Source organism: Alkalibacter saccharofermentans DSM 14828, assembly GCF_900128885.1.
Lineage (GTDB): Bacteria > Bacillota > Clostridia > Eubacteriales > Alkalibacteraceae > Alkalibacter > Alkalibacter saccharofermentans.
In genome coordinates this window covers 115,343-173,013 of the sequence record NZ_FQTU01000003.1, presented here as the reverse complement: position 1 = coordinate 173,013, position 57,671 = coordinate 115,343, and the positions used below count along the sequence as shown (strand labels likewise).

The 57,671-nt window shown below is 41.9% G+C and carries 50 protein-coding genes and 2 other annotated features (2 of these 52 running past the window's edge); of the genes, 5 read left to right on the top strand and 45 right to left on the bottom strand.

Translation table 11 applies throughout. The features are described 5' to 3' along the window. The 15 genes from xseA to BUB93_RS03695 form a co-directional block, all read right to left on the bottom strand. Positions 1–143, bottom strand: the 5' portion of a protein-coding gene (xseA, locus tag BUB93_RS03760; protein ID WP_073269743.1) for an exodeoxyribonuclease VII large subunit. 1,054 nt of this gene lie to the left of the window's left edge; the window shows 143 of its 1,197 coding nt (coding positions 1–143); its start codon is at positions 141–143; its stop codon lies off the left edge, out of view. Then, positions 140–1,105, bottom strand: a complete 966-nt coding sequence (locus BUB93_RS03755; RefSeq protein ID WP_073269742.1) for a hypothetical protein — start codon at positions 1,103–1,105, stop codon at positions 140–142. Before BUB93_RS03755 ends, xseA begins: the two co-directional genes overlap by 4 nt. Continuing rightward, positions 1,095–1,526, bottom strand: a complete 432-nt coding sequence (gene nusB, locus BUB93_RS03750; RefSeq protein WP_073269741.1) for a transcription antitermination factor NusB — start codon at positions 1,524–1,526, stop codon at positions 1,095–1,097. Before nusB ends, BUB93_RS03755 begins: the two co-directional genes overlap by 11 nt. A 79-nt stretch (positions 1,527–1,605) precedes the next feature. Then, positions 1,606–1,965, bottom strand: coding sequence for an Asp23/Gls24 family envelope stress response protein (locus BUB93_RS03745; RefSeq protein WP_073269740.1), 360 nt, complete (start codon positions 1,963–1,965; stop codon positions 1,606–1,608). Positions 1,966–2,338: 373 nt separating this feature from the next. Further along, positions 2,339–3,526 (bottom strand): sn-glycerol-1-phosphate dehydrogenase, encoded by a 1,188-nt coding sequence (locus BUB93_RS03740; protein WP_073269739.1) that lies wholly within the window; start codon positions 3,524–3,526, stop codon positions 2,339–2,341. Between the two features lie 26 nt (positions 3,527–3,552). Continuing rightward, positions 3,553–4,338 carry an HAD-IIA family hydrolase gene (locus BUB93_RS03735; protein ID WP_242945322.1) on the bottom strand — a complete coding sequence of 262 codons (786 nt, stop codon included), beginning with the start codon at positions 4,336–4,338 and terminating at the stop codon, positions 3,553–3,555. A 147-nt stretch (positions 4,339–4,485) separates the two neighbouring features. Next, the gene (locus tag BUB93_RS03730) at positions 4,486–5,781 is read right to left on the bottom strand and encodes an NAD(P)H-dependent oxidoreductase (protein WP_073269738.1); all 1,296 of its coding nucleotides are present in this window, start codon (positions 5,779–5,781) and stop codon (positions 4,486–4,488) included. A gap of 17 nt (positions 5,782–5,798) precedes the next feature. Next, the gene (locus BUB93_RS03725) at positions 5,799–6,152 is read right to left on the bottom strand and encodes a PTS glucitol/sorbitol transporter subunit IIA (protein WP_073269737.1); all 354 of its coding nucleotides are present in this window, start codon (positions 6,150–6,152) and stop codon (positions 5,799–5,801) included. Positions 6,153–6,304: 152 nt separating this feature from the next. Further along, on the bottom strand, positions 6,305–7,300 hold the full coding sequence (gene srlE, locus BUB93_RS03720) for a PTS glucitol/sorbitol transporter subunit IIB (protein ID WP_073269736.1): 996 nt from the start codon (positions 7,298–7,300) through the stop codon (positions 6,305–6,307). 1 nt (position 7,301) lies between these two features. Then, the gene (gene srlA / locus BUB93_RS03715; protein WP_073269735.1) at positions 7,302–7,826 is read right to left on the bottom strand and encodes a PTS glucitol/sorbitol transporter subunit IIC; all 525 of its coding nucleotides are present in this window, start codon (positions 7,824–7,826) and stop codon (positions 7,302–7,304) included. 52 nt (positions 7,827–7,878) lie between these two features. Further along, positions 7,879–8,301: a transcriptional regulator GutM gene (locus tag BUB93_RS03710; RefSeq protein ID WP_073269734.1), complete on the bottom strand. Its 423-nt coding sequence runs from the start codon at positions 8,299–8,301 to the stop codon at positions 7,879–7,881. 24 nt (positions 8,302–8,325) lie between these two features. Next, positions 8,326–9,270, bottom strand: a complete 945-nt coding sequence (locus tag BUB93_RS03705; protein ID WP_073269733.1) for a sugar-binding transcriptional regulator — start codon at positions 9,268–9,270, stop codon at positions 8,326–8,328. A 442-nt stretch (positions 9,271–9,712) separates the two neighbouring features. Continuing rightward, positions 9,713–9,880 (bottom strand): hypothetical protein, encoded by a 168-nt coding sequence (locus BUB93_RS11360; RefSeq protein WP_159432055.1) that lies wholly within the window; start codon positions 9,878–9,880, stop codon positions 9,713–9,715. 23 nt (positions 9,881–9,903) lie between these two features. Then, positions 9,904–14,169, bottom strand: a complete 4,266-nt coding sequence (locus tag BUB93_RS03700; RefSeq protein WP_073269732.1) for a 2-hydroxyacyl-CoA dehydratase — start codon at positions 14,167–14,169, stop codon at positions 9,904–9,906. Positions 14,170–14,231: 62 nt separating this feature from the next. Further along, positions 14,232–15,788, bottom strand: coding sequence for an FGGY-family carbohydrate kinase (locus tag BUB93_RS03695; RefSeq protein ID WP_073269731.1), 1,557 nt, complete (start codon positions 15,786–15,788; stop codon positions 14,232–14,234). 171 nt (positions 15,789–15,959) lie between these two features. Here BUB93_RS03695 and BUB93_RS03690 point away from each other — a divergent pair, with 171 nt between their 5' ends. Continuing rightward, a complete protein-coding gene (locus BUB93_RS03690) occupies positions 15,960–16,727 on the top strand; it encodes a hypothetical protein (RefSeq protein ID WP_073269730.1) in 768 nt (255 codons plus the stop codon). On the opposite strand, the gene BUB93_RS03685 is transcribed toward BUB93_RS03690, so the two are convergent. The 13 genes from BUB93_RS03685 to BUB93_RS03625 form a co-directional block, all read right to left on the bottom strand. After that, positions 16,720–17,919, bottom strand: a complete 1,200-nt coding sequence (locus tag BUB93_RS03685) for an acetate/propionate family kinase (protein WP_073269729.1) — start codon at positions 17,917–17,919, stop codon at positions 16,720–16,722. The two genes, BUB93_RS03690 and BUB93_RS03685, sit on opposite strands and share 8 nt — an antisense overlap. Before the next feature lie 37 nt (positions 17,920–17,956). Next, positions 17,957–20,365 (bottom strand): phenylalanine--tRNA ligase subunit beta, encoded by a 2,409-nt coding sequence (gene pheT / locus BUB93_RS03680; protein WP_073269728.1) that lies wholly within the window; start codon positions 20,363–20,365, stop codon positions 17,957–17,959. 16 nt (positions 20,366–20,381) lie between these two features. Next, entirely contained in the window at positions 20,382–21,407 is a 1,026-nt protein-coding gene (gene pheS, locus BUB93_RS03675) for a phenylalanine--tRNA ligase subunit alpha (protein ID WP_073269727.1), read from the bottom strand. A gap of 62 nt (positions 21,408–21,469) precedes the next feature. Beyond that, positions 21,470–21,682, bottom strand: a binding site (T-box leader). Between the two features lie 40 nt (positions 21,683–21,722). Further along, positions 21,723–22,514: a TrmH family RNA methyltransferase gene (locus tag BUB93_RS03670; protein WP_073269726.1), complete on the bottom strand. Its 792-nt coding sequence runs from the start codon at positions 22,512–22,514 to the stop codon at positions 21,723–21,725. Continuing rightward, positions 22,514–23,173, bottom strand: a complete 660-nt coding sequence (locus tag BUB93_RS03665) for a potassium channel family protein (RefSeq protein ID WP_073269725.1) — start codon at positions 23,171–23,173, stop codon at positions 22,514–22,516. The genes BUB93_RS03670 and BUB93_RS03665 overlap by 1 nt, the downstream gene beginning before the upstream one ends. 23 nt (positions 23,174–23,196) lie before the next feature. Continuing rightward, entirely contained in the window at positions 23,197–24,567 is a 1,371-nt protein-coding gene (locus BUB93_RS03660; RefSeq protein ID WP_242945319.1) for a TrkH family potassium uptake protein, read from the bottom strand. Positions 24,568–24,663: 96 nt separating this feature from the next. Continuing rightward, positions 24,664–25,020: a 50S ribosomal protein L20 gene (gene rplT, locus BUB93_RS03655; RefSeq protein WP_073269724.1), complete on the bottom strand. Its 357-nt coding sequence runs from the start codon at positions 25,018–25,020 to the stop codon at positions 24,664–24,666. Positions 25,021–25,048: 28 nt separating this feature from the next. Beyond that, positions 25,049–25,243: a 50S ribosomal protein L35 gene (rpmI, locus tag BUB93_RS03650; protein WP_073269723.1), complete on the bottom strand. Its 195-nt coding sequence runs from the start codon at positions 25,241–25,243 to the stop codon at positions 25,049–25,051. A 70-nt stretch (positions 25,244–25,313) separates the two neighbouring features. Continuing rightward, positions 25,314–25,835: a translation initiation factor IF-3 gene (gene infC / locus BUB93_RS03645; protein ID WP_073269722.1), complete on the bottom strand. Its 522-nt coding sequence runs from the start codon at positions 25,833–25,835 to the stop codon at positions 25,314–25,316. A gap of 223 nt (positions 25,836–26,058) precedes the next feature. Further along, positions 26,059–27,966: a threonine--tRNA ligase gene (gene thrS / locus BUB93_RS03640; protein WP_073269721.1), complete on the bottom strand. Its 1,908-nt coding sequence runs from the start codon at positions 27,964–27,966 to the stop codon at positions 26,059–26,061. 40 nt (positions 27,967–28,006) lie between these two features. Beyond that, positions 28,007–28,207: a binding site (T-box leader), on the bottom strand. 42 nt (positions 28,208–28,249) lie between these two features. Then, complete coding sequence (locus tag BUB93_RS03635; protein WP_073269720.1) at positions 28,250–28,972, bottom strand: HAD family hydrolase; 723 nt, start codon at positions 28,970–28,972, stop codon at positions 28,250–28,252. A 72-nt stretch (positions 28,973–29,044) separates the two neighbouring features. After that, a complete protein-coding gene (locus BUB93_RS03630) occupies positions 29,045–29,758 on the bottom strand; it encodes a DUF6873 family GME fold protein (protein WP_073269719.1) in 714 nt (237 codons plus the stop codon). Further along, positions 29,755–30,576, bottom strand: a complete 822-nt coding sequence (locus BUB93_RS03625; protein WP_073269718.1) for an aminotransferase class IV — start codon at positions 30,574–30,576, stop codon at positions 29,755–29,757. Before BUB93_RS03625 ends, BUB93_RS03630 begins: the two co-directional genes overlap by 4 nt. Before the next feature lie 125 nt (positions 30,577–30,701). Between BUB93_RS03625 and BUB93_RS03620 the strand changes: the two genes are divergently transcribed. Beyond that, entirely contained in the window at positions 30,702–31,025 is a 324-nt protein-coding gene (locus tag BUB93_RS03620) for a nucleoside triphosphate pyrophosphohydrolase (RefSeq protein WP_073269717.1), read from the top strand. 32 nt (positions 31,026–31,057) lie between these two features. On the opposite strand, the gene BUB93_RS03615 is transcribed toward BUB93_RS03620, so the two are convergent. From BUB93_RS03615 to argC, 9 genes are all read right to left on the bottom strand, one after another. Then, positions 31,058–32,275 carry a TraB/GumN family protein gene (locus BUB93_RS03615; protein WP_073269716.1) on the bottom strand — a complete coding sequence of 406 codons (1,218 nt, stop codon included), beginning with the start codon at positions 32,273–32,275 and terminating at the stop codon, positions 31,058–31,060. 74 nt (positions 32,276–32,349) lie between these two features. Next, on the bottom strand, positions 32,350–35,295 hold the full coding sequence (locus tag BUB93_RS03610) for a vitamin B12-dependent ribonucleotide reductase (RefSeq protein ID WP_073269715.1): 2,946 nt from the start codon (positions 35,293–35,295) through the stop codon (positions 32,350–32,352). A gap of 145 nt (positions 35,296–35,440) precedes the next feature. Continuing rightward, a complete protein-coding gene (gene plsY, locus BUB93_RS03605) occupies positions 35,441–36,031 on the bottom strand; it encodes a glycerol-3-phosphate 1-O-acyltransferase PlsY (protein WP_073269714.1) in 591 nt (196 codons plus the stop codon). A gap of 84 nt (positions 36,032–36,115) precedes the next feature. Then, positions 36,116–39,310, bottom strand: a complete 3,195-nt coding sequence (carB, locus tag BUB93_RS03600) for a carbamoyl-phosphate synthase large subunit (RefSeq protein ID WP_073269713.1) — start codon at positions 39,308–39,310, stop codon at positions 36,116–36,118. Continuing rightward, positions 39,303–40,373: a carbamoyl phosphate synthase small subunit gene (locus BUB93_RS03595; protein ID WP_073269712.1), complete on the bottom strand. Its 1,071-nt coding sequence runs from the start codon at positions 40,371–40,373 to the stop codon at positions 39,303–39,305. Before BUB93_RS03595 ends, carB begins: the two co-directional genes overlap by 8 nt. After that, positions 40,370–41,563 (bottom strand): acetylornithine transaminase, encoded by a 1,194-nt coding sequence (locus tag BUB93_RS03590; RefSeq protein ID WP_073269711.1) that lies wholly within the window; start codon positions 41,561–41,563, stop codon positions 40,370–40,372. The genes BUB93_RS03595 and BUB93_RS03590 overlap by 4 nt, the downstream gene beginning before the upstream one ends. Beyond that, positions 41,553–42,434 (bottom strand): acetylglutamate kinase, encoded by an 882-nt coding sequence (gene argB / locus BUB93_RS03585; protein ID WP_073269710.1) that lies wholly within the window; start codon positions 42,432–42,434, stop codon positions 41,553–41,555. Before argB ends, BUB93_RS03590 begins: the two co-directional genes overlap by 11 nt. A 10-nt stretch (positions 42,435–42,444) precedes the next feature. After that, the gene (gene argJ / locus BUB93_RS03580) at positions 42,445–43,665 is read right to left on the bottom strand and encodes a bifunctional ornithine acetyltransferase/N-acetylglutamate synthase (RefSeq protein WP_073269709.1); all 1,221 of its coding nucleotides are present in this window, start codon (positions 43,663–43,665) and stop codon (positions 42,445–42,447) included. A 12-nt stretch (positions 43,666–43,677) separates the two neighbouring features. Next, positions 43,678–44,721, bottom strand: a complete 1,044-nt coding sequence (argC, locus tag BUB93_RS03575; RefSeq protein WP_073269708.1) for an N-acetyl-gamma-glutamyl-phosphate reductase — start codon at positions 44,719–44,721, stop codon at positions 43,678–43,680. A gap of 228 nt (positions 44,722–44,949) precedes the next feature. Between argC and BUB93_RS03570 the strand changes: the two genes are divergently transcribed. Then, complete coding sequence (locus tag BUB93_RS03570) at positions 44,950–46,179, top strand: argininosuccinate synthase (protein WP_073269707.1); 1,230 nt, start codon at positions 44,950–44,952, stop codon at positions 46,177–46,179. Beyond that, positions 46,176–47,561 carry an argininosuccinate lyase gene (argH, locus tag BUB93_RS03565; protein WP_073269706.1) on the top strand — a complete coding sequence of 462 codons (1,386 nt, stop codon included), beginning with the start codon at positions 46,176–46,178 and terminating at the stop codon, positions 47,559–47,561. Before BUB93_RS03570 ends, argH begins: the two co-directional genes overlap by 4 nt. A gap of 39 nt (positions 47,562–47,600) precedes the next feature. Here argH and gltX read toward each other — a convergent pair whose 3' ends face one another. The 6 genes from gltX to BUB93_RS03535 all read right to left on the bottom strand — a co-directional run bounded on the left by gltX (position 47,601) and on the right by BUB93_RS03535 (position 54,879). Then, positions 47,601–49,067 carry a glutamate--tRNA ligase gene (gene gltX / locus BUB93_RS03560; RefSeq protein ID WP_073269705.1) on the bottom strand — a complete coding sequence of 489 codons (1,467 nt, stop codon included), beginning with the start codon at positions 49,065–49,067 and terminating at the stop codon, positions 47,601–47,603. An 18-nt stretch (positions 49,068–49,085) separates the two neighbouring features. Then, the gene (locus tag BUB93_RS03555) at positions 49,086–49,769 is read right to left on the bottom strand and encodes a TIGR03936 family radical SAM-associated protein (RefSeq protein ID WP_073269704.1); all 684 of its coding nucleotides are present in this window, start codon (positions 49,767–49,769) and stop codon (positions 49,086–49,088) included. Continuing rightward, positions 49,744–51,600, bottom strand: a complete 1,857-nt coding sequence (locus tag BUB93_RS03550; protein ID WP_073269703.1) for a TIGR03960 family B12-binding radical SAM protein — start codon at positions 51,598–51,600, stop codon at positions 49,744–49,746. The genes BUB93_RS03555 and BUB93_RS03550 overlap by 26 nt, the downstream gene beginning before the upstream one ends. Before the next feature lie 43 nt (positions 51,601–51,643). After that, positions 51,644–52,765 carry a rod shape-determining protein RodA gene (rodA, locus tag BUB93_RS03545; RefSeq protein WP_073269702.1) on the bottom strand — a complete coding sequence of 374 codons (1,122 nt, stop codon included), beginning with the start codon at positions 52,763–52,765 and terminating at the stop codon, positions 51,644–51,646. A gap of 138 nt (positions 52,766–52,903) precedes the next feature. Continuing rightward, entirely contained in the window at positions 52,904–54,025 is a 1,122-nt protein-coding gene (gene rodA / locus BUB93_RS03540; protein WP_073269701.1) for a rod shape-determining protein RodA, read from the bottom strand. Positions 54,026–54,069: 44 nt separating this feature from the next. After that, complete coding sequence (locus tag BUB93_RS03535) at positions 54,070–54,879, bottom strand: shikimate dehydrogenase family protein (protein ID WP_073269700.1); 810 nt, start codon at positions 54,877–54,879, stop codon at positions 54,070–54,072. 182 nt (positions 54,880–55,061) lie between these two features. Between BUB93_RS03535 and BUB93_RS03530 the strand changes: the two genes are divergently transcribed. Next, positions 55,062–55,331: a YerC/YecD family TrpR-related protein gene (locus BUB93_RS03530; RefSeq protein ID WP_200789401.1), complete on the top strand. Its 270-nt coding sequence runs from the start codon at positions 55,062–55,064 to the stop codon at positions 55,329–55,331. Here BUB93_RS03530 and BUB93_RS03525 read toward each other — a convergent pair. Both BUB93_RS03525 and BUB93_RS03520 read right to left on the bottom strand, forming a co-directional pair. After that, the gene (locus BUB93_RS03525; protein ID WP_073269698.1) at positions 55,324–57,288 is read right to left on the bottom strand and encodes an NAD(+) synthase; all 1,965 of its coding nucleotides are present in this window, start codon (positions 57,286–57,288) and stop codon (positions 55,324–55,326) included. The two genes, BUB93_RS03530 and BUB93_RS03525, sit on opposite strands and share 8 nt — an antisense overlap. A 56-nt stretch (positions 57,289–57,344) precedes the next feature. Continuing rightward, positions 57,345–57,671 carry the 3' portion of a bifunctional ADP-dependent NAD(P)H-hydrate dehydratase/NAD(P)H-hydrate epimerase gene (locus BUB93_RS03520; protein WP_073269697.1) on the bottom strand. It continues 1,176 nt past the right edge of the window, so 327 of the gene's 1,503 nt are visible here — the last part of the coding sequence; its start codon lies beyond the right edge, outside the window; the stop codon is at positions 57,345–57,347.

Below are 57,671 nucleotides of genomic sequence, written 5' to 3'. Positions count from 1 at the left end.
GAAAAGTAAGCATGCCCTGAAGAATGTAATTTGTAATTGGATATTTCCCCTTCTACGATTACATTTTTTAATATCACGTCGTTATCAAATATGCTCTTTATATATTTTGTCAATTTGCTGACGCTCAAAACCCTTTGCCTCATTTGCACCGCTCCTCAAAATGGTCTCTCCCAATGAGTGCAACCCCGAAAGCATTATCAGTGCAGTCCCCGGGAGCACAAAAATAACCATTGACATTGCTTTCAGCCAACTTCTTTTTTACAGATTCCCTTATGTACCTGTTAGACGCAACGCCCCCGCAGACCAGCAAATCAGCAACAGATGCTTCGCTGCATCTGTCTACGCCGACTTCAGCCAATAACCTGGATGCATTTTCAAATGCTGTTCGAATCACGAGAGCTTTGTCATCTGTCTCCTTGTATAATCTATAAAGATAAGTCTCCAGACCGGATAAGTTTATTCCACGGCTGTTTCTGTTTGACTTGTAGCTGATTTTCTTCTCAAAAGATCTTTTGTTTTCCACATCTAAAAACTGCTCCATCCATCTGCCAGCAGGAAATGGGAAGCCCATTTCAACTCCGATTCTATCTATCACTTGTCCTAGACTTATATCTAACGTCTTGTCGACGATTACTTCCTTAATAAAGCTCTTGTTCCACTTATATTCTACGAACTCTGTGGTTCCTCCGCTTATATGAACCCCTATAAACCCTTCCGATATGCCGTCATTTAAATTCAAGGCCGCTCTTATATGGCCTCTTTGGTGGGAAGTTTCCACAAAACAAGCACCTAAAGCCGATGCCAAAAGCATGCCAATATTTTTCGACACCTCGAACACAGGCATATATGACCCTTCGGCCATTCTCGGTTTGCTGCTCGCAGCTACCACCGATACCCTGCCTTCAAGACAATCCATGGTTTTTGCCAATTCTCCTAAATTTTTTATATGCTGAAACACCGCTTCCTGTTGCCTCAATCCTCTTTTGCCTTCCCCGACTCTCAGTGGGATTCTCAAATCCCATACCCTTGTTCCCATTTCATCTACAACAGACAAGGATGTAGTGTAATTGCTGGTGTCTATGCCTAAGAACAGATTACTCTTCATTTGATTCTAGATTGTCCAAAACTGCATTTATGTATTTAGTGGATTTTTCGTCCCCAAACTTGGAAACCAAATTAAGTGCTTCATTGATGACTATGGCCTTTGGGGTATCTTTCAGGAACAAAATCTCATAGGCGGCGATTCTCATCATGGCGGAATCTATTATATTAAGCCTGTCCAAGGTCCAGTTGATTAAATGTTCATTGATCCTTTCGTCCAACACCTCCCTGTTGGAGTCTATGCCCTTTAATATTTCTTCGATAAACTCCCGGTCGCTATCCGTCAATTCCTGATATTTCGGTTCCTCCACCATGTCCCTGTACCTATCGATAGCTTCTGTCGCATTTATCAGATGACCTCCCTCTTCAAAGTTCATTTGATAAGCTATCTTTAACACCAGCTCTCTAGCAAATTTTCTACTCATTATGTTTCCTCCGTCTTGCTTAAAATTTTCAACATAACAATACCCCTGCAAGTTGAATAACTCAAGGGGCAGTTGTTTTTTAGTCGATTGTTGCCTTCATCCTAACACCATCTACATTTACATTGACCTGAATCACCCTGGTACCGGTCATAGCCTCCACAGTAGTCTTGACTTTTCTCTGAACTTTTTCAGCAGTTTCCTGAACCTGAACTCCAAAGTCCACGTCAACGTAAAGATCTATTATCAGCTCGTCATCGCTTCTGACTACCCGAACTCCTTTGGAGCCACTTTTCTTTCCAAGCTTTTCTGCAATCCCTCCGGTTATCCCATGATGCAGGTGGGCTACACCTTCCACTTCGGTTGCCGCCAGGTTTGCTATTGACGAGACTACATCTTCGCTGACGACAACATTTCCTTTAAGATCCTCGTTATATTCCATAGGTTATCCCTCCGTAGAACTATAATGGTATATTCTTATAATACCATTATAGTTTCAATCCATAAAAAACACAAATATTTATTGCCTTTTCATTGCAGGAAGGCAGTTTCAGCTCTATTTGTAACATATGTTCGATAATGAAAATATGATATCCTTTACAAATGTTTTTTTGTGTATATTTCCTTGTATTAGAATTTGACGTGGAATATAATGAACTCGTCACATATATAACCCCTTATTCTTATAGAAATTATACCCCTTTTTTCTATAAGATAAAAAATCCCCAGTTAAGACTATGATCCCCATAGTCTTAATTTTTTTTGCCTAGATTTGAAGCAGCGGGTCCTTAAATTAAGAACCCGCTGCCAGTTTATCAATAAAATTTCGAAAGGGTATATTTTGCAGCCTTATCCAAGACTCCCAGCTGGTCAAGGTATGTAAATACCGTAAATCTGTCCCTGATAAAACCTGCCTTTAGAATCATCTCTTCAAGATAGTCCTTATCTACTTCATATCCTTCCGGCTCCAGAGGAAGACCAACTATTCCTAGCCACTCCTTAACATCTTCAGGAGATGGAGCGTATTTCTTCACTGCATCTGCTATTTCATCGCTTTTCTCTTGGGATAAGAATTCTTCGCATTTTAGCAGGTATTCATAAAGATAACTTAGTATCAAAGTTCCGAAAGCTACGGTGACTCCATGAGATGGAATTATTTTCCCCTTCTCGATATCTTTCATTACCATGTAGTGGGATATCAGATGTTCTCCTCCCGATGCAGGTCTGGTGTCATCTGCCAATGACATGGCGATACCTGAAAGCACAAGGGCTTCTATCAGATATACTATAGACTCTTTATCCCGCTTTGAAATCTTGACAGCATTTTCAAGACATATGTCCGTGGAGCTTTCTACCAGCTCTACAGTCTTGTCACACCAATACTCACCGGTAACAACTCTCGAAAGTGCCCAATCGGCTAAAGCAGTCTTTTTCCCGGCGATGTCACCAAATCCTGCCTGTATCATCTCATAAGGCGCATTCGCTATAACATCTATATCTCCGTAGATAGCATTAACCGGAAAAGCCTTGATTGTTTTTTTTGCTCCCTTGACAACCAGAGATGACCCTGCCGCAGCATAGCCATCCATTGAAGGAGCAGTAGCTACCGTGACCACCGGAACCTTCATCCTGCTTGCAGCAAACCTAGCCAGATCGCTTATCGTACCTGATCCTACAGATATTATTCCATCGGTATTTCTATCACTGTCCATCAGTATAGCTCCAACAGCTTTTTCATCGGGAACCAATTTTTTATCAGTAAATCTAGATACCGTCAAATTATATCCCGCACTTTTTAGTTCTGCGATTACTTCATTATTTATCTGTTCGTCAGTGTGGCAATCAACGACTACAAGAACCTCCTTTCCTTCTATATATTTAGATGCTATTTTCGATATATCCCCTGCCTTAAATAAGAAATCTACATCTTTTATCGGTACATAGTGAGTCCTTCCACATTCGCATGGAATCTCTGTGTTTAGCAATGTCTTATAGCTTTTCATATAAATCCTCCTATCGAATATTTGATTCAAATCTCTTCTTTGAGCTCCTTGACTGAATTAAAAATGAAATCTGCCATGATTTCTGACTTGTCGTAATCCTCCATCGTGGTTTCACCTGATAGGACCAAAACTGATTTCACTCCCAAGTCGTATCCCATTTTTATGTCCGTGTATAGCCTGTCTCCTACCATGGCAACATCGTTCTTTGTCAATTTATACGTATCTAATATTGCGCTAAGCATGTGATCTTTAGGTTTTCCTATTACCACAGGCTCTTTCTCCGTAGCAGCTTTTATGAAAGCGATCATTGCCCCAATATCAGGCATGAATTTGCCACCCTCCAAAGGGCAGTTGAAATCCGGATGCGTGGCTACATAGGGCAGTTCTCTGACGTAATCACAGGCTGCCCAAAGCTTGTCATATGTCAATGTGGTATCAAAACCCAATACTACGCACTCAATGCTGTCATTTCTTTCGGTAAACACATTAAACCCTGCATCTGTGAAGGCCTTTTGTAAGGAAGGTGTGCCTAAAAGGAAGATGTTTTTGTAGGTGGTGTGCTTTTTTAGGTAATAAATCGTTGCATCACCAGATGTAAATATCTCATCCTCTTTAGCGTCGATCCCCAATCTCGTCAATTTTTCTATATAGGCTTCCTTGTTTTTTGACGAATTATTAGTCAAAAAAACATACTCTTTACCCTTATTTTTGATCTCCTGTAAAAACTCCTTCGCACCGGGTATCAATTCATCACCCAGATATATGGTTCCATCCATGTCAAGCAAATAACAGTTCACTTTATCCAAACTCACAACATTACCTCCCGCAACCTCCCACTTAAGGGATGGTCGATATTTTTTTGTATAAAAAAGACCGCAATAAACCGTGCACCTTATGGTGACAGTTTATCCACGGCCTTCACTTTATCACTGGCACATTTCAATTGTATCGCAAAACCATTACCCAATCAAGGTTTCTTGAAGTTCTCTAAGCTTATATATAAGAGTAGTCTTGTCTATTTCTATATCGTCATAGGTGATTACTTCTCCCGTTTTCTTAGGCTTAATAAGCTTGGTATTCTTAGTGATAAGGCCCAAAGGAACGGCATTTTCAGCCTTCGCATTTTCATAAGTATCAAAACTTCCGTATACTGTGAATCCACCTATTCCATCAAGCATATCTCCGGCGCCAAGATCTTTCTTTGCTATGGTAATTGTTTCTGCTACAGGCTTTCCTGGAAGCGGAACGATTGTAGGTTCGTTGTAGATTACCGCTCTAGCTGCAGAAAGTGGTGTCTCCAGGCTTGTCAGGTGATAAGGTCTGAACAACACGTAGTTTGGTCCAGGTCCCATGCTCAAATACTGCATTTCGTGGTGGATCTGTGGAAGATCCGTAGTTACGATTACGAATACACCCGGTGCAACTCCGTTGACGTAGTCAACGATTTTTGTGTTGTTAAGCATTCCGCCATTTTCTTTAAGCTGGAACAGTTTAGGCAGCTCGCTTACAACTGCTGATGGCGCATGGCCTCCTCTAACATCAGGCAAGTATCCTGTCGCATTAGCCATAGCTGTCATCTCAACCATTGTTTTTGTTCCATCTTTGAAAGCTGTAAGCATTTTAGGGCTTACTCCTTCTCTCATAGCTTGCTCATATACTGTTTCAGGATTGCAGCCCGCTACAACGGGATTATTCTTTCCTTTACCGATTGCAACTATATCCATTCCCATGCCGTCAGCAAAATCGTAAAGTTCCATTACAGAGCCTGGCTCGTCTCCTGCAGAACCAGTGTAGATCACGCCCGCATTGTCGGCAAGCTTCTTAAGGTAAGCGCCGATTACTACATCGGTTTCAACGTTAAGCATTACAACATGTTTCTTGTTCATAATTGCATCAAGAGCAATCCTCGCACCTACATCCGGAACGCCTGTAGCATCTACAACAACGTCTGTCAAGTTAGCAGCTGCAGGTATGTCGGCATTTGCAGAAGCTACGTACTTGCCTTGCTCCATAGCGATATTAGCCTCTGATAAAAGGTCTGTCACTACGATATCATCTTTGGCCACCCCTGCCAAAGTGTAGGACTCTATCGCGTTGTCAACGTTGATGTCGACTACTATCGCCGGTATCATGCCTTTCATTTTCATTACCTGGCTGACCATTCCTTTGCCCATTTGTCCCGCTCCGATAAGGCCAAGCTTGATAGGCTTTCCTTGCTCTTCCAGCGCTCTAAGTTTTCTGTTGATATTTAACATCTGCATTGCCTCCCAGTTTACATTATTGTTATATATTCACCGATTTTTATTTCCGGATTGCTTTCCCCTTTTAAATGTATTGTTCCCGGAAGTTGTGGATCTTCTGAACCGTCAAATTTCAAAGAACAATGTCCCATTTTCTTTAGTGTGTGATTTGCTTCATCCCCTACAGCTGAAACAAAATATTCTTTCCCACATATTTCAACCAAATCCCCTATTTTAACGTCTTCTGAAAGATTGGACGCTTCGTGAAGCACAGATATTTCCTTTAATTCAGGTGGTGCATTATCATTAAAAATTATTAGCATGTCCTCAGTTAGAAAATCTAGAGCTATGTCTCCAATTCCTGTAATTTTAACGTTATATTTCATTTCACCCTCCAAGTTTAGCTATTGAACGATTTTTTGCATACATTCAAAATCATTCAACCGCCATTTTCCTTTTGAGCACCAAGTGCCACTTTATATTCAAACCTAACATCTTTAATAGACTGGTGCGACGCTTGGCGTCGCACCAAAGAAATTTAAAACAATCCAAAGCTTGCTGCCCATGCTATTACTACAGCTATAGGGCCTGTTATGACTCTAGAAAAAAGTACCGCTGGCACACCGATTTCAACAGTTTCAGGTTCTGCTTCTCCCAAGCTAAGTCCTACAGGGATAAAGTCGCAACCAACTTGTGGATTTATCGCAAATAGTGCAGGAAGAGCGTATTGAGGTGGTATTGTTCCTCTTCCTATTTCAACACCTAGGAAAACCCCTACTACCTGAGCAATAACCGCTCCCGGTCCAAGGATCGGCGATAATACGGGAAGCGCACATATCATACATACAACCAATAATCCTGGAAGGCTTCCTGATATCGGCGCAATCGCTTGAGCTATAATCTCGCCTATACCTGATTCGGATATAATACCAATCAACATCGATACGAATGCCATGAATGGCAGGATGTTGTTTATAACCATTTGTATTGTTTGTCTTCCGGCTGCAAAGAACTTCCCTACTACTCCACCGACGCTCTTGCCCATCCTTACTATAAAACTGCTTTTGCCGTTTCCATTACCGTTTCCATTACCGTTTGATGAAGCTTTTGAAGCAGTGCTGGAAGAGCTTTCTGACTTAGCTGTTTGAGTTACTTGTGCACCCTCTTCAGCCAGTGTTACATTTTCTTCCTTGACTCCTGAAACGTAAATGTCTTCCTTGATGTACTGAGCCAAAGGTCCTGATTGACCTACCGGAGTAAGATTTATGGTATATACGCCCTTTTTAGGATATACTCCACATCTCGCTGTTCCTCCACAATCTACTATAGCCACAAATATCTGGTCATCCGGAACAGAAGTTGCAAAACCATCTACCGTCTCGCATCCTGATAATTCAGCCACTTTTTGGGATATGGGATCTATTCCTCCACCAGTAACAGAAACTACCTTGTTTCTCTTTGAATCGGGCTTTATCACCAATGGACCGCCCCAACCGCCTTTTCCTTTTTCGATTCTAATAGTATTGTAAGCCATATCAGTTCACCTCTTTTCTTGCAATCATCATGAAAGTAATCTTTTCTGTCACGATACCTCTTATAAGTATTACTACTACACCTACTAAAAAGTATCTGACCGCAAGACCTGCTATTGACAAGCCCAGCTCTGTTATTCCGCTGGAGATTCCCAGCCATACAAACAGTTCTCCTGGATTGCCATGGGGAAACAATCCGGTTATAGGATGACAAAATGATACTGCTGCATCGTAGAATGCAGGCTTGTATTTTTCCTCCAAGAACTTACCGAATGAGTATGCCATCGGGTTAGTCAAGAAGAACATCGCAATAACGGGAAATACCGTGTACCTCGTTATTATATTGCCTGTCATCTTTTGGGCAAATCCTTCCACCTTTTCTTCTCCGACAATCATGATTATAGAGTTTACAAAGGTAATAAGAACTACCAGTGTTGGGATTATGCCTGTTACCAATCCCATGAATGTCGCTCCACCAGCGTTGAACAAGCCGATAAAGCCTTCTGCCAAGTTAGCTAAAAAATCCATCTAAAATCCTCCTTGTTAATTATATTTAACAGAATTATATAAATCCTGTCATTTACGTCGCAACCGAGCTTTCGCTGCCTTCTTCAGAATCTTCTTCCATGGAACTAAGCTGATCCTTCATTGTGTTTATTGCCGTCTCCACGGCTTTTCTTATCTGTTTGTTCTTTATGTTTTGCGTCCACTCATGGGATTGATATACATTCTTCCCATTAAAATCATCGATGTTCTTAAACCTGTTGAAAACCGTTCTTCCTGCCATGCATCTGGTTTCTGTGATATTACCCTTATCGTCTAGAGACATTATTACTATGCATCCGGATTTTATTCCTCCCTTTGCTTGGCCTATCAGCATGTCTCCCTTTCTTCTGATTTCGGAGACATTTTTTTTATAATTCTTAATCTGAAAAAACGTCATTGCCCCTTGCACTATGAATAGAGCAAAGAATATAAAAACCAACCTAGTCATATTTTCCATTTAAAACCCTCCTCGGATCCTTCATCAAGCCAAGTTTCTGGCAATACTGATATCAGTAACCAACACGTTTATTAAGTCTGTATTCAAAATCCCTTTTATCGCATCAAGCTTATCTATGTGACCTGCTATTCCAACTTTTAATGGGGTTCTTCTGATGTTGTCCAGAGAAATTCCTATGACTCTTTGATTTGATTCGAATTTGTCACCGTTTCCAAATTTATCTACAAATATGTTGCAGACGTCTGCAACTGCTCCTTTTTCGGCAATCTGCTCCAGTTCTTCATTTGTCAAGAACTCTGCAATCATTTTTACGCTAGATTGCAAGGTAGATGATCCTATCCCCATTAGTGCTATATCAAGCTTATCAGTCAAAGAGAGAACCGACTTTATTCCGGGATCTTCAATCAGCATTTTCTTATTTTCAATTTTTTCAACTATTGCCGGAGCGTGAAGTATCTTTGAGTTTCCTTTTAAGACTCTGGCAAAGTTAAGGGCTATATTGTTAGTTTGAATATTCGGCATATACTGGCCGTTTCCTCCTACCATGGGTACGAAAGTTATGTCGTTGTTTTTTGTGTTTTCAATGTACCTTGGTATTTCAGCTAAGGTGGTTCCACTGGAAACGCCAACTAGCATCCCTTGCTTTAAGACCCTGGTCAAATATTTGGCTGCTTCCTTAGCCAAAGCCTTTTTGATATCGCTTTCATCTTCGGAGCCCAAATCTGCAATTATGACCTCAGTCAAACCGTATTTGTCTTCAATCTTCTTCTCAAGCTCTAAGATTTCTTCCGGGTACGGATTGTTTATTTTGAATTCAATTATCTTCTTTTCCTTAGCATAATTTATGATTCTTGAGACTGTAGCTTTGGATACGCCAAGTTTTTCCGCTATTTCATTTTGTTTCAAATTATCTTCATAATGCATTTTGGCACATCTAACCATTAGGCGGACATCATATCTGTAATCCATAGCGAATTTCCTTTCACAATCATTCGTGTGAAATTCGTTTCACACCTTGATATTCATTTCTTGCTTAAATAATACCCTGTATGAAAACGAAAGTCAACACTTTTTATTTAATATTTTGTTACAATATTTTATGTCTTTCCGTTTACATCTCGTTACATGTTGGAAAATCAAGCTTTTTAAAATTTTCTCAACCGGGTTTTCAAAATACATTTTCATAAAATGTTGTTTTTTTAAACCATTGTTTTATTGTCTTTGGCAAATTCAACTGAAAAAAGGACCAGCCTACAGACCGGTCCTTTTAACCACTATTACAAAACAATTTCTTCCTTTTTTCTTTGCTTTGTACAAAGCGATATCCGCAATATTTAATAACTCTTTGTATTTCGTTTTGTGTACTGGGGCTCCTACAGTGACCGTAATATTATTTTATACCTGTGAGTATTCATGACAAATATTCAACCACTATGTTAAAGCATATGGACGATGTAGCTGCGTCATCCTTGATAATGATGAGCATTTCATCTCCCCCATACCTGTACATGCCTTTGATGCCCATATCTTCTTTTAACAAAAATTCTGCTAGTCTTTTTAATGCCGCATCATCTGCCAATTGACCTTATGATACTTGCATTCTTATGTAGAAACGTGATCTTTTAGAGTTTTTTTCTTTAAGTTCTTGTTTGCGACTGCCATCATGAGTTTTATTCTGTTCAACTGGTTGACTTCGCTTGCTCCCGGATCATAATCAATAGCAGCGATATTGGCATAAGGATACATGGCCCGTATGGGCTTCATCATCCCTTTGCCCATTACGTGGTTGGGCAGACATGCAAATGGCTGCACGCACACTATGTTTTCGATGCCTTCTTCAATCAACTCCATCATCTCAGCAGTCAAAAACCACCCTTCTCCTCCCTGATTGCCTAAGTCTATAAGCTTTTGAGCCATTTTAGCCTTATGGGTTATGGGGGTCGGGGGTCTAAACCTTTCGCTTTTTTCTAGACACTTTTTCATTCTGCTCCTGTACCATTCAATTAGTCCGATAAACCTGCTGCTGTTTTTCATGGACTTTTTGCTGGTATAAAATGCATGGTGTTTATAAACTCCGTTGTACGCGCAGTAAAGGAAAAAATCTAAAATGTCAGGAACAACTACTTCAGCTCCTTCTTCTTCAAGAACGTTTATTAAATCGTTGTTTGCAGTGGGATGGTACTTAACCAAAATCTCACCAACAATTGCAACTTTGGGTTTTATCTCGCTTTTTAAGGCAAGAGCGTCAAACTCGTTTACTATTCTTTCCATATTTTTACCAAACTCTATAAGATTTCCTGACTCTATGTTTCCCTTAGCCCGGTCTCTCCATTTTTCATAGAGCTTATTGGCAGATCCTTTTGTCTTTTCATAAGGTCTTGTCTTATACAAAACCCTCTGGAACAAATCTCCATAAACCATAGCCATGATGCCTCTATTGACCATGGGGATAGAAATCTTGAATCCGGGATTTCTCTCCAACCCTGTCAGGTTGGCCGAAATAACAGGTATGTGTCCCATATTGCTGTCGTTTAGTGCCTTCCTGATAAATCCAACGTAATTAGAAGCCCGACAAGGTCCCCCTGTCTGAGACATGACCAAGGAAACATTATCCAGATCATACTCCCCTGATTTCAAGGCATTCATCATCTGCCCAATTACAAGTATGGAGGGATAACAAGCATCGTTGTTAACGTATTTTAGCCCTTCTTCTATTGCGTTGTTGTCTACATCCGGCAGTACTTTTACATTATATCCCGACTTGGACATAGCCCCTTCGATGAAGTCAAAATGTATAGGAGACATCTGAGGTACCAACAATGTGTGGTTCTTTTTCATTTCAGCAGTGAACTTTGGAGGCTTAGGCCTTTTCTTAACATTTCCGATCTGGTAATTATTGCCAACCCTATCATCCATGGCCGCTTTAAGGGATCTAAGCCTTATTCTTACAGCACCGAGATTGTTTCCTTCGTCAATCTTGATTAGCGTGTATATTCTGCCCTTTTCTTTAAGAAGTTCCTGGGCCTGATCGCTGGTTACAGCGTCTATGCCGCAGCCGAATGACGTTAACTGCACGAATTCTATATTCTCATTTCGTGACGCGAACTCCGCAGCGGCGTATAGTCTGGTGTGATACTTCCATTGGTCGAGAACCCGCAGCGGTTCGCTCAATTTTCCCAAATGAGATACTGAATCTTCTGTCAAAACCGCCATTCCCATATCTTTTATCAGATTCGGTATTCCGTGGTGTATCTCGGGATCCACATGATATGGTCTTCCTGCAAGGATTATTGCCTTTAGATTGTTTTTATTTATGTATTCAAGGGTCTCCTCGCCCTTTTTCATGATTTTTTGTCTGAACGAGACTCTTTCGTTCCATGCCTTTTTGCAGGCTGATGCTATATGCTCCTTTTCAAATCCTCTTTTTGCGAATTCTACAACAAGTCTGGTCTTTATCTTGTCATAGTTCTCCATCGTTATGAAGAAGTTTACGTATTCCGTCTCAGATATGCCTATATCATCCAGGTTATGCTTTATGGTCTCGGGATATGAAGTCACTATGGGACAGCTATAACAGTTGTCTGCTTCTTTGAATTCTTTTTCCTCGTAAGGTACGCAGGGGTAGAATATCATATCCACTCCTTGTTTTAATAGGTTCACGATATGTCCATGGACCAATTTAGCAGGGTAGCACACGGATTCAGAGGGTATGGTCTCAATTCCCTCTTCAAAAATCTTTTTGTTGCTGTGGGGCGAAATTACTACATTATAGCCCAAATCAGTAAAGAACGTATGCCAGAAAGGGTAGTTTTCGTACATGTTAAGTACCCTTGGGATTCCAACAGTGCCCCTGTGACTTTCATGCTTTTTATTGTTTTCATAAGCAAACAGCTCTTTATATTTATAATCGTAAAGGTCGGGCATTTCGGGCTTTTTCACTCCACCCAATATACCCAGTCCTTTTTCGCATCTGTTTCCGGAAATGTACTTTCTTCCATCAGAAAACTTGTTGACTGTAAGAAGGCAGTTGTTTGTGCATGCTTTGCACCGTTTAAATTTGATGTCTATATTAAATTTTTCCAGTTCTTGAGACTTTAACATGGACGATTCTTCGGATCCGTCGTATCGTTCCCTGGCTATCAAGGCGGCACCAAAAGCCCCCATTATTCCGGAAATATCCGGCCTTATGACATTCCTTCCAGATATTTTCTCCAACCCACGGAGTACCGCGTCGCTGTAGAAAGTACCTCCCTGGACGACTATGTTCTCTCCCAGTTCATCCATATTCCTGATCTTGATTACCTTTTGCAAAGCATTCCTTATGACAGAATAAGACAACCCTGCAGAAATATCTCCTACGCTTGCTCCCTCTTTTTGTGCCTGTTTCACCCTGGAATTCATAAATACCGTACATCTTGTTCCAAGATCTACCGGGCTGTCGGCAAGGAGCGCCGCATTTGCAAAGCCTTGCACATCTAAGCCTAAAGATTTTGCGAAAGTCTCCAAAAACGACCCGCATCCGGAAGAACAAGCTTCGTTCAATACTATATCGTCAATTATTCCGTCGACGATTTTTATACACTTCATATCCTGTCCACCAATGTCCAGTATGAAGTCCACCTGAGGAAGAAAGTATTTTGCCCCCTTGTAGTGGGCCATGGTCTCTATCTCTCCAATGTCTATTTTTAACGCTGATTTAATAAGTGCTTCGCCGTATCCCGTCACTGCTCCATTTACTATCTTAATGTCTTCGTGAATAAGGGAGTATACTTCCTTTAGTATCCCAATAGCTTGATTTAACGGACTCCCCTGATTTCCGCTATAGTAGGTGTAAAGAAGTTGGCCTTCTTCCCCTATCAGCGCCGCCTTGGACGTGGTTGACCCGGCATCAATTCCAAGATAAGCCTTGCCCTTGTACGAAGATATATCCTCTCGCTTGACTTTTTCCCTTTCGTGCCTTTTCCTAAACTCCAAAAGATCCGCTTCGCTTTTAAAAAGAGGTTCCAGCCTATGTATTTCCTTTAACTGTACATCACCCATACCGGAGGTTTTTTCCATGATTTCCCCCAGGCTTGTAGTTTCATGATTTTCAAATGAATCGAATGCTGCTCCTAGAGCGACAAAAAGCTGGGAGTTTTCCGGAAACCTTATCTGGTCGTCCTCCATCTCCAAAGTTTCTATGAATCTCTTTCGGAGCTCTGATAAAAAATACAAAGGACCTCCCAAAAATGCAACATTCCCCACTATAGGTTTGCCGCAAGCCAATCCGCTTATGGTCTGATTTACCACTGCTTGAAAGACGGAAGCAGCGATGTCTTCTTTTTTTGCCCCTTCATTTAGAAGCGGCTGTACGTCGGTTTTAGCAAATACTCCGCACCTTGAAGCGATGGGATATATAACCCCGTATTCCTTGGCTAAATTGTTGAGACCAGATGCGTCACACTCCAAAAGGGAAGCCATTTGGTCTATGAACGCACCCGTGCCTCCAGCACAAGTGCCGTTCATTCTCTGTTCTATGGAATGGTCAAAGTAAGTAATTTTAGCATCTTCTCCGCCAAGCTCTATAACTACATCAGTATCAGGGATAGTCTTTTCCACTGCCAATGTGGATGCTATGACTTCCTGTACAAATTTTATGCCCAGCCATTTAGAAACAGACAACCCTCCGGAGCCTGTAACGGATGCTTTAAGTTCAATATTTCCTATTTGGTCGTAGGCTTCTTCAATTACCGATTTTATCGTCGATTTTATGTTCGACAAATGCCTTCTGTATACGCTGTATGTAATTTTATCATTTTCCAGAACCACAAGTTTAATCGTAGTCGATCCTACATCCAGTCCCAAATTGTAGCGCTTTTTATCTGACATCAATTGCTTATTCCTCCCAATATGACTTTACAATCAATTTATATATCTTATTCCTATTAGCGTCATTTGTCAATATCTTCATGTTCAATCTTTTCCATCATCATATATATAGGCTTTAGCCTTTTGTAAATTTTTGCATACCCCTTTTCGTACAGCTGTGCGTAAATATCGGAAGTATTTCTGTCAGGGCTGAAAACATCCTTAACTTTAACCATGGCATGGACAGCTGCTTCAAAGCTATCATAAACGCCCATACCTTTAAATGCGCATATGGCCGCACCCAATCCTGAAGTTTCCTGGGTCTGAACCCTATATGTCTCTCTATTTAAGATATCCGCCATAATCTGGCATATTTCATCACTTTGGGCTCCTCCCCCTGACATGGCGGCCCTGCTTATCTTCACATTTGATTTCTTCTGGATTTTCTCCATTCCTTCTTTGAGTGCAAATCCTATGCCCTCAATTATTGCTCTGTATATATGAAACCTTGTATGATCTTCCTTGAACCCGATAATTGAGCCCCTTGATTCTGGTCTCGTAAGCTCATTGCCCCAAAATGGTTGGAGCATTAACCCGTCACTGCCAGGAGGAATCATTTTCAAGCCCCGATTCAACACATCCTCAGGTGCTTCTCCCGTGACCTGTGCCTTTTGGATTTCCCTGAAGGCAAATTCATTTTTAAACCATGAAATCATCCAAAAGCCTCTGTATACGCTGATTTCAGGATTGAATTTCTTATCAATGGCCGAAGGAAATGGCGGTATGAAAGGCTGAACCTCGTAATATCTCTCCGACATCGTCTCTATTGTAGCTTGAGATCCCAAAGAAACGCTTGCAATCTCTTCAGATACGCATCCCGTACCCAGTGTCTCACAGGCTTTGTCAGACCCTGATGCTATTACAGGCAAGTCCACCGGCAATCCGGTCTCAAGAGCGGCTTCTTCAGTTATTTTTCCTATAACCGTCCCAGCAGGAACTATATCGCAGAGCTTCTGTGACGGAATCTGGAACACTCTGCCCTTTAGCCCCCATTTCCCATCCCACACCTGCTTTTTATAGTTAAATGGCAGGTGACCAGTCTGGCCGGATACAGAATCTATAAATTTTCCGGTGAGCTTATAGTTTAAAAAAGAAGAGAGCATTAGATATTTATGAGTTTTTTCCCATATATCACTTTCATATTCCATAATCCAGTGAGCAGGACAGCTCCTGCTGAAATTCTCTATCGTCTTTCTCATACCTACCGCACTTGTTCCCCAGGAATATAATCTTCCGATAGGTTTTGGGCTGGCTATTTTTCTCTGATCCATCCACAGTATGGCATTTCTTAGAGGTTCCCCCTTTATGTCCACCGGTACGCAGGTGTCCCTTTGAGTAGTTATGGCAACACAAATGACAGAATTGAAATGCTCCGGATGATTTGCCTTCAGTCTATTGCAGATTAATCCGGTCTCCTTCCAATAAAGCAAAGCGTCCCTTTCAGCCCAATCCAGTTCCGGAGACACATAGGGAGGATCATATATTATTTTTTCTTTTGCCAGCAAGTTTCCGTTTTCATCGAATATCATACCCCGAATGCTTTGTGTTCCGCAATCAAGGGACAGCACTGTTTTTTTCATAAACCCAGACCCAACTCCTTCGCCGGTTGATTTCACCATCCATGATTATATCATATATTATTAAGATTAAAATTTAGTTAATTTCAATCTTAGGTAAACTCCATTCGTTGACAACGGATACTACTGATATATAATATATTGTAGACATATAATCTAGGAGGCTTGCTAATAATGTTGGACCAATTGTATTCTAAAAAAATATTGACCCTCAAAGAACATCTGCTTGTAACAATAGGCATAATCAAATCATCTATTAGTATTTTCTTGTATCTGGCTGCAATACCTTTCATAAGCTACAGTTTTTTATTTATTTACATGGGGGATGGAACTGTGGAAGCCGTCCTGGCCATTCCCGATTCCATTATAACCACCATATTCCTTCTGAACTTCGTGGTATTTCTAATTATGATACCTTTTGTCATGATTGTCTCCAGAAATTTTATCGAAAACCGCAAGTTTGCATTCCTTGAGATTTTCGTGCTTATCGGACAAAAGCTGTTTATGCTGCTGACCGGGTTTTTAATGTTGCTTTTAGGTTTTTTTGCCCTTTCGCTACTAGCAGGAAGCCTCTTTTCTCTTTTTAGCAATTCTGTCGTATTCATGATGGTATATATTGCTATAATGCTATCAGCTTACATGAACGTAATTTTTTGGAGCCATTTTGTGGTTCTTGAAAACACCAGGGTTAGAGAAGGTTTTGTCAAAAGCCACCAACTCCTAAAAAGATACGCTAAACACATGCTGTTAAATTTATTGATCGTTGTCTCAAGTGTTTTTTTGATTTTAAACGGTGTCGATTATCTTTTGTCCCTTGTGATAAGAAACGCCATGATATCAAATTTAACCATGGCGTTTCTTCAGAGTATTCTTTTGATAATAACACAGGTATTCATAACAAGTATGTTCATTAATTTTACTAAGCAATCTAAACTTATATAAGACTATCTATGATTTTATAGGTATCCTCAGCTATAACCTTCTCCTCATCCACCTTTGTCACTAAAACACTGGTCTTGGAATTGGAAAAGGTTATGGCTCCCTCACCGGTAAATTCCCTGTTCTTTTCAACATCAAGGTCAATTCCCAAAAACTCCAAATTTTCAAGAACTTTTTCCCTTATGTACCAGGCATGCTCGCCGACGCCGCCGCCGAAGGCCACTACGTCCACGCCACCTAATACAGCGGCGTATGCTCCGATATATTTTTTTATTCTGTGGCAGACCACATCGATAGCATTTTTTGCCCGATCATCCCCTTTGGATGCGGCATCATAAATCTCCCTCATGTCGCTGCTTATCCCGGACATTCCTAACCACCCGCTCTGTTTGTTGGCCATATCGTCTATGTCTTCAGGGGTTAAGGCTTCTTTTTTCATCAAAAATGTAAACACTGCAAGATCCGTATCCCCGGATCTTGTAGACTGTATCAAGCCTTCCAAGGGGGTAAAACCGGTGCTGACCTCACATGATTTACCATTCATAGAAGCGTTAGCCGTAGTTCCGCTACCTAGCATCAGGAGTATTATTTTTTTCCCATCCAGGCTTTCACCAAGTATCTTTTTACAATCCTCAAGCATGCTTCTAAAGGCGATTCCATGGAATCCAAATTTTCTGATATTGTATTTTTCGGCGTACTCATAAGGAATTGCATAGGTGTAAACAGCTTTAGGCAATTCATGATGATATCCATTGTCAAAAACCGTTACTTGTGGCACTCCCGGCATCAGCTTTTTGCAAGCTTCTATACCCGCAAGATGAGCGGGATTATGCAGTGGAGCCAAGTCGCATATGGACTCGATATAGTCAATCACATTTTCATCAACCAATACCGAATCGCTCATTTTGTCTCCCCCATGTACGACCCTGTGCCCAACCGCAGCAATATCTTCCATGTCCATTATCTTGTCTTGACCTTCAAATAATCGTCTCAACATTGACTTTATACCCTCTTCGTGGTTTCTGACAGGGATGACTTCAAAAAAATCATCCCTCCCTTTAGCCTTGATGCTGAAATGAGCATCCTCTTTCCCGACCCGGCCTATACTGAATTTTGCAGCTACGTCGTAATCGGGCATTTTTACCAGCTGTCCCTTTATGGATGAACTTCCGCAATTTATAACCAACATGTTCATGGTCTCAAACCCTTTCCTTTATCAGCTTAGTTTCGGATCAAGCATCTCTTAAGCTTATTCCCAGCTCATTTTTGCAGCTATCCAGTATCTTATCCATGACCGCTCTTATTTCATCATCAGTCAAGGTTCTGTCGCTTGCCTGGAAATACAGAGAGTATGCCATGCTTTTATGCCCCTTTTGTATCTGGGAGCCTTGGTATACGTCAAACAGCACAACATCCTTAAGTAGATTCCCACCGCTTTTTCTTATGGTGTCCTCTATTTTTCTTGCAGGAAGCATTTCTTCAGCTAAAAACGCCAAGTCCCTTAGGATACCCGGATATCTTGGTAGTTCCTCAAATTTTATCTCCTTGTTAGACAGCTCAAATATCTTCTCGAAGTTTAACTCTCCACAGTAGGTTTTTGCCGGCAAGTCGTAGTTTTTACAGACCTTGGGATGCACTTCGCCGAAGTAGCCGATTTCTTGTCCTCCAACCATTATTATAGCATTTCTGTTGGGATGATAAATCGGAAGCGCTCCTTTCAGATACTCTACTCTCTGACTCGGAATCCTGGCTTTTTCCATTATCAGCTCCACTATTCCCTTGATACTGAAAAAGTCCTTTTCGCCATACATTCCCAACGAAAGGCTTTTTGTCTCTACGGGCAGGCAGTCTCTATCCCCGGCATTTATATATTTTACCGCAAATTCAAAAAACGCTCCTTCAGTCAGGTTTCTGTTGTAGTTATGGGATATGACTTGAAGCATGCCTGGCAGCAAAGTGGTTCTCATGAGGCTGTTTTCCTCGCCGAGAGGGTTTATTAGCTCAATGCTGTCATTTAGCAAGTCGTCATCACTAGATAAGTTCATATCCATAAGTTTGTTTCTGCTGGTAAATGAATAGGTCAAAATTTCGTAAAGATTATTATTTACCAAAGTGTCTTTGACGTCATTTTCAAACTTTTGAGATAGCGATCTCCCACCCTCAGTTGCCGTGCCGCTTATCACTGTATTGGGTATATTGTTATAGCCGTATAGTCTGGCAATTTCCTCTGCAATATCTTCTTTTATGTCAAGATCCTGCCTAAAAGTAGGGACTTTCACAGTTATGACACCACCCTCAATAGAGGCTGCAAGCTCCAATCTTTCAAGGTATTCTGTCATTTCCTCAACAGTAATATCTATTCCTATAAACTCATTGACCCAATTGCCCTCCACCTTAATCTCTTTTGTATCCGGTTTGTTGACATAGGCGTCTATTTTTCCGTTTATCAGCTCACAAGCCCCCAGCTCAATTAGGAGCTGCGCTGCTCTGTCGGCTGCTAAACCTGCCAGTTCAGGGTCGATACCCTTCTCGAATTTAGTTGAAGAGTCCGTTCTGAAATTCAATTTCTTTGTTGTATTTCTTACCCGGTTTTTTTCGAAATTAGCTGATTCTATTACTATCGTTTCCGTATCGCTTCCTATCTCGGAGTTTTCTCCTCCCATGATTCCGGCAATAGCAACTGGTATATCTCCATTTGTTATGACTAAAGCGTCTTCGTCCAAAATTCTTTCGCTTCCGTCCAAGGTAGTAGTTTTTTCACCCTCTAAAGCACTTCTGACCACTATTTTGTCGCTTCCCAGCTTTGCATAGTCAAAAGCATGAAGTGGTTGACCTGTCTCTAGCATAACATAATTTGTCACGTCCACTATCACATTAATTGGTCTGATCCCACAGTTCAACAGCCTCCTCGCCATCCATGCAGGCGAGGGTCCTATCGACTTGACGTTCATCATCCTCGCCACATACCTGGGGCATGCTTGAGTATCAAGAATCTCTACCGACAACTTCTCATCAATTTTGCCGATTCCTGAATTGTCATCTATATCAATTACCGGCATTAAAAGATGTCTGGCAAATGTAGCTGAGGTCTCCCTAGCCATTCCAATGATCGAGTGGCAATCCGGCCTGTTGGCAGTAAGCTCAAATTCAACTATTGTATCATCCAGTCCAAGAAGAGGTTTCGCATCCATACCCAGCTCGTAGTCCTCCTTGAATATGAATATTCCTTCTGTTTCCTCTTTGGGCATCAGACTGGTCTTCATTCCAAGCTCCCCTGCCGAGCACAGCATCCCTGTTGACTCAACTCCTCTTAGCTTGGTTTTTTTAATTTTAAGTCCTCCAACAAGCTTTGCTCCCGGAAGCGCTACCGGTATCTTATCCCCTTGCTTTATGTTGTCCGCACCTGTCACTATCTGCAGCGTTTGATCTCCCACGTCCACCTGACAAATCACCAGCTTGTCCGCCTGGGGGTGAGATTCAATTTTAACAATCTTTCCCACTACAACTTTTTCAATTTCTTCTCCCAGTATATCCAAGGATTCCACCTTGCTACCACTCATAGTCATTTCGTCACAGTATATTACCGGGTCTATGTCGCTAATATCTACAAACTCTTTTAGCCATTCCAATGAAACATGCATTTGTGATTCCTCCCGTTTATCTGAATTGTTTTAAAAATCTTATGTCGTTTTCGAACATCAGCCTTAAATCGCTTATTCCGTACTTAATCATCGCTATCCTGTCAAGTCCCATTCCAAAGGCAAAGCCGCTGTACTTGGCGGAGTCTATGCCGCATACCTCTAATACGTTGGGATGGACCATTCCGCATCCCAGTATTTCTATCCAACCTGTATTTTGACAAACCCTGCATCCTTTGCCGTGACATATAAAGCATGTCACATCCATTTCCGCGCTAGGTTCTGTAAAGTAAAACTGATGGGGTCTGAACTTCGTCTTTGTATCCGATCCGAACATTTCCTTTGCAAACAGATCCAGTGTGCCTTTTAGATCACTCATCGTGATGTTTTCATCAATGACCAAGCCCTCAGCCTGATGAAATACCGGGGAGTGGGTGGCGTCGATCTCGTCGGAGCGATAAACCCTTCCCGGCGCCAATATTCTGATGGGTGGAGTCTGGCTCTTCATCATCGTTCTTATTTGAATCGGAGAGGTCTGGGTTCTCAGCACCTTGTCATCATCAACATAAAATGTATCCTGATGATCTCTTGAAGTATGATCTTTAGGAATATTTAAATGATCGAAATTGTACTCTGCCCATTCTATTTCCGGACCTTCCTCGACAGAAAATCCTAGACCTATAAAAATGTCGCTTAAGTCTTTTATCACTATGTTAAGGGGATGATGGCTCCCTATGTCAGGCTTTTTCCCCGGCAATGTTATATCAATAGCCTCTAGTTCAAATTGCCTTTCGTGCTCCATCTCGATGATTCTTTCCTTTTGATCTGCCAATGTATTTTCTATGGCTTCACGAACCTCGTTGGCGAGTTTTCCCACCGCAGGCCTCTCCTCTTTGGAAAGCTTGCCCATATCCCTTAAGAGCAACGTCAGCGCTCCTTTTTTACCTGACACTCTCACTCTTATCTCTTCAAGCTTATCAGATGAATCAGCTCTTTTGATTTCTTCTACAAATGTTTCTTTTACCGCCATTAACTGCTCTTTCATTGTTGACTCCTTTCGACTGAACGATTTCCATTTAATTTAAATAAAAAAAACCCTTGCCGTAGGCAAGGGACGATTAATACCGCGGTACCACCCTGATTGATGCGCTCAAGCACATCCACTTAAATTATTAACGGCAATTGCCGGCAAAATGTACTAATGTTTCCATCCTGCACTCAGGAGTGAATTTCAACCCAGCCTTATAAGAACCTTCCAGCAATACGATTCTCTCTCTAAATAAGACGTCAGGGCATACTTATCTCCATCATCGTTTTAAATATGCAATTACATTAAATTATAACATTTCAATTTAAAAAGTCAATAATCCGGTGAAAAATGGTACAGTAAAATCCCGGCTGCAACGGAAACGTTCAGTGACTCCGCCTTGCCGTAGATCGGAATCTTCACCAAATGATCGCTTTCATTCAAAATTGTCTTGTCAATACCTGAACCTTCATTTCCGAATACCAGCACGGATTTGTCTGTTACTGAAACATCCTTGTAATTTAAACTGCCTTCCAGTGAGCTTGAAATGATTTTGTAACCTAGGTTCTTGACATAAGCTATGAATTCTTCCCCATTGACCTCTCGAAGGATATCAATATTCAAGACAGATCCCATGGTAGCCCTAACCGCTTTCGGGCTGTACACATCTGCACAACCCCTGGTGCAAACCACCATATCGTAGCCTGCTGCATCAGCAGTTCTGATTATGGTCCCTAGATTCCCAGGATCTTGAACTCTGTCCAGCATTACAACCCTGTAGGCTTTTTCATAATCGATCTTATCAAATGTAAAATCTTCGATAGAGCACAGCGCCATTATGCCCTGGGGGCTGACTGTATCAAAAGATGCTTTTAAAAGCCTGTCTTCAACGATATATATTCGTTCAGAAGCGACACCGGCAAGCTCCTTGTATTTTTTTAGGTTGTCACGGTAATATGTCGTTGACATGAAGATCGAATCTATTGTCCTTCCGTTTTCCATAGCCAGTTCTACGGATTTAAAACCTTCCAGCACAAAGTTCCCGAACTGATCCCTATGTTTTTTTTGTTTTAGCTTGATCAACATTTTTAGTTTCTGATTGTCTTTGCTCGATATATATAACATTATCTACCATCATCTGTTTTTATTTTTGCTAAACAGCGCTTATCTCCCACTACCACCAAAATATCACCGGCTTCAATCTCGTCCGTGGCTACCGGTGATATGTTCAGTTCATCTCCCCGCTTGATCGCTATGACATTTATTCCGTGCTTAATCCTAAGCTTTAGGTCTTGAAGACTCTTTCCTCCCCACTGTTCTAATGCATTGATTTCTATTATGCTGTGTTCCGGATCAAGTTCTATGAGGTCTAGTATCTTGTTTGATACCATGTAATGGGCAACCCTTTTTCCCATATCCCTTTCAGGCAAGAATACTTTTTCGATACCTATTTTGTGCAATACCTTTGCATGCTGCTCGTTTTGAGCTTTTGCATAAATCTCCGGAATTTCAAGCTCCTGAACGTTTAACACCGTCATCAAACTGGCATTGATGTCAGAAGCAATGGACACTATGGCACAGTCGATATTTTTTAGCCCAATGGATTTCAAAGTGTCGATATCTGTAGTATCAGCCTGAACAGCATGCGTAACCATGTCGGCTATGGCTTTAATCCGCTCTTCATCCTTATCTATGGCTAGAACATCGTATCCTAAATCATATAGCTTAGAAGCCAGGCTGAAGCCAAAACGGCCTATTCCCAAAACTGCAAATTGTTTCATCATATATCATCCTCTTCATTTATAGACTATACCAGGATTTTCCCATCCGGATATTTATACCTGCCACTTTCGTGAGTTGACTGTATCTCTCTAATAGCAAAAGCCATGGTAAGTGGTCCTACCCTGCCAATAAACATCGTGATTATTATTATCATTCTGCCTATAGGAGTCAAATCAGGGGTAATGCCCATGCTTAGTCCCACAGTACCGAAAGCTGATATTGCTTCAAACATGATTTCAGTCAAGGAGGCACTTTCCGTTATCGTCAGAAGCACTATATCAAACATCAACAATATTACTCCTATTATGATGATCGCGATTGCCCGCTTTACCACATCTGATGTTATTGTTCTTCCGAAAGCTTCCGTTTCTTTTCTTCCTCTCAAAATCGAAACTAATGAAAACAGAACAACGCCGAATGTGCTTGTCTTGATCCCTCCAGCAGTGGAACCCGGGGAACCTCCAATGAACATCAGCACCATCACAATTATCAGCGTGCCATTTGTCAATGAAGCTGTGTCTATCGTATTAAAGCCTGCAGTACGAGGGGTGATTGCCATAAATAACGACGCCAACATCTTGCCTGGCCAAGAGAGGTTCCCCAAAGTCTGGGGATTTCCTGATTCCAGCAAAAAAAACAGAAGAGCTGCAGAGGCTATCAGGGCTCCACTCACGGATAGCACAACTTTGGTATGCAAATTTATCTGTTTTAAGTTTCTGACCTTAAACAAATCGTTTATTACTGCAAACCCAATGCCTCCCAGCACTATAAGCATCATAATCGTCAGGCTTACAATAGCATCCTCAACATATGGGGTCACGCTTCTGTAATCTCCCATAAGATCAAACCCCGCATTGCAAAAAGCGGATATGGAGTGGAAAACCGACATCTTTATGCCTTCTGATAATCCATATTCGGGAATGAACCTGGTTGAAAGCAGAACCGCTCCAATTACCTCGACCACAAAAGTAAACATCAAAATGTATATGACGAACTTAACCACACCCTCCAAGGTGTTTGAGCTTAAAGAATCCTTTATCAGGATCCTCTCCTTGATGGTGATTCGCTTTCCGGCGATCAAAAAAATAAAGGTAGTCATGGTCATAAAGCCAAGCCCCCCTACCTGTATTAAAAACAGTATGACTCCATGACCAAAACCCGACCAATATGTAGCAGTATCCACGACAACCAGGCCTGTAACACAAACCGCTGATGTGGCTGTAAAAAGAGCTGTCAATACCCCCGGGCTTTCCCCAACAGCAGTTGCCTGAGGCAGCATCAAGAGCATCGTTCCAAAGACAATAATTAATCCAAACCCAAACACGAGAATTTGGGGAGTTTTTATGCGGTCTCTTTTAATGAAATATTTCATTATTTTAATAAATTTTTCTCTCAAGACAATCCCCACTTTACGCTGACATTAAGGCAATGATAATATAAAAATTTAATAATTGCAAGGTTTTGAATTACAAAAAAAAGATCCCAAGGGATCTTAGTTTAGTTTACTCTTAGCAACGTCTACCAATTGCGTAAATGCTGTCATGTCAGCAACTGCTAACTCAGCCAATATTTTTCTGTCTATCTGAACATCTGCAAGCTTAAGACCGTGCATCAATCTGCTGTAGCTGATGTCATTTATTCTTGCAGCTGCATTGATTCTTGATATCCAAAGCTTTCTGTAATCTCTTTTCTTTTGCTTTCTTCCTGAATATGCTGATCTAAGGGCTCTCATTACGGCTTCATTTGCTGGTCTGAACTGCTTGCTTTTAGCTCCGTAGTAGCCTTTAGCGAGTTTTAATATTTTTTTATGCTTCTTTTTAGCGTTAATCGCTTTTTTTACTCTTGCCATTTCTTAACCTCCTGTCTGATTTTATTTATTAATATGGTAAGATTTTTTTCATGTTTGCAGCATCTGCACCTTCCAAGTAACCGTTTTGTCTTAACTTTCTTTTTCTCTTTTGAGATTTTTTAGTTAAAATATGGCTTCTAAAGGCTTTCGCTCTTTTAACCTTTCCGGATTTTGTAACTTTGAATCTTTTTGCCGCTCCTCTGTGGGATTTCATTTTAGGCATTTTGCTTCCTCCCTCCGTTATATGTATAAGTTGGTTCATTTATAATCAAACTAAATTGGTTTGATGTCTGTTAACTTTCTTTTTTAGGCACCAAGTACATAACCATGCTTCTGCCTTCCATGACCGGTAGTTTTTCAACCTTTCCGGAATCAGCGACTATATCGGCAAACTTCATCAAAAGCTCTCTGCCTGTATCCGTATAGGCCATTTCTCTTCCTCTAAACCTAACCGAAGCTTTAACCCTGTCTCCGTTTTCCAAAAACTTAATGCAGTTTTTGGCCTTTACGTTAAGGTCGTGGTCTTGTACCGCAGCAGACATTCTTATTTCCTTTACATTGATGACCTTTTGCTTCTTCTTGGCTTCTTTGTCTTTTCTGCTTTGCTCGTATTTGAATTTTCCGTAATCCATGATTTTGCAAACCGGTGGTTTTGCATTCGGGCTGATTTTAACCAGATCCAGTTCCTTTTCGTCAGCTAGCCTTTGAGCGTCTCTTGATGTCATTATTCCTAGCTGCTCGCCGTCGTCACCTATTACTCTGATTTCCTTGTCCCTGATCTGTTCATTGATTTGGATTTCTTTACTGATAAGTATACACCTCCGTATTAATTTAAAAACGCCTTGGCGCTTTTTGACTTATCGGCCTGTTAGCCTTTAAAGTTCCTATAAAATAAATAACAGGCAGGTAGAAATATCCACCTGCCTTAATTAACAATTAAAACATATTGACCCGAATCCTTTAGAACCCAAGGTGAGAAGTGGACCTTCTACTTCGTTACCAAGGAATCATATCACATTCTTCGCTCCTGAGTCAACCTTAATTGCGTTTTTCTTTGATTTCATCCAAAAGATTTTTCAAAACATCCTCTTTCCCCAAGAAACCCAAGTCTCCTTCTCTTCTGGATCTTACGGAAACAGTCTTGGTATCAACTTCCTTTTGGCCTAGGATCAGCATATAAGGAGTCTTTTGAAGCTGGGCTTCACGGATCTTGTAACCTATTTTTTCATCCCTTAAATCCAGTTCGGCTCTGATGTTATTATCCTTCAACATAGCGGCAATCTCTTTAGCGTATTCGTGATGAGCAGGAGCTATAGGCATAATCCTCACCTGCTCGGGAGATAGCCATAAAGGGAATGCCCCTGCGTAGTGCTCTATAAGTATTCCTATGAATCTCTCGATGCTTCCCAACACTGTCCTGTGCACCATTACCGGTCTGTGCTTTTCACCGTCTGCGCCTATATACGTCAGATCAAATCTCTCAGGCATCTGAAAATCCAACTGTATCGTTCCACACTGCCAAGTCCTTCCTATGCAGTCTTCCAGGTGAAAGTCGATTTTGGGTCCATAAAACGCTCCGTCCCCTTCGTTTATACGGTAGTTTATAGCCTTCTCCTCCAGGGTTTCCCTCAAAGCATCAGTGGCTATATCCCAATCCTTGTCATCTCCCATTGCCTTTTCAGGTTTAGTTGAAAGCTCCACCCTGTATGTAAATCCAAAGACCTTGTAGATTTTATCTGTCAGCTCTATTACTTCTATGATTTGCTCCTTTATCTGTTCTTTGGTCATATAGATGTGGGCATCATCCTGAGTGAAGTTTCTCACCCTCATGAGCCCATGAAGAGCTCCTGAAAGCTCGTGTCTGTGGACCAATCCCAGTTCCGCCATCTTAATCGGAAGATCCCTGTATGAGTGCATAGCCCTTTTATACATAAGCATGCCACCTGGACAATTCATCGGCTTTACAGCAAACTCCCTGTCATCAATCTGAGTAAAGTACATATTTTCCTTGTAATGACCCCAGTGTCCGGATCTTTTCCAAAGCTCCACATCCAAAATCACAGGAGTTTTTATTTCTTGGTAATCGTACTTGTCATGCTCCTGTCTCCAGAAATTTTCAAGTACATTCCTTAGCACCATTCCCTTTGGATGGAAAAATGGAAATCCAGGACCTTCCTCTTGTATTGAAAACAAGTCCAGCTCTTTTCCCAGCTTTCTGTGATCTCTTCTCTTTGCCTCCTCCAAACGGTTGATATAATCGTCAAGCATTGCTTTTTTAGGATATGCCGTCCCGTATATCCTTTGGAGCATCTTGTTCTTTTCGTCACCTCTCCAGTAAGCTCCGGCGATGCTCAAGAGCTTGTATGCTTTTAGGTTCCCTGTGTTCATAAGATGGGGACCTGCACAGAGGTCTATAAATTCACCTTGTTGGTAAAAGCTGATTACCGAATCTTCAGGAAGGCCTTCTATCAGCTCTACCTTGTAGTCTTCCCCCATGTCCTTCATTTTTTCCATGGCTTCTTGTCTAGGCAGCTCGAACCTGTCTATCTTGTGCTTTTCCTTGATGATTTTTTTCATTTCTCCTTCGATCTTTTCCAGATCTTCAGGGGTGAATGTTTTCTCTACATCAAAATCGTAATAAAACCCGTTGTCTATAGCCGGACCGATAGCCAACTTCGCCTCTGGAAATATCCTCTTTACTGCTTGGGCCATTACATGCGTTGAGGTATGCCAATATGCATGTTTTCCTCCATCACTGTCGAATGTCAAGATGTTTAAGCTGCAATATTCATGTATTTCTTTCCTGAGATCCACCAGCTCGTCGTTAATCTCCGCAGCGCAGGCTACCCTTGCCAGACCTTCACTAATATCGTTAGCCACCTGAAACGCCGTAGTGGGTTTATCATATTCTTTAACGCTTCCATCTTTCAAAGTAATCTTTATCATTTTTATCCCTCCGTTTAAAATCAAAAAATCCCTTGCCGAAGCAAGGGACGTAATATACGCGGTTCCACCCTAATTGATTGAAATCCTCTCATCTTGATAACGGTCATCCCGGCTAGGCCTACTTGATTCAACCTGCAACTCCAAGGTGGTGCCCACAAGCCCTGATTTAAAAGCACTTTCAGCTTTGTGCCTTCTCTCTAAAAACCGGAATCTTGCAGCGTGTCCTGTTCATCGTCTTTGAAGTTATTATATTAAAGCTTTTAATCCATGTCAAATATTTTGTTTAGAGAATCTCCACATCCGCAGGGATCTGGTAGATGACATCCTTTCTCTCAACTATAATCCTTGCCTTTGCCCTTAGCTTGTCATCTGCCTGAAACTGTTCTACCAGTTTTTTGATAGGGTTTATGAGCACCGGATGACCCACCATGCTGAGCATGGCAAAATCCCCTGTTGTATCCCCGTAAGCGTAGCTTGAATCAAGATCAATCCCCAACTTGTTTACATATTCTTCAATTACCTTATTCTTGCTTTCCGACTCCCACATTGGCACGATCTCTCCTGTAAATTTGTTGTCTTCATCTATTAGGTATTCCGTGCCTATATAGTAGTCTACATCATATTTTTGGGCCATTTTCTCTACTAGAAAAGAGGGGCTCCCCGAAATAAATATTACCTTGTGGCCTTGGCTTAGGTGCCACTTTATCCTGTCTCTGGTGTACCTATATACCCGCTCCCCTTTAAGCTTGACTACTTGGTCTGTTATAAAGTTGATGTAATCCCTGTCCAGTCCCTTCATGCTGTCAAGATAGATCTGGGCGATCTCTAGGAGATAGTCTTCATAGTCTCCGTGCCTTTTAACCCAGTTTTCAAACTTCCGCTTTGCATTTCCATGCCAAATTGAAGGGTCTAAAACCTCGTATTTTATTAGTTTTTTAAAATGCTCCACCATAAGAGAGTCCCGGTACAGCGTTCCGTCTACATCGAAAAAGGCTGCCGTGTTCATGCCGCCACCTCCATTTATGTCTTTTTTTAAATATACCGCTATTTTGTTGATTCAAACAAAATAGCGGTATATTTAAACCTCCAATATGAAAATGCTTCCTATGTCCTCGAGGGCGCCCCCATGGAGTTCCACTAAATCATATCCAGCTTTTTTTATAAAAGCTCTCAATTCTTCACCGTAAAGGTATTTATCCGTGCTGCCGTTTAAAAAGACTACCTTCTCACTTTCATCCACTCCGCAGCAGCCTCCTATGAATCCGTAATCAAGTCCGGGCAGCAGAATCCCTCCGGGCGGGACAAGAAGGGTTTCTATGCCCAAACCTAAAGTTTTTTTTCCAATGACTGGATCAGAAGTTACTGCTCTGCTGCCGCCAATTGATATCATGGAGCACTTTGCGTATCCTTGTCTTACTCCGACCGGTTTTATGTTTTCTTTCGCGAGCTCTGCTCTCACGATGGAATCCGTATGCGACAGCTTGTGAAAATAGTACTTGCCGCATATTCCCACATTGTAATAGATGTTTTCAGGGTATTTTCCTTTAAGCTCCATTTGGCCTGTCAATACCTCCAAGCCAGCTTTTTTCATCGACCCCAAGGTTTCATGGTGAATTTTGGGATGGACGACTATTTTGTTCTTTCCGACGGGACATACTTGAATATCCCCATGAGAACTAATTGCTGTGTATAGATCCTCCAAAGGCTTAATGAAGATTAGCTTATCCACCAGCTTTAGAATGCTTTCTCTGGATTCCCTTCTTATTTCTTCAGATGCAAGACATATTTTCATTTAGGCATTTCCGCGCTCTCTATATCTCTTGATACTCTCTCCTCATACTTTTCAGCAAGCATCGAAACAGTTTTATCATTCAAGTCAAAATTCATGTCATCTATTTTAGATACTGAGAGCACTCCTATTGAAGTTCCTGTTAAAAATACCGCCTCGACTTCCTCCAACTCTTTCACCGAGATGTACTTTTCAGTTATATTTATAGATTCTTCCATACAAATGCTAAATATCTGTTTCCTTGTAATGCCAGGAAGAACGCTTCCTGCAGGAGCTGTATAGATGCCGTCTTTTTTAACAAAGAATACATTCGTTTTGCTGCCCTCTAAAATCTCGTTTTTCTCATCTACGAACAATAGCTCAAAAACTCCTTGATACTCCTGTTTTTCAAGGAGATCCTTGTATGATTCAGCAGTGCTTTTTATATTGGGATCCTTTCGTCTGCCTTTATAAGTCCTGGCTAAAACCCCCAAATCCCTTGATAACTCAGGGGGAGCTGCAGTTTTTAACAAGTACATCATCAGGTCGTATCCATCCTCATTTGGGGATATTACGATTCTTACGTTGACACCTGGGATATCATTGATATCAATCAACTCCCATACCTGCTTTTTTATGGTTTCCATATCGGGAAGGTCTTTAAATCCCGCCATCTCCAAGGATATCTTGAATCTATTCAAATGATCCTTTAAAAACAACGGTTTGCCCCTTAAGACCTTCATCACTTCGTATATGCTAGATCCCTTAAAGGAAACATCACCTTTTGCGGTTACCAGAACTTTTCCGTTTAATAAAAAATATTTCCCAACCATCTCTGCCATGTCATATCACTCCAAATATCATTCTAGTTTTATCTTACCACAAGGTTTGTTATAGAGTATAGTTTTAATCATTTCATTATTGGATATATATATTGTAAATATTAAAACTTCGGGAAGGTGAAATCATGAAAATTACTTACAACAAGCTTATTCGAGACAAAATTCCAGAGCTCATAGAAAAAAGCGGCAGAAAGCACTCCGTTAAAGAATTAAACGAGAAAGAGTACCATGATGCCTTGATAGATAAAATCATCGAAGAGATTCAAGAGTTTAGGGAGTCCGACAACGAGGAGGAGCTAGCAGACATTTATGAGGCTTTAGAATGCCTTGTCGAGTTGAAGGATTATGAACCTATGCATATAGATTATCTCAGGCTTAAAAAAAGGGAAGCTCAAGGTTCTTTCAATAAAAGACTTCTCTTGGAAGAAGTAGAAGAAGAGGAAAGCTAAAACATAGCGAGCGGCCATGGCCGCTCGCTATGTTACCTGAAAAAAATATCAAAAAACGTACTCACGATGTTTGCTCCACTTATCCAAATTCCTATGGTGCATCCAATATTCGAAAAGGCTACGACCAGCAATATCCTGGTTACCTTGTTTTTCCAGAAACCTTTCAACGTGTATAGATCCTTTGACAAGTTCTCAAAATCTTCCACCTTCGGTTTTCTTATATGCGCTTCCATCAACCCTGCAAACCACCCCGTGGCAAGAAAAGGATTTATCGCACTAAAAGGAGCCATTACAAATGATGTTATGGCGGAGTATATATGACCAAATGCCAAAAACGTCCCTATCGCCGCCAGTGTCCCAACCCACAGCACGAAATTTATGACTTGGTTTATTCCTAGACTGCTGTCCACTGAAAACGTCAGCATTATCATAAGAATTATCAGTCCCGGTATTATCCATCCGCTCAACTTTGAAAACATCGACTTTTCCGGAATGCTGTCAAGCTCCTTTATGTCTTGCTCCTTGAACAATTCCAGCTTGACTCCCGGAGTGTGGGCCGCTCCCAAAACCGCCAGTATTTTTTCACCGGGGGCATTTTTTATTTTGTAGGCAAGATACTGATCTCTCTCGTCCACTATGTATTTCTTAAGATCAGGAAATGCCTTTGAAAGCTCCGCCAATGCGGATGTGAGCATATCCTCTGTCTTCATCCTCTCCAAATCCTCTTCGGTAATCGCCTCATCGTCTATAAGGCTGTACATTATGCTGGAAATCAGCTTTATCTTGCCCCATAGAGATACCTTTCGCCATAGCCTGACAAATGTGGTTTGGATGTTTCTGTCTGCCAAAACGGTTTTAGCCCCAACCTCTTCCGCGGAGTTGATTCCCTGTATCATCTCTTGGCCTGCATTTATTTCAAACTGTTCGGCAATCTTTCTTTGATAATTGGACAGTATGATGTTGGTGAGCATGAAGCCGGCCTTTTTTTCTTTAATTATCTTGACTATGTCCGTATTTCGCCATTTATCCTTGTCCTTTATGGACTTGTATCTTTGTTCGTCAAGCTCTATGCATACTGAATCGGGTTTTTCTCTTTCTATAAGCTCTTTAACCTGTTCAGCGCTATTTTTCGAGACATGGGCTGTACCCAGCAGTATTATTTCCTTGTCATTTAGTTTTATCCTGTGAACGTTTTTTTCTTCCAAATCATCACCTAGCCATTTCTTTAGTAAACTGGACTCATATTTCATTTTAATCGATTTAAACTAAAATTAAAAGCTAAATAACGGGCGTCTCAGATAAAACTAAGGCGCCCGTCTTCTAATTAGCTACAGCCAGTTGTGCTCCCACAATCCAAGCACACCTTGCACGTTCCATTTTTCATCATTCTGGTGCTGCCGCAGGACGAACAGCTTTCCCCATAGATGCGTTCTCCATCTTCCGAGATTTTATTTTCCGTCAAAGCACCTTGTTTTTCGCCTCCGGAGGCAAATGACGCTTTGCTCATGGGAGTAAATGCCTCGGGTTTGACTTGACATCTGCTGAAATCACCCATCTCGATATCGATTATCTTGCTTACAAGATCTGAAATTGAAGATGCGTACTTTATGTAGGGATGCCTGGATACGAATCCTGCCGGCTCAAATTGCTGACCTCTTAAAAGCCTGGATATTTCCTTTGGAGGTATATTGTACTGAAGCATGTTTGAAAGAGCTTTGGAAACCGAAGCCAATAGTCCTTTCACCACAGTACCTTCCTTATCCGTAGAGACAAAAACTTCTGCAAGATGCCCGTCTTCGTAGAATCCTATGGTTATGTAAAGTTCTATATCACCTATTTTTGCGGAATGGGTCCTGCTAGTCCTCATTCCACCTGGTCTTTTTCTATTTGGTATGTGCTTGACACAGTTTTTGCTGTAGTTCAGCAGTTCCTGGTATGTATAATCCTCCAGGCTTCTTTCCTTTTCCCCGGACAGACCAGATGTGAGTGGCTGGCTGGCCTTGCAGCCGTCCCTGTAAAGGGCAATCGCCTTGGCTCCACTCTTCCAGGCCAGTCTATGAATGGAATCTATATCCTCTACCGTGGCGGTATTTGGGAGATTCACCGTTTTAGACACAGAACCGCTGATAAGGGGCGTGATAGCCGATACCATCATTACATGTCCTTCAGGGGATATCGTGTTTGCCGTATCAAATATCTTATAGTGTTCTTCTTTTAAGTGAGGCGCGCCGGATACGCTTCCGTGGATGACTTTTCCTTCATCGTCTTTTTCGATTATATAGTCGATGACATCCTTTATCTGGTTCTTTTTATAACCTAGATTCTTAAGGGCTATCTCCAAAATCGGATTTACCATTTCAAGATTGCCTCCTCCTACCAGCTGCTTAAATACTATATGGCTGTAAAAGGGCTCAATCGAGGTCGCGCCGCAATCCATGGCAAGGGAAATCGTCCCTGTAGGAGCTATGACGGATACCTGTGCGTTTCTATACCCGTATGCTTCCCCATAAGAATATGCTTCGCTCCAAAGATTTTTAAGGGCATCTCCCAGGTAACCCATGTTTATATCCTTTAGGACACCATGGTCAACCTTTTGCGGTTCATAGTGGATATCCTCCAGATCGTCTTCTCGAGCTCCTGCGATTCTCGAATGATTTCTTATTACCTTTAGCATATGCTCTTTGTTTGCATCGTACTGCTCAAAAGGGCCCACAGCTTCTGCCATGAATGCTGACATCCTGTATGACGCCCCGGTCATGATTCCAGATAGAGACGCAACTAGATTCCTGCTCCCATCAGAATCGTAAGGGAGTCCCAGTGCCAATAAAAGCGAGGATGTGTTTGCAAGACCAAGGCCTGTAGTTCTGAACAGGTGGCTTTTTCTTGCTATGTCCCTGGTGGGAAACTGTCCCCAGTGTATTGACGCCTCCAAGACCAACTGAATCATCTCAATCAGATGAACATATCTGTCAGTCTGAAAAGAATTGTTTTTTTCATCGTAAAACTTATAAACGTTTATCGACGCCAGGTTGCAGGCCGTATCATCCAAAAAAGCATATTCGCTGCATGGGTTGGTGGCGTTTATCCTATTGTACTTCTCTCCGACCTTTCCGTCTTCACCTCCCGGGCATGTATGCCATGCATTAAACAAATCGTCAAACTGCAGCCCAGGGTCTGCACACTCCCAGGATGATTTGTTGATAAGGTTCCATAAATCCCTGACCTTTACGTTTTTATTAATGCTTCCGTCAACTCTCCCGGATAATGTGATCTCCTCATCAGGATCCTTATCCAAATTCATGACCTTTTCCATAAAAGATCTGTTTAGCCTGACTGAGTTGTTGCTGTTTTGTCCTCCCACCGTTGAATAAGCTTCACCGTCCATGGAGGTGTCGTATCCCATTTTACCTAGATCTCTGACCTTCTTTTCCTCTCTTGCCTTCCAAGTGATAAAGCTTTCTATTTCAGGATGATCTATATCTGTTATGACCATCTTCGCCGCTCTTCTCGTAGTCCCTCCAGACTTAATTGCACCCGCGTTTCGGTCAAGACCCTGCAAAAAGCTCATCATCCCAGAGGAATACCCTCCGCTTGAAAGTCTCTCGTCCATTCCTCTTATATTAGAAAAGTTGGTTCCCACTCCGGATCCACCCTTGAAGAGCTTTGTCTCACTGACATACTGTTCGGTGATTGAATGATCTCCCATCAGCTTATCTTCAATAGATAAAATGAAGCACGCAGAAGCCTGGGTTCTTGAGTATCTGTCCGGGCTCTCCACCACATCCTGTTTTTCGATGTCAAAATAATAAAGATTATCTTTTTCTCCTTTTATTCCATAGCTGTTATATAATCCTGTATTGAACCACTGAGGAGAGTTGGGGGCCCACATCTGGCTGAGGAGTCCGTATACGAGTTCATCATAAACTATTTCATATTCATTTTTATTTTTTAGCATTCCCTCATCTTTCAAGGAATCGACCCAGAATTTAACCAACCTGTGGGCAACTTCCCTCATGCTTCTTTCGTATCCTGCCGGATTGTTCACTCCCGCTTTTCTGAAATACTTCGTCGCAATGATATTGCAGGCGGTCTGACTATAGCCTTCCGGAAACTCCAATTCCTGCATATCTGCAATGATCTTTCCTGTCTTCCAGTTCTTCATGAAAACGTCTACTGTCTTCCACTGAAACAAATCATACACGGTGAGTGACTTGTCCTCCTCCATCTGCTTGGTAAAAACCCTCTTTACGACTCCTTTTAAATTGGACACGCGATAACCTCCTAAGTCTATAATTATACTTTATATAGTATATAAACGATAAACACAACGCATATCTAGTATACTATAGAGAATGAGAAAAATAAATACAAAAAAATAAATTTTGCAGGAAAGAACTCTGCAAAATTTATTAGATTTAAATCTTTTTTTGACCCAGCTTATTTTCATTGCCCTGAATCAACCTGACGATATTTGATCTGTGCCTATAGACTGAGAATACAGAGATTATAAGAGCGAATACCAGCCTTAAGTCAGCACCATATGCAAGATATGTCACCACCGGCAACAAGGCCATTCCAGATATGGATCCAAGCGAAACGTATCTGGTAATAACTATAAGTACTATTCCCAGCCCTAAGCAAACCGACGCAACAAAAGGATCATACACCAAGAACACTCCGATTGATGTTGCAATGCCCTTGCCTCCTCTAAATCCCATTAGAGCTGGCCAGTTGTGTCCCGCTATTACAGCCAGGCCGCAAAGCATCACTGTTATGTCCATGCCTGCAAAAGCATTGGCCAAAATCACCGGCACTGCTCCTTTGAGCACGTCTCCAAGCAACACAAGGGCTGCATACTTTTTACCCAAGACCCTCAAAACATTCGTCGTACCTGCATTGCCGCTTCCAAAATTCCTTATGTCTTCCTTCATCTTGTATTTGGTAATCAAATATGCAAATGAGATATTGCCGATAAAATATGATAATACCACTAGAAAAAAATCCATTTTATTTTCCACCTTTTTTTGAAATAGCGAACATAATTATAACACATAATTCAGCGCCGGTGAATAAAAAATTTGGCCGATGCTCTATCTGTATTCTTCAATGGTGTCATAAGTCAATTCCTTGGCAATCTTCAGCTCAGCTATCGCAGCTATATATGCGTTTACCGTATCCATGCAGGTAAAGCAAGGTGCATTTAGGCTTTGACAATAGCTCCTTAGCTTAAATCCAAATCTAGAATCGTCTCTGCCCATGGTAGGAGTATTTATTACAATGGATATTTCTTTGGTCTTTATCTTTTCTTTAATTACTTCCAGTTCATTCTTCCCATAAATTATGCAGCTCACTCCGTTTTTCTTGAGATAAGCTCCCGTCCCTTCAGTGGCCGCCAGTGCAAACCCTAGTTTTTCAAAAGCTTTTGCCGCTTCCAAGCCTTCTGAAACATCCCTTTCATTAAGGGTTATGAGGATCTCTCCCTTGTGATCGAATCGGTATCCTGCCCCGATAAAAGCCTTAGCCAAGGCCGGCTCGTACTTGGTGTCTATCCCCAATACTTCACCTGTAGATTTCATTTCCGGTGTCAGAGCGCTGTCCACATCTAGAAGCTTCTGGAAGGAAAAAACCGGTGCTTTTACTGCTACCAAATTTGTCTTTTCAGCAAGGCCTGTTCCAAAATCCATATCTTTTAGCTTTTCTCCCAATATAGTCCTTACGGCAATATCTATCATGGGAATCTTTGTGACTTTGCTGATAATTGGCACGGTTCTCGATGCCCTTGGGTTTACCTCGATGATATAAACCTTTTCGTCCTTGACCACAAATTGAATGTTTAGTATTCCCGTCACGTTGAGGGCTCTTGCTATCTTTTCCGTATATTCTACAATCAGAGCCTCCACATTCTTCGAAATGTTCTGAGTTGGGTACACGCTGAAGCTGTCTCCGGAGTGGACGCCTGTCCTCTCTATGTGCTCCATGATTCCTGGAATCAATACGTCCTGACCATCCGCTACTGCATCCACTTCCACCTCCACGCCGTTTATGTACTGATCGATTAGGATAGGATGCTTCTTTGATGCCCTGGCTGCTTCCTTTAGATATTTTACGAGCTCACTTTCATCGTAAACAACCTGCATCGCCCTTCCTCCGATTACATAAGAAGGTCTGACAAGTACCGGATAACCGATATCTTTGGCTGCCTTTATGCCCTCTTCAACAGAAGCTACTCCAGTTCCAACCGGCCGTGGTATCTCCAGCTCATACAATAGGCGGTCGAATCTTTTTCTATCCTCTGCCACGTCTATGGAATTTACGCTGGTGCCAAGAATCTGCACCCCTCTGCTCATGAGCTTGGCAGCCAGATTTATGGATGTTTGGCCGCCGAATTGCACAATGACTCCTTTTGGCATTTCACGTCTGATTACGTTGTAGACATCTTCTATGAACAGCGGTTCAAAATATAGCTTGTCTGCAGTATCAAAATCCGTACTGACAGTCTCAGGGTTGTTGTTTATTATTATGGATTCGTATCCCATTTTTTGTATCGCCCAAACTGCATGCACTGAGCAGTAGTCGAACTCAATACCCTGTCCGATTCTGATGGGACCGGAGCCTATTACCACAATTTTTTGTTTTTTGCTGATTACATTTTCGTCCTCTTCATCATAAGTTGAATAGTAATAAGGGGTATACGACTCAAATTCTCCTGCACAGGTATCCACCATTTTATAGACCGGATATATCTGATGTGCTCTTCTTACAGCATCGATAACCTCAGATGTCTCACCTGAGAGCATCTCTATCTCCCTATCGGTAAAGCCGAGACGCTCCGCCTTCATGAGGAGCTCCTTGTCCAAAGGTTTGTTAGATAGCTCTTTTTCCATGTTTATTATGTTATTGAATTTGTGCAAAAACCATTTGTCTATCTTGGTTATTTCATGTATGGCGTCAACTTCGACATTTCTTCTCAATGCCTCGAATATTACAAATATCCTCTCATCATCAACCCTGGAAAGAGATTTGACAATATCTTCATCACCCATATCCTGAAGGTATTTTTTCCTCATTGATATAACGTTGCCTTCAAGGGATATCACCGCTTTAAGCAGAGAGCTTTCAAAGCTCCTGTCTATGGCCATAACCTCGCCGGTAGCCTTCATTTGGGTTCCAAGAGTCCTGTTGGCGTAATCAAATTTGTCGAATGGCCATTTGGGAATCTTGACTACTATATAATCAAGCGCCGGTTCAAATGAAGCTTTTGTCTTCTTTGTCACGCTATTTTCAATTTCATGCAAATGAAGCCCCACTGCGATCTTTGCCGCGATCTTGGCTATCGGGTAGCCCGCTGCCTTTGAAGCTAGTGCTGAGGATCTGCTTACCCTTGGATTTACTTCTATCACTATATAGTCCTTGCTTTTAGGATTCAGCGCGAACTGTATATTGCATCCTCCCTCTATCTTTAGGGCCTTTATTATTTTCAAGGCGGATTGCCTAAGCATATGGTACTCATTGTCCGTTAGAGTCTGTGACGGAGCCACCACTATGCTGTCTCCGGTATGAACACCAACTGGATCGATATTTTCCATATTGCAGATAATGATGCAGGTATCGTTTCCGTCCCTCATCACCTCGTATTCTAATTCCTTCCATCCGGCGACGCTCTGCTCCAATAGAACCTGCCCTATCCTGGAAAACATGAGTCCGGTATGAAGGATTTTCCTGAGGGACTCCTCGTCTTCAGCAATGCCCCCGCCTGTACCCCCTAATGTGTACGCAGGCCTTACTATAACCGGATATCCTGTTTGTGACGCAAACTCAACTCCCGCTTCTATATCCGATATGATAGCACTTTCAGGTATGGGCTCATCAATTTCATTCATTAGGTTTCTGAAGCTCTCTCTGTCCTCGGCTTTCTTGATGGCTTCCAATGAGGTCCCCAGCAGCTTTACGTCGAATTCCTCCAGTATGCCCGCTTCGTGAAGCTCCATCGCTAGATTAAGTCCCGTCTGTCCTCCCAACGTCGGCAAAAGCCCCTCCGGTCTTTCCTTTTTTATGATGTACCTAAGAGCTTCCGGAGTCAAGGGCTGTATGTAGACCTTGTCGGCTATATTGTCATCGGTCATTATGGTCGCAGGATTGCTGTTTACTAAAACGACGCTTATTCCCTCTTCTTTTAGGGCTTTGCAGGCCTGTGTTCCTGCATAGTCGAATTCTGCGGCTTGACCAATGATTATAGGGCCTGAACCTATGACCATGACTTTCTTTATATCTGTATTTTTAGGCATTATATTCATCATCCTTTACGTTGTTGATCCATCCTGCAATGATCTCATGTCCGTCAACAGGCCCTGGGCCTTCCTCGGGATGAAACTGTACTGCTTTTATTTTAAGCCCGGGATGGTCAAAGCCTTCCAATGTACCGTCGTTTATATTTTCGTATGTTTTGACGGTTCCTTCGGGGAGGCTTCTTCCGTCCACCTCATAACCGTGATTCTGCGAAGATATCAAAACCTTTTGGCTTTTAAGATTTATTACTGGATGATTGCTGCCCCTGTGGCCGAACTTCATCTTGAAGGTATCCGCTCCGAGAGCCAAGGCAAGTATCTGGTGACCTAGGCAAATGCCAAAAAGGGGCATCTTTCCGAAGAGCTCCTTTGCCAAGCTTATTATCTCAGGATTGTCCTTCGGGTCACCTGGACCGTTGGAGAACATGAATCCGTCCAGGCCATCAGACATTATTTCGTCTGCTCCAGTGTTATAAGGATAGAGTATCACCTTGCAACCGCAAGATAAAAGCTCTCTCAATATCCCTCTCTTAAACCCGAGATCTAAAAGGCCTATTTTTGCACCATTTCCATCAAATGTCATTTTTTCTTTTAAGGCATTTCTTCTTGCAACATCCTTCGGGAATGAGTAGGTATTTATTTTTTCCATTGCCTCCGAAGTCTTATCATAGGTAAGCAAGCATTTCATGGTACCGATATTCCTGATTTTTTTTGTTATCATCCTTGTATCTATCCCGTATATCCCGGGTATTCCTTTGCTCTTAAGAAAATCATCCAAAGTTTCATCACATTCATAATGGCTTGGATGCACGCTATATTCCCTAACGGCAAAGGCTTTTACCTGTATGTCTTCGGATTCGAAGTCATTTTTGTTTATTCCGTAATTTCCTACAATGGGGTAAGTCATCACAACGGTCTGTTCCCTGTATGAGGGATCTGTCAAGATTTCCTGATACCCAGTCATTCCCGTATTAAATACTATCTCCGACAGGGTTTCCTTAATTGCGCCGAAGGCCTCTCCTTCCACCAACGTCCCATCTTCCAGGTAGAGGTAGGCTTTCATTTTGCATCCTCCAATGCTGCAGTGAAAATTCCAATGAATTCATCAATTTCTTTTTTGCCCACTGTCAAAGGAGGCACAAACCGTATTACGTCGCTTCCCGCACCTACCAGCAACAGCCCTTTTTCCATGGCATTTTTCACGACTTCTACAGGGGCGATGCCTTCCAATGATACCCCCATCATTAGCCCTGCGCCCTTGACTTCCTTGATTTCAGGATGCTCATTCTTGATATTCTCTAATTTTTCTCTTAGATAGGCTCCTTGCTTTTTAACATTTTCGATCAATCCATTTTCCATAAGTTCCTCAACTACCACCAAGGCAGCTGAAGCTGAAAGGGCATTGCCTCCGAAGGTAGATGCATGGCTTCCCGGGGTGAAGGCTTGTGCCACTTCTTCTTTGGCTATTATCGCTCCCATTGGAATTCCCCCTCCTAGACCTTTGGCACATGTGACTATATCCGGAACTACACCGTATTTTTGGTAGGCGAAAAAATCACCTGTTCGTCCGATTCCACTTTGGACTTCATCAAAGATCAATATGATGTTGTTATCATCGCACAGTTTTCTAACGGCTTTTAGGTAATCTACCTGTGCAGGGTTTATTCCCCCTTCTCCCTGTATGGGCTCCACTATTACTGCTGCCGTCTCAGGAGATATCTTGGATTTTAAATCCTCTATATCGTTGAATTCTGCAAAATCCACCTGTGGCATCATCGGATCAAGGTCCTTTTGGTATTTAAGCTGGCCTGTCGCCGATATGGCTCCAAATGTCCTCCCGTGAAAAGAATTTTTCATGGAAACTATTTTATACGCATCCTTAGACTTATTTTTTTTGCAGTACACCCGGCTAAGCTTCAAGGCAGCCTCCACAGCTTCAGCCCCACTGTTGCAGAAGAATACCTTGTCAAGACCTGAATATTTGCTGAGCTTTTCAGCGAGCTTTACAGCTGGTTCATTATAGTAAAGGTTTGATATATGCGTAAGTTTCTTGAGCTGCTCTCCCACTGCTTCTATGAACCTTTCATGTCCATAACCCAAGGCATTTACCGCTATGCCCGATACAAAATCCAGATATTTTTTTCCACTGTCATCGAAAAGATAGCATCCTTCTCCACGTTCAAATACCAGCGGAAAGGACGCATAAGTGCTCATAATGTATTTTTTAGCCTTGTCTATGGTTTTATTCTCCATGATTATCCTCCTGTTTGTAAATCATCGTTCCTATCCCTGAGTTAGTGAATACTTCAAGCAAAAGACAGTGTTCAACTCTTCCATCAAGGATGTGGACGCTGTTGACGCCTGCTTCTATGCTCTTTTTGCAGTTCTCTATTTTAGGTATCATTCCCCCGGTTATTACTTTTTCTTCCTTGTATTGCTCTATGCGATCTATCGCTATTTTTGATATCAGGCTGTCCTTATCCTCAACGTCTCTTAATACCCCTTCCACATCCGTGAGGTAAACCAGCTTCTCGGCCTTAAGCGCGGAAGCCAAGGCGCTAGCCACATAATCTGCATTTATATTGTATGTATGGTTGTTTTCATCTGTGGCGATTGGGGCTACTACAGGCACGAAATCATCATTCATCAAGCTATCTAAAAGTTCAGGATTTACCTTTTCGATCTCTCCAACCCAGCCGATATCCTTTCCCCCTGGCATTTTCTTCCTAGCCAGAATTGTCCTGCCGTCTTTGCCGCTGATGCCCACCGCCTTTATGCCCTGCTGTTGAAACATTTGGACTATTTCTTTGTTTATGCTTCCAGAAAGCACCATTTCAGCTATCTCCATGGTTTCATCGTCAGTAACCCTAAGGCCGTCAACAAACAGGCTTTCCTTACCAACTTTTTCCAGCATTTCGTTTATCTTTTTTCCGCCTCCGTGGACCACCACCGGCCGTATCCCAACAAGCTTCATAAGGGTTATATCCTTTATGACTGACATCTTAAGCTTTTCATCGATCATCGCGCTGCCGCCGTATTTTATGACCACGATCTTGTTGTTGAATTTTTTTATATAAGGCAGCGCTTCCATAAGAGTCTTTGCCTGATTTATATATTTGTCCATTAGTCTCTCCTTAGGTTCTGTATTCACCGTTAATTTTCACATAATCGTAGCTTAAGTCGCATCCCCAGCCGGTAGCCTGGGCTTCGCCGTCTTCCAAGGTCGCATGTATCTTTATGTCCCTGTTTTGCAAGAGCTCATAGGCATAATCTTCGTCAAAAGCTACTGGCAAACCTTCTTTTAGAAGCAGGATCTTCTGACCTGAAGCTTCAAATTCCAAGCTTGCCTTTTCCGGATCAAAATCCGCCTGGGAGTACCCCATGGCGCAGAGAACCCTTCCCCAGTTTGCATCCTCTCCGAACATTGCTGTCTTGACAAGGTTTGAAGTAAGAACGCTTTTTACCATCTTTCGGGCATCTTCCGTAGTCTTTGCTCCGGTTATCTTCACCTCTATAAATTTGCTGGCGCCTTCTCCGTCCTTTACTATTTCCTTGGCAAGGTGCTCATTTATGTGATAGAGGGCTTTGTACAATGTTCTATAGTCCTTGTTTTCCTCTGTGATCTTTTCATTTCCAGCCATTCCGTTTGCCATTACCACCACCATGTCATTGGTGCTGGTATCCCCGTCTACGGATATCATATTGTATGTATCCTTCCCGATTTGCTTAAGAGCCTTTCTGAGAAGCTCCTGGCTGATATCTGCATCAGTTGTCACAAAGGAAAGCATGGTTGCCATGTTGGGATGTATCATACCCGATCCCTTTGCCATTCCGGCAACTATTACTGCCTTTCCCCCTATTTCGATCTCTACAGCGATGTTCTTTATCGTCGTGTCCGTCGTCATTATTCCTTCCGCCGCATTAAGTCCCGAAATAAGCTCCTCATCCAAATCCTTTGAAAGTTCCTTGATTCCATCTCTTATGATATCTATAGGCAATGGAACTCCGATAACTCCGGTGGACGCTACTATGACCTCTTCTCTTTTTATTCCAAAGCTTTCAGCGGTTGTTTCCGCCATGAGCACCGTATCATCCATGCCTTTTTTGCCGGTGCATGCATTTGCGTTGCCGCTGTTGACTACAATAGCTCTGATGGGCTTTCCCTTTTCGTATACGTCCATGTTCCAGACCACTGGTGCAGCCTTGACCTTGTTGGTGGTAAACATAGCCGCCACTGCGGCTGGATTCTCGCTTAGTACAATGGATAAGTCTTTACGCTTTTTCTTTACGCCTACGTGTTTGCCTGCTGCCGTAAATCCTTTAGGTGAATTTATTGCTCCTTCAATTACGTGCATGTCTTCTCCCCCTTAAACCGGAAATATTGGAATATCCTCTAGTCCGGTATTTTCATTTATTCCAAATATGATATTCATGTTTTGTACCCCTTGACCGGCAGCGCCTTTCATCAAGTTGTCTATTGCGCCTATAGCTACCAGGGTATTTGTCCTTTTGTCCAGTTTTAGTCCTATGTCGCAATAATTAGAACCTTTGACCCATCTGGTCTCCGGCAAATTTCCTTCACTGAGTATCCTTACAAATTCGCTATCTTTGTAATATTCGAGGTAAAATTCTCTGATCTTCTCCTCAGTCAAGTCCTCTTTTAACTTAATGTAGCATGTAGCCAGTATCCCTCTGTTCATGGGCGTTAAATGAGGAGTAAATATCAGCCTTATCTGTTTTCCCGCCACTGCACCTAGCTGTTCTTCTATCTCAGGGGTATGTCTGTGGGCTGCGACTTTGTACGCCTTTATAGATTCGTTGCACTCGGTATAATGAGTTGATACGTCAAGACTTCTCCCAGCGCCGGTTATACCTGATTTTGCATCAATTACAATAGAGTCCGTGTCGAATGCAGACTGTGTCATCAAAGGAGCCAATGTTAGAATGCTGCAGGTTGTGTAGCACCCGGGATTTGCCACCAGGCTGTATTCTTTTATTTCGTCTTTTTTGATTTCACAAAGTCCGTAGATGCTTTTTTCTATAAGATCTGGGCTCAAGTGCTTTGTATGATACCACTGTTCATAGATATCCACGTCCTTAAGCCTATAATCCGCTCCCATGTCTATAACCTTGGTCTTTGATAGGATTTCCTCAGTTATCATATGAGAAGCCACGCCATGGGGCAAAGCTAGAAAAACAACGTCGGATTCTTCGGCTATCTTTTGTATGTCCTGCTTTTCAAAGGGCTTTTCATAAATGCTCTTATAATTTCCGTAAGACTTGTCATATCTCTCACCTACAGCGCTGGTGGAAGTGATTGAACCTATCTCCACCTGTGGATGGTTATGCAAAAGCCTTATCAGTTCTTGCCCTACATATCCCGAAGCTCCTATTACGCTTGCTCTTATCATGTTAATACCTCATTTCATTATTAATTATTCAATTTCCCTATATAAATATTCGTTTTTCATATATAATGTTATCTGATGGCAAAGGGCTGTCACTACCTTAGCTGTCACATAATTATACATGCGCTTGCAGATGTTTTCAAGTATTTTTTAATTTTTATTGCATATTATTCATTTATGTTGTATAATTATGCGTATTGAAATTTAATTATTATGGAGGTCGCTATTTAGATGAAAAAGAAAGTTATTTTGGCATATTCAGGTGGTCTTGATACTACTACCATTATACCTTGGTTGAAGGAAAATTACGACTATGAGGTAATCGCAGTATGCATAGATGTTGGACAAGGACAAGAAATCGACGGCTTGGAGGAAAGGGCTCTGACTTCGGGAGCAAGCAAACTCTACATAGATGACGTAACAGATATTTTCGTCAACGAGTATGTTTTTCCTACTTTGAAGGCGGGAGCAGTTTACGAAAACAAGTACCTTTTAGGCACATCAATTGCAAGACCGCTTATCGCAGAGAGATTGGTCCACTATGCCCTTAAGGAAGGTGCAGAGGCAATCTGCCACGGTGCTACCGGCAAAGGAAACGACCAGGTAAGATTCGAGCTAACCATAACCGCACTGGCTCCTCACCTTAAGATAATTGCTCCATGGAGAATATGGGATATCAAGTCCAGAGAAGACGCCATCGAGTACTGCATCAAAAACGATATTAAGCTTAACATGAAAAAAGACTCAAGCTATAGCCGAGATAAAAACCTCTGGCACCTTAGCCACGAGGGTTTAGAGCTTGAAAACCCAACAATAGAGCCAGATCACAGCAAGATCTTGCAGATGTGCAACACGTTGGAAAACGCACCTGATGAAAGCGAGTATATAACTATAGATTTCCAAGAGGGCATTCCCATAGCGTTAAACGGAATGAAGATGGACGGCACCTCCTTGCTGAGAGCGCTCAATGAAGTAGGAGGCAAGCACGGAATTGGAGTAATCGACCTTATCGAAAACCGCATCGTAGGCATGAAGTCCCGTGGAATTTACGAAACCCCAGGAGGAACAATCCTATACAAAGCCCACCAGGAGCTGGAGCACCTCTGCCTCGACAAGGAAACCTACTCCTTCAAGCAGATAGCAGCAACCAAGTTTTCAGAGATGGTCTACAACGGACAATGGTTCACGCCTTTGCGTGAGGCCATGAGCGCTTTTGTTGACGAAACACAAAAGGTAATTACCGGAAAGGTAAGATTCAAGCTTTACAAGGGAAACATAGTCCTGGCCGGAATTGAATCAGACTATTCCCTTTACAACGAGGAAATATCTAGTTTCGATACTGGAGAGCTATATGACCACAAGGATGCGGAAGGCTTCATAAGATTATTCGGTCTGCCTCTTAAGGTCAGAGCCCTCATGAAGGAAAAGAACAATCAACTATACGAGGACGTGAAAAAATGAAGCTTTGGGGAGGACGTTTTACAAAGGAGACCAATCCGCTGACGGACGACTTCAACTCATCCATACATTTTGACAACATACTTTATCCTTATGATATCAAGGGAAGCATCGCCCATGCCAAGATGCTTGGAAAACAAAAGATCATTTCCTCTGAGGAAAGCGTGGCAATTATTGAAGGACTGAAGGAAATCTTAAAAGATATCCAATGCGGCAAAGTGGAGTTTGATATTTCCGCCGAGGATATTCACATGAACATGGAGAAGCTTCTAATAGAAAAAATAGGCGATACTGGCAAGAAGCTGCATACAGGCAGAAGCAGAAACGATCAGGTTGCTCTAGATATGAGGATGTACGTCAAAGACCAGATAGAATCCATAGATGCCATGCTCCACAACCTCCAGCAGGTGCTTTTGGACTTGGCAGTAGAACACAAAAAAACCATTATGCCGGGATACACGCATCTTCAAAAGGCGCAGCCTGTAACTTTGGCTCATCATTTGAGCGCGTATTTCGAAATGTTCAAGAGGGACCGGGCAAGGCTTGCCGACTGCTACCTTCGTACGGACATCATGCCTCTTGGATCAAGTGCCTTAGCCGGAACTACTTACGATCTCGACAGAGAAATGGTAGCTGACCTTCTGGATTTTAAAGCTGTTACTTTAAACAGCATGGACGGAGTATCCGACAGGGACTACTGCATAGAGTTTTTAAGCGCGCTGTCCATGATCATAATGCATTTAAGCAGGTTTAGCGAAGAAATAATTCTTTGGTGCTCTGATGAGTTTAACTTCATCAAACTGGATGATGCCTACAGCACAGGTAGCAGCATTATGCCCCAGAAGAAAAACCCTGACATTGCCGAGCTGGTCAGGGGAAAGACTGGAAGAGTTTACGGACATTTGATGGGACTTTTGACCACGATGAAAGGTATCCCCTTGGCCTACAACAAAGACATGCAAGAGGACAAGGAGGCTGTGTTCGACGGAGTAAAAACCATATCTATGTGTCTTCCTATATTTACGGACATGGTAAAGACCATGAATGTAAACAAAAAAGTCATGTACGAGGGAGCCAAGAAGGCTTTCACCAATGCCACGGATGCAGCAGACTGGCTCGTAAAAAAAGACATGCCTTTTAGGGAAGCCCACTCAATAATTGGAAAGCTTGTATTGTACTGCATAGAAAAGGGCAAAAACATCGAGGATCTGTCCCTTGAAGAATTCAAGAAAATATCGCCTGTTTTCGACGAGACCATATACGATCATATCACCATTGAAGCTTGCGTCAACAATCGAAAAGTAATCGGCGGACCATCTATAGAAAGCATGGAGAAGGTATTGTTTATAAATCGAAATTATCTTCTTGAAAATACGCCTAAATAAAACCAGCTGCACTTTACAAAGAGTAAAGTGCAGCCTTTTTTAAATCTTTCTGAAGTTTTCAAATCTTTTTATTACTTCTTCTTTCCCTAGAATGCTCATGATTTTCATTAGATCTGATCCGTGCATCTGTCGGGTCGCTATTATCCTGGCGGGCATAAACAGGCTCTTTCCTTTGATGCCCTTTTCCTTTTGAATCTCTTTAAATACTTTCTTTAATGTTTCCGGCGTGAATTCGTCTAATTTTTCCATTTTTTCTACCGCCGATTCAGCAAGAACAGGGGTCGTGTCCAGCTGGAGCATTTCCCTAATTTCATCGGTTACTTCACCATCGTATTCGAAGAGATTTTTCATTTCAGTTTTTATATCCGAGAACTTGTCCATCTTTTCTTTAAATGCGTCCACTATCTTCTCAAAGTATGAAAAATCAGCTTCAAATTGCTCATCGGTGACATATCCAGTTTCCATCATAAAAGGAGCACACAGTTTTGTCAGCTCTTCTGTTGGAAGCTTCCTCAAATATTCGCCATTCATCCAGTTGAGCTTGTTTACGTCAAATACAGCACCTGACTTGTTCACCCTCTTGACATCGAAATGGGCTATAAGCTCCTCCATGGAGAATATCTCTTCGTTCACATCCGGACTCCACCCCAGCAGGGCAATGTAGTTTATCAAGGCTGCCGGCAGATACCCTTTCGCTAGGAAATCTTCTACTGCGACATCTCCCTGCCTTTTGCTGAGCTTTTTCTTGTCAGCATTTAGGATGTTTGGCAAATGGACATACGTAGGCTTTTCCCAGCCGAATGCTTCGTATAACAAAACGTGCTTTGGGGTAGAAGGCAACCATTCCTCTCCCCTGATCACATGGGTAATACCCATTAAGTGATCGTCTATCACTACTGCAAAGTGATACGTGGGGAAACCGTCTGATTTTATCAAGACCTGATCGTCAACCTCGTCGCTATTTATTTTTATATCCCCTCTTACTTCATCATAAAAGCTTATAATTGAATTTTCCGGCATCCTGAGCCTAATGACATATTCCTCACCAGCTGCAACCCTTCTTTCAACCTCTTCCTTGGAAAGGTTTCTGCAATGGCCGTCGTATTTTGGAGTCATATTTTCACGGCGCTGATTTTCACGCACCTCTTCCAGCCTTTCCTTTGAACAGAAACAATGATATGCATGCTTATCTTCCAGGAGATCACTTAAGTATTTTTTGTATATATCCAGCCTTTCTGACTGTATATATGGACCATACTCTCCCTTTTGAATTAATTTTCCATTATCAAAAGTAGGTCCCTCGTCGTGAATAAGCCCAGTCTTTTCCAGGCATTCTATTAGGTTGACCATCGAATCCTCAACCAACCTCTTTTGATCAGTATCCTCTATCCTTAAGACGTATGAACCGTTGTTTTTCTTCGCGAACAAATAATTGTAAAGCGCAGTCCTCAAGGATCCTATATGCACATATCCGGTAGGACTTGGCGCAAATCTAACTCTAACCATCGTATTACCTCCTAAAAATTAAATTAGCTCTTCTCCATTGACCTTTCCTAAAAACAATCTATGATAGACGCACCCATGCTCCTGATCAAAAAGGCTCTTCTCAGGATCTATCTTGTCTAAAACCACTTCAGGCCTCAAGTTTTCCTTGCTTCCCGTTGCTAGCCTCGCTATAATATTCACCGTTAATCCCTCTGTACTCGCGGAGAGTTCCTTGATAAGGGGCCTTATCTCCTTGTCAGACCATTTGCCTTTTTTGTTTCTCTTTCTGTAAACTATGCTTTCACTATCCAAAATCGACTTTAACTGATCAGATAACCGCTCCACTTCCCCAGAAGCATTTAAAAGACAGGTTACTTGATAGACGCTCTCTTCAATCAAAGATGTAAGAGATGGGAGTTTTTCTTCCGTTACTATTGCTTTCAATGCCGCAAACCCTTTAGGAGCAGACTCATTCATGCTCCCAACCAGCAATACCGGGTCTATGCTTTCCATAAGTTCTACATCCACATACTCACAATCCGATGTCAACCCAACCCCCATGGCCATGGCAAATGCCAGTTTGGGATGGGGATTGAATCCCTCGCTGTATTTCATTGGAACTTCGGCACGCCTTAAAATCCTCTGAACCATCCTCTGCATGTCAAGATGTGAAATATAACGTATATCCGCTTCTCTTTTAAACTTTATCCTTGCTGTATACACGACATTTCCACCCTTCTTCAAAGTCGTTGAACCCACAATTTACGCATCTGTATTTGCAAAAGGGAGTCAGCTCTTCATTTAGAGCCTTATCATACTCTTTGACCAAGAATGATTTTGTCACCCCAATGTCGATAAAATCCCATGGGAAAAGCTCATCGACCCCTCTTTTTCTTGTGGTATAAAAATCAGGATCAATCCCCGCTTCAACAAAAGCTTCCAGCCAATTTTCGTATTTGAAGGAATCCTTCCATCCATCTGCCTTGCAACCTTTTTTAAACGCCCTGTAAATCACATCGGAAAGCTTTCTGTCTCCCCTTGCGAATACTCCTTCAAGGCGGCTGACGTGAGGATCGTGCCAACTATAGTCAATAGCTCTGCTTCTCATGTTCTTAATTATATGCTGCTGCTTATCCGCAATTTCCTCTACGCTGTCCTGGGCTACCCATTGAAACGGGGTAAAAGCTTTAGGCACGAATGAGGACGTGCTGACGACAATCTTGATTTTCTTGTTTTTCTTGTCGCTGACTGTCTGATTGTATGAGTCCAAGACCTTAAACGCCATCTCGGTGATTCCATCAAGGTCTTCTCTAGTCTCTGTTGGCAGTCCTATCATGAAGTATAACTTCACATGACCCCATCCGAGATTAAAGGCTTCACTGACAGACTGGATAAGATCTTCTTCCGTGACGCCTTTGTTTATTACATCCCGCATCCTCTGAGTGCCAGCCTCCGGAGCAAATGTAAGTCCGGTCTTTCTTACCTTTTGTATTTTTTCCGCAGTCTTGATGGAGAAACTGTCTATCCTAAGGGATGGAAGTCCGACAGAGATCCTCTTGCTTTGGTATTTTTCAAGCAGGTAGTCCGTCAATTCGGGAAGACATGAATAATCCATGGTGGAAAGTGAAGACAGGGATATTTCCTCATACCCTGTGTTCTTAATAAGATCATCGGCATTTTTCTTAAGCGTATCAAGGCTTTTTTCCCTAAGAGGCCTGTAAAGCATCCCTGCCTGACAGAATCTGCACCCTCTTGTGCATCCCCTAAAAAGCTCCAGCATGCTCCTGTCGTGAACTATTTCAATATATGGCACTATAAACCTATCTGGGTAATAAACATTGTCCAAATCCTTAACGAATCGTTTCTTGACCGACTTAGGAACTCCCTCATGGAACGGATTGAAGCTTTTTAACGTACCGTCTTCATGATATAGGGCTTCATACAATGCCGGTATGTATACCCCTTGGATTGCCGCTGCTTTTCTAAGAAAATCCGCCTTGATGTAATTGTCCCTTTCCTTCTCGTAAAGGTCTAATATCTCCTGGATGACTTCTTCTCCTTCGCCGATTACGATTAAATCTGCAAAATCAGCAACAGGCTCCGGATTATAAGCACATGGTCCTCCAAAGACCACCAATGGATCCTTCTCAGTTCTGTCTTTGGAATATACAGGTATTCCGCCCATATCCATCATGTTCAATATATTCGTATAACTCATTTCGTACTGAAGGGTAAACCCAACAAAATCAAATTCGCTTAACGGAGTTCTAGTTTCAATTGAAAATAGCGGGATATCCTTTTCTTTTAGGATTGACTCCATATCAGGATAAAGCGCAAAAACTCTTTCGCAATACGTCTTATCTCTTTCATTTAACAAATGATACAGTATCTTGATTCCCAAGTGGGACATACCCACCTCGTATACATCTGGGAATGCCATGCAAAACCTTACCGTATCTTCATTAATTTCTTTTTTTACACTGTTGATCTCATTTCCAACGTATCTTGCAGGCGTTTCAACCTTTGGCAAAATACTGTCGATTATATTATCCATCCCATGTTTCCTTTCCATTATCCCGCTAAATTAAGCAGTTTCGTTAAAAATTTATGCTGTGTCTTCGCATATGAACGCCCAACACAAGCCCTACGGCAATTAGATTCGTCATAAGCGAACTCCCACCGTAGCTCAAAAAAGGCAGCGTTATTCCCGTTATGGGCATAAGCCCTAAGGTCATTCCAATGTTTTCAAAAATTTGAAATGCAAACATAAAAAACACTCCTACTATTATCAATGTTCCAAACTCGTCCTTGGCAGCTCTAGCATCCCTTAAGAGCCTAAACAGCATCAATCCAAATAACAGCACTACAACAGAACCTCCCACAAAACCTGCAGACTCCGATATTACCGAAAATATAAAATCAGTCCATTGGGCAGGTAGGTAGTTCAAACTGGTCATTGTATTTTGGGCATTCAAGCCTTTCCCAAAAACTTCTCCCGACCCGACGGTTATAATAGACTGTATCGTATGGTAGCCCTGTCCCAGTGGATCGAGAGTAGGATTCAGGAAGTATATTATCCTGTTCTTTTGGTAATCCTCCATCATGAAATTCCACAATATAGGAGCAATTATTATAATCGCGCCCAACGCTCCAAATACTATTTTCATATTAATACCCGCAACAAACACCATCCCCGAAGCGATGACTATGTACACGAGGGATTGCCCCAGGTCAGGCTGTATGAAAACCAAGGAAACGAAGGCCAGCACCGCGGCAAAAATCACCAGGATATCAAAGATGCTGTTTAATTTGTTTTTCCTTATCTCCAGTATCTTTGCCATCACTATGATGAACCCGATTTTAACGATCTCAGACGTCTGGAATTCCATAAAGCCCATGTTTATCCATCTTCGACTGCCTTTGTTGACTATCCCTAGTCCTGGAACATAGACAGCAAGAAGAAGCAGTATGCATACGGCAAATATCAACATCCAGTGCCTCCCAAGAACCTTGTAGTCTATGGACATGACTATCAGCATCCCAGTCAAACCCAGACTGAGAGCTACGGCTTGTCTAAATATAAAATCCGCCGAATCTCCGGCTAGAAAATTATCTGTATTCGTAGCTACCCCTATAGCGGCTATCCCTATTGCGCTCAAAAGCAGCACCACCACTAAAAGCACGTAATCCACCTTCTTAAGGTAAGAAATCAATTTCATGGAACACCTCTTTTTCTCTATTGTTTCTGATTATACGGCTGACTTTCAGAATCAATTTTGAGTTTTGCCAAAGGTTGATTATACCACAACTTTAGAAATTTTAAAAAAGCCTCCCGATCTTTCGGCAAGCTCATAGCTTTAGAAGCTGATATGATGCCTTCTCATATGAACATTCAAAACCAATCCTACGGCAAATATATTTGTCATCAGAGAGCTTCCCCCGTAGCTTAAGAACGGAAGCGTAATGCCTGTAATAGGCATTATTCCCATAGTCATGCCTATATTTTCGAATATCTGAAATAAAAACATGAAAAAGACTCCTGATACAATCAACGTACCGAACTCATCTTTTGCATTTTTTGCATCCTTTAACAACCTGAATAAAAAAATCCCTAAAAGTATCACTACTATGGATGCACCCACAAACCCCGCTGTTTCAGATATGACCGAGAATATAAAATCCGTCCATTGGGCAGGAAGGTAATTTAGCTTCGTCATTGTGTTTTCAGCATATACTCCCTTTCCGAAAACCTCTCCCGAGCCGATTGCTATCATGGACTGCAGCGCATGGTAACCATCTCCTAGAGGGTCGTTGGCAGGATTGAAAAATGTGATTATCCTTTTTTTCTGATAATCCTGCATAAAATAGTTCCACATGACGGGAAATCCCACTATTATAGCGCCGAAGACACCATAAACATACCTTATGTCAATTCCCGCCATAAAAAGCATTCCCGCGGCGATAACTACAAACACGAGAGCCTGGCCTAAATCCCCCTGTAGAAGGACAACGGATATGGGGACTGATATGAAGGCCACCAGAATCATCACATCTATTATGTTGCTGAGTTTATTTTTTCTTATCTCAAGAAGCTTGGCAAATGCAACTATAAAGCCCAGCTTTGCGATTTCCGAAGTTTGCAGGTCCATAAATCCCAAGCTGATCCATCCTCTAGTCCCTTTATTTACTATTCCCAAACCTGGGATGAAGACTAGCAACAAGCTTATAACAGTCAAAACAAATATATGAATCCAGTATTGCCCCAATGTTCTATAATCCATGGCGATTATAACTAACAATCCCGTCAACCCTATGCCAAAGGCTATTATCTGTTTTATTATAAAGGTGGAAGGATCTCCTCCCACAAAATTTTCAGTATTCGTCGCTACGGTTATAGCCATCAAGCCGATTGAGAATAAAGCCATTACTACAAATAACAGCACAAAATCCATCTTTTTTAGGTATTTAACCCATTCCATCATTTCACCTCAAAGTTAATCAATCAAAGGATTATACCACAAAATCATTCATCGTACATTAAATTCCAAGTTTTTTCGTATATTTTGTCTTTCACATCCCAGTCCACCTGGATATCATTCCAGATCTCTTCGCTTCTGATCGCTTGGCTTACAAGCATGAACAACCCGTTTACTGCGGTAGCACCCTGTTTCTTAGCAAGAGCCATGAGCATGGTTTCTTTTGGGTTATATATAAGGTCAACGACATGGGTAAACCCTGGGAGCTTATCTTCTCCTAAAGGTGACTGGCTTATATCCTTTGAGCTCATCCCCACTGGCGTGGTGTTAATGAGCACATGGGCAGATCCGGGCTTATAATCATTGTAATCAAGTATTTCGTAGCCCTTTATCCAATCTGATTCCTTTTTTCTGCTTAAAAATATAATGTCTTTGGGCTCATGGTTTCTAATATGATGATATACCCCTTTTGCAGCCCCTCCGGTACCTGCGATGGCAAATACCTTGTTTTTGATTTCGATATGGAATTTTTCGAGCGTCTCTCCAAATCCATGTATATCCGTATTGTATCCGTAGAGTTTCCCTCCAACGTTTTTAATGGTGTTGATTGCTCCTACTTCCAGAGCAGTTGAGTCAATTTCATCTAAAAACTCCATTACTTCAGTCTTGTATGGGATAGTCACATTGCATCCCTTGTAGCTTTTGATGATTTCCCCTACAGAGCTTTTAAAAACGTCCCTCGGTATTTCTTCTATGCCATAGTCTCCGTCAATTCCTGTAAGCTTGAAGAGCTCCTTGTGTATGTAAGGTGAAAAGCTATAAGACAGCTTTTCTCCGATTAAACAAAATTTATTCATTGAAGCGTGATCACCCTTTCTATTTTCTCCTTGATATTAAAAAACTGTTTCGACTTTATTATTCTATTGCAATGCTCTCCACATATCAATTATCAATTTATTTCTTTACTACTTTACTGCAATAAAGTATAATCTTCATATAGTCCCAACACCAAGACATCTATAATCTGGAGGTTATCGTTTTGAATAAAGAAAATTTCGATCTTTTATTAAAATGCCTTTCCGCTTTGGAATCTACCGATGAAACCCTGTCATTTTTAGAAGACCTATGCACCATCAAGGAAATTGAGGACATGCAGCACAGGTTGGAAATCGCCCAGGGCCTCTTTAATGGAAAGACATTTTCTGAGGTCCAAGAGATAACCGGCGCCAGCTCCACTACAGTAAGCAGGGTCAGCAGATGCCTGAAATACGGAACCGGGTATAAGACCATACTCGAAAAAATCAAATAGGCTTGATGTTTAAATCCCTTTTAAGCTTTTGAATCTCATCTTTCCAGAGCTGGTGAGATGCATCGCTTGGCATTCTCCAGTCCCCTCTTGGCGATAGATTTATCGACCCCACTTTGGGTCCGTCAGGCAAGCAGGATCTTTTGAACTGCTGTGTTATGAACCTTGTGTAAAATCTCTCAAGCCAAAATATCAAGACCTCTTCACTATAATCATCCTTAAACGCCAATTTACTGAGTTCAAAAACTTTTGAAGGCCTGAATCCATAACGTACCACATAATAAAGGTAAAAATCGTGGATTTCATAAGGACCTACGACTTCTTCAGTCTTTTGGGCAATATTTCCCTCTTCATCCGGTGGCAGAAGCTCCGGACTTACCGGGGTATCCAAAACATCATAAAGGGTTTCCTTTACTTCCTTCAAGCTGTTGTCAGCTATCCATTTGACCAGATACCTAACAAGGGTCTTCGGTATTCCGCTATTTATACCGTACATGGACATATGATCCCCATTATAGGTAGCCCATCCCAAAGCAAGTTCCGAAAGATCCCCTGTTCCTATAACCATCCCGTTGTCCCTGTTGGCTATGTTCATGAGTATCTTCGTACGTTCCCGGGCTTGTGCGTTTTCATATGTAACGTTGTGTACGCTCGGATCATGACCGATATCCTTGAAATGCTGCAGCGTTGACGGAACAATCGATATTTCTTCCAGGGATACATCAAGATTTTTCATCAGGCTGATTGCATTTTGATACGTACGGTCAGTAGTGCCGAATCCAGGCATTGTAATGGCCTTGATCATTTTTCTGTCCAATCCAAGCTTATCGCATGTCTTCACGCAGGCTAAAAGCGCCAATGTAGAGTCCAGGCCTCCTGAGATTCCCACAACCAGTGCTTTGGCTGAGGTGTGAATCATCCTTTTCCCCAAAGCGCTCGTCTGGATATTGAAAATCTCTTCGCACCTTGTATTTCTGTCTTTGATTCCCGCCGGTACAAATGGATGCTTCCAGACTTTCCTCTTGATTTCTTTTTTTTCACCTTCTATTTCGAATTCAGCAAAAATATAATCAGCGCCTTTGTGCTTGTTGTTTTCATGAAAAGAGGAATGCTTCTTTATCCTCTCCCCAGCAAGCTTTTCCACATCCACATCAGAAAATGTCAAGGAGGGCTTTATGTCAAATCTTTTTCCCTCTTCAAGCAAAGCTCCGTTTTCACAAATCATTGAGTCGCCCCCATAAACCACATCAGTGGTAGACTCTCCAAATCCAGAGGATGCATATGCATATGCACAAAGACACCTCGCCGACTGCTGCTTGACAAGTTCTAAACGATAATCTCTTTTGCCTACCAAGTCGTTGCTTGCAGAAGGATTCAATATCAGCGTGGCGCCACTCAGTGCCAGGTTGCTGCTTGGGGGGATGGCCACCCAAAGATCCTCACATATTTCGATTCCGGCAACAAGATCGTGGTTGCATTTATTTCTAAACAATATCTTGCTCCCCATGGGAACCCTTTGTCCGCAGTAATCCACCCACATGTTCTCCTCAAAATCATAACCTGAGGAAAACCATCTTTTCTCATAGAACTCATTGTACTCAGGCAGATGCATCTTCGGAACCATTCCCAGTATCTTGCCTTTTTGAATAACTACTCCGCAATTGTAAATCCTGTCGAACATCCTGACGGGAGCTCCTATGGCGAGAAGAATCGGCTTATTCTCCAAGAACCCTGCCAGCTCCCCTATTGCCTTTTCGCATCTGTCCATCAGAGCTTTTTGAAAAAAAAGATCCCCACATGTATATCCTGTAATTGCAAGCTCAGGTAAAAGCAAGATGTCAACATTTTTTATTATCGATTCATTTATCATTTCTTTAATAGCGCTTAAATTAAAATCCACGTCAGCTACCTTCAGTTCAGGCACACCGCACCCTACTCTGTAAAAACCATGTCTATACAAGTCTCCACCTCATTTAGTTATTTGTTTTATGTTTTCTTAAACCAAAGCTTCTACTATTAAACCAAAGGCTCTATTCCTTTGTAAATGTTATTGATTATATCTCCTGCACACATGCCCCACTCGTTTTTTTCCGCTCTGGCGAACTCTCCTGCCGTTCCGTGAATCACCACGCCTTTTTTTGCCGCTTCCAAAGTTTCGTATCCTTGTGCGCAAAGGCCTCCTATGATTCCTGAAAGCACATCTCCGCTTCCCCCACAGGCCATCCCTGAATTAGGCTTGTAATAAAACCACAATTCATTTTTTGCTCCTATGACAGTACAGGGTCCTTTAAGAACAACTACTGCATTGTAGCAATCTACTGCCGACTTAACAAAATATATGGG

Coding starts and splice junctions, on each gene's coding strand:
- BUB93_RS03755 (WP_073269742.1), bottom strand. CDS start 1,105: ATGAAGAGTAATCTGTTCTTAGGCATAGACACCAGCAATTACACTACA.
- nusB (WP_073269741.1), bottom strand. CDS start 1,526: ATGAGTAGAAAATTTGCTAGAGAGCTGGTGTTAAAGATAGCTTATCAA.
- BUB93_RS03745 (WP_073269740.1), bottom strand. CDS start 1,965: ATGGAATATAACGAGGATCTTAAAGGAAATGTTGTCGTCAGCGAAGAT.
- BUB93_RS03740 (WP_073269739.1), bottom strand. CDS start 3,526: ATGAAAAGCTATAAGACATTGCTAAACACAGAGATTCCATGCGAATGT.
- BUB93_RS03730 (WP_073269738.1), bottom strand. CDS start 5,781: ATGTTAAATATCAACAGAAAACTTAGAGCGCTGGAAGAGCAAGGAAAG.
- BUB93_RS03725 (WP_073269737.1), bottom strand. CDS start 6,152: ATGAAATATAACGTTAAAATTACAGGAATTGGAGACATAGCTCTAGAT.
- srlE (WP_073269736.1), bottom strand. CDS start 7,300: ATGGCTTACAATACTATTAGAATCGAAAAAGGAAAAGGCGGTTGGGGC.
- srlA (WP_073269735.1), bottom strand. CDS start 7,826: ATGGATTTTTTAGCTAACTTGGCAGAAGGCTTTATCGGCTTGTTCAAC.
- BUB93_RS03710 (WP_073269734.1), bottom strand. CDS start 8,301: ATGGAAAATATGACTAGGTTGGTTTTTATATTCTTTGCTCTATTCATA.
- BUB93_RS03705 (WP_073269733.1), bottom strand. CDS start 9,270: ATGGATTACAGATATGATGTCCGCCTAATGGTTAGATGTGCCAAAATG.
- BUB93_RS03700 (WP_073269732.1), bottom strand. CDS start 14,169: ATGTCAGATAAAAAGCGCTACAATTTGGGACTGGATGTAGGATCGACT.
- BUB93_RS03695 (WP_073269731.1), bottom strand. CDS start 15,788: ATGAAAAAAACAGTGCTGTCCCTTGATTGCGGAACACAAAGCATTCGG.
- BUB93_RS03690 (WP_073269730.1), top strand. CDS start 15,960: ATGTTGGACCAATTGTATTCTAAAAAAATATTGACCCTCAAAGAACAT.
- BUB93_RS03685 (WP_073269729.1), bottom strand. CDS start 17,919: ATGAACATGTTGGTTATAAATTGCGGAAGTTCATCCATAAAGGGACAG.
- pheT (WP_073269728.1), bottom strand. CDS start 20,365: ATGCATGTTTCATTGGAATGGCTAAAAGAGTTTGTAGATATTAGCGAC.
- pheS (WP_073269727.1), bottom strand. CDS start 21,407: ATGAAAGAGCAGTTAATGGCGGTAAAAGAAACATTTGTAGAAGAAATC.
- BUB93_RS03670 (WP_073269726.1), bottom strand. CDS start 22,514: ATGTTATATATATCGAGCAAAGACAATCAGAAACTAAAAATGTTGATC.
- BUB93_RS03665 (WP_073269725.1), bottom strand. CDS start 23,173: ATGATGAAACAATTTGCAGTTTTGGGAATAGGCCGTTTTGGCTTCAGC.
- rplT (WP_073269724.1), bottom strand. CDS start 25,020: ATGGCAAGAGTAAAAAAAGCGATTAACGCTAAAAAGAAGCATAAAAAA.
- rpmI (WP_073269723.1), bottom strand. CDS start 25,243: ATGCCTAAAATGAAATCCCACAGAGGAGCGGCAAAAAGATTCAAAGTT.
- thrS (WP_073269721.1), bottom strand. CDS start 27,966: ATGATAAAGATTACTTTGAAAGATGGAAGCGTTAAAGAATATGATAAA.
- BUB93_RS03635 (WP_073269720.1), bottom strand. CDS start 28,972: ATGAACACGGCAGCCTTTTTCGATGTAGACGGAACGCTGTACCGGGAC.
- BUB93_RS03630 (WP_073269719.1), bottom strand. CDS start 29,758: ATGAAAATATGTCTTGCATCTGAAGAAATAAGAAGGGAATCCAGAGAA.
- BUB93_RS03625 (WP_073269718.1), bottom strand. CDS start 30,576: ATGGCAGAGATGGTTGGGAAATATTTTTTATTAAACGGAAAAGTTCTG.
- BUB93_RS03620 (WP_073269717.1), top strand. CDS start 30,702: ATGAAAATTACTTACAACAAGCTTATTCGAGACAAAATTCCAGAGCTC.
- BUB93_RS03615 (WP_073269716.1), bottom strand. CDS start 32,275: ATGAAATATGAGTCCAGTTTACTAAAGAAATGGCTAGGTGATGATTTG.
- plsY (WP_073269714.1), bottom strand. CDS start 36,031: ATGGATTTTTTTCTAGTGGTATTATCATATTTTATCGGCAATATCTCA.
- carB (WP_073269713.1), bottom strand. CDS start 39,310: ATGCCTAAAAATACAGATATAAAGAAAGTCATGGTCATAGGTTCAGGC.
- BUB93_RS03595 (WP_073269712.1), bottom strand. CDS start 40,373: ATGAAAGCCTACCTCTACCTGGAAGATGGGACGTTGGTGGAAGGAGAG.
- BUB93_RS03590 (WP_073269711.1), bottom strand. CDS start 41,563: ATGGAGAATAAAACCATAGACAAGGCTAAAAAATACATTATGAGCACT.
- argB (WP_073269710.1), bottom strand. CDS start 42,434: ATGGACAAATATATAAATCAGGCAAAGACTCTTATGGAAGCGCTGCCT.
- argJ (WP_073269709.1), bottom strand. CDS start 43,665: ATGCACGTAATTGAAGGAGCAATAAATTCACCTAAAGGATTTACGGCA.
- argC (WP_073269708.1), bottom strand. CDS start 44,721: ATGATAAGAGCAAGCGTAATAGGAGCTTCGGGATATGTAGGGCAAGAA.
- BUB93_RS03570 (WP_073269707.1), top strand. CDS start 44,950: ATGAAAAAGAAAGTTATTTTGGCATATTCAGGTGGTCTTGATACTACT.
- argH (WP_073269706.1), top strand. CDS start 46,176: ATGAAGCTTTGGGGAGGACGTTTTACAAAGGAGACCAATCCGCTGACG.
- gltX (WP_073269705.1), bottom strand. CDS start 49,067: ATGGTTAGAGTTAGATTTGCGCCAAGTCCTACCGGATATGTGCATATA.
- BUB93_RS03550 (WP_073269703.1), bottom strand. CDS start 51,600: ATGGATAATATAATCGACAGTATTTTGCCAAAGGTTGAAACGCCTGCA.
- rodA (WP_073269702.1), bottom strand. CDS start 52,765: ATGAAATTGATTTCTTACCTTAAGAAGGTGGATTACGTGCTTTTAGTG.
- rodA (WP_073269701.1), bottom strand. CDS start 54,025: ATGGAATGGGTTAAATACCTAAAAAAGATGGATTTTGTGCTGTTATTT.
- BUB93_RS03535 (WP_073269700.1), bottom strand. CDS start 54,879: ATGAATAAATTTTGTTTAATCGGAGAAAAGCTGTCTTATAGCTTTTCA.